The sequence below is a fragment of the Nonomuraea sp. CX421 genome, assembly GCF_059358955.1.
Genome location: NZ_JCADBK010000020.1, coordinates 57,672 through 115,342, shown reverse-complemented (window position 1 = coordinate 115,342; position 57,671 = coordinate 57,672). Strand labels below are relative to the sequence as shown.

Sequence of the window (57,671 nt, the reverse complement as noted above, 5' to 3'; positions counted from 1 at the left end):
GGGCGGCGCCGAGCACCGCGTACCTGGCGGACGCGTACAACTCGCCCACCGTGAGGTCGCCCGCGGCCAGCATGAAGCCGCCGACCGCCAGCACGGCCACCTCCACCAGCGGCACCACGAGCCCGGCGCGCACTCCCGCCGTCGCGTTGGCGCGCCACAGCAGCAGGCCGTGCCGCCGCAGCCGGGGCAGCGGCCGCAGGACGCGGCGCGCCTCCAGCTCCTCGGTCCCGGCGGCGGCGATCGTACGCGCTCCGCCGAGCGCCTCGACGAGGCCGGCGGCCAGCTCGCCCTGCGCCTTCTGGTAACCGCCCGCGATCGTGGTGGTGGCGCGCAGGAAGGTGTTCAGCACGAGCAGGATGAGGACGATCCCGGCGAGCAGGGTCAGGGTGAGCACGGGCGCGATGAGGGTCAGCGCCACCAGCGCGCCGACGGTGGGCACCAGGAGCGCGAGCGCCCCGGTCACCGACTCGGGAGCCCTGCCGACCTCCTCGGCGTTCAGCCCGGCGCGGGTGACGAGCTCGCCCTCGGGAAAGCGACGGGTGGCGGCGGGCCCGGCGCCGAGCAGGTGGCGCAGCATTCCCAGGCGCAGCCGGGCGGCGGCGCGGGCTCCGCTCACGCCGCCGGCCCACACGCCGAGGCTCTCGCAGAGCACCACGCAGGTGACGATCGCGGCGCAGCCGGCCAGCCACTCCACGGCCGCGGGGTCGGTGGCGAGGAACGCGTCGACGGTCCGGCCCGCCACGTACGGCAGGGCCAGTTCGGCGGCCGCGCCCCCGACGGCCGTGACCGCCAGGATCGCGGTCCACGGCCCGTTCCGCCGTACCGCGCTCATGACCAGCCGGTCTCCGGCGAGCACCCCGGGCCTCCTCGCGTCAAGTCCGAAGATCCCCGCGCCGGCCTTCTCGGTCGGCGCGGGGATCGGTCTCACTGATCAGTGGCAGAGCGCGACACTGAGGTTGCTGGGCTTGCCGGAGTGACATCCGAGAACCGTGAGCGTGCTGCCGCCGCTGGCGACGTCGCTGCTCGCCGGGGTCTCGAGCCCCTGCAGGTCGAGAAGGACCATGGTGTTACACCTCCTTCCGGGACTCGTGGGTGACAGGCCGCACCACTGGCGCGGCCTCCAGGAACGGCAGGTGTCCCGGGTTGTCGCCCAGTACCGTGTTCAGGGCGAAGAGGACACCTGCCGAACCAGTCGCGAAATCCATGGACAGCCGCAGCAGCTGGTCGCCCGGAAAGGCCAGGCCACCCCCGTACGGCAGTGCGTGCCAGCGCAGGCCCTTGACGTGCGCCTCCAGCACCTGGGCGGTGTCCGGCTGCGGTGGCACGCCGGCGAGCGCGGCGATGATGCCGGCGCGGCCGGTGAACAGGCCCGGCTGGACGAAGAAGCCGGAGCGGGCCGCCTTGAGCAGGTCCGCGAGCGCGGTGGCGAGCTCCGGGTCGTCGCGGTGGGCCAGGTAGCGGGCGAGCACCAGCGCGATGCCGGCCGAGCCCTCGTCCACGTACGGCAGCAGCCGCCAGCCCTGGTTCACCTGGAGCGAACCGTCCTCGGCCGCCCGGCACCTGCGCAGATCCTGCCGGAGCGCGACCTCCGCCAGGTCGAGCAGCGACGGGTCGCCGGTGTGCTCGTAGGCGTGCAGGAACAGCAGGGCGGGGCCGCTGGAGCCGTACATGAGCCCGGCTCGCGGGTTGAGGCCGCCGCTGACCTCGGGCACGTCGTCGGGACCGCCGAGCCGGTCGGCGCAGATGTCGACCGCACGCAGGCCGGCCTTGGTCAGCTCGGGCTCGCCGAGGTACAGCAGGTTCAGCCCGATCCCGGCCAGCCCGGAGTGGAGCGCCGACTCCAGCCCGTCCCACTTCTCGCGCAGGCAGATGTCCACCAGGTCGAGCGCGTCCTCGCGGTATCCGAGCCGGTCGAGGACGTAGGCGATGCCGTGCAGCCCGTCGTACAGTCCGAGGCCCGATCCCTGGATCGGGCGCAGTGCCCGCTCGCGCAGCCAGCCGTCGTACTCGGGGAAGCGTCCGGCCCCGCTGACCGCCAGCGCGTACAGGACGCCGGCCGCGCCGTGGGCGAGGTTGAGGCCGCCGCCGGGGCGGAACTGCGCCACGTCGCCGGGGAACAGCCGGTCGTCGCGATCGGGGGTCGCGGCGGCCGTGATGGCCCGGCGGAGCGCGTCGCGCAGCGGCGGCCAGGGCGCGGAGCCGGGCATCGGGAGGTCCGGCGCCTCGGCCCGGTCGCGGCCCATGATGGTGGCCGCAGCCGTCAGCGCCATGTCCCGGGTGCCCGGAAACGTCTCGGCGACCAGCTCGCCGAGCTGCGCGACCTTCGGAGGGGACAGCGGCAGCATGATCGTGCACTGCGGCGCGAACAGGCCCAGCCGCAGGCAGGCCATCGCGTACCTGTCGACGTCGGCCCCCTGCCGGTCGGGTGGCGCGACGAACGCCGGGTGGGCCAGGGCCGCCCGTCCCCCGTCGCCGGCCAGGGTGGCGACCTCGTAGTCGATGAGCACCACGCGCCCGCTCTCGGTCAGCAGGATGTTGTCCGGGTGCAGGTCGCCGAAGACGACGCCGCGCTCGTGCAGCGCCTCGATGGCCGCCTCCACCTGGTCCAGCGTGTCGAGCGCCCAGCGGGTGTAGGCGGCCAGGTCGTCGGCGTCGCAGGTCGCGCGGGTGAGCGGGTAGCGGTGCACCAGGCGCCGCTGCAGCGGGGTGCCGTCGACGAACTCCTGGACGAGGAAGTGGTGCTCGCCGACGGTGAAGTGGTCGCGCAGCTCGGGTGCCGCGCCGAGACCGGCCAGGCGTTCCAGGACGTCGCGCTCGTGCGTCAGCCGGGTCACCGCGTCCCGGCCGAGGGCGTCGAGGCCGGCGTGCGGCCTGGCCTCCTTCAGCACCACCTGGTCGCCGGTGGGCAGGTGCCGGGCGAGATAGACGCCTCCGCCGTTGGAGAAGTGCAGCACCGTGTCGATCTCGTACGGCAGCTCGCTCATGGTGACGGCGTTGCGGGCGGCCAGGTGCGGCTTGAGGAACTCCGGCAAGGTCGTCCACGGCGGCACGGAGAAGGTGGCGCCGCGCACGTCGGGGACGAGCCGGCCGGCGCCGTCCTCGACGGCCAGCACGCGCTCGCCGCCGCCGGACAGGCAGTGCCGTTCGGCGAAGCCGCCGTACCTCACGAAAAGCGGTCCCTCGCCGTAGCGCAGGTCGCTCAGGATGTAGGGGCCCCGGACGTCGCGCAGTAGTTCGTGCAGTTCCTTCAGGACGAGTTCGAGCTGCGCCTCGTCCCTCGGGTAGATGGTGATCAGCTTGCCGCTGGAGGCGCGCGAGGCGGCCTTGGAATTGACCATGACCAGGACCGCCGGGCCACGCAGGAACTTGAAAGCGATCTTCCGGGGAACGCAGTAGTCGTAGACGGCCGCTATCGCCTTCTCGGCGTCGTCGAGCCGGGCCGACACGTGAATCTTCCACCCTTGCGCGGGCATCGGCGGCTGCCCTTGGGGGGCGTAGTAGCACCAGGTGTCAGTGACCTCGGAGGACCAGTCGCCGGGCGCCGGCCTGCGCAGAATGGGAAAGCCGGCGTCGTCGGCCGTGCTGTGCTCAAGCGTGTCGTAGAAATGACGATCCGCGAGGCAGTACAGCTCATACTGATCCATCACGCGCCTTCCCGATGAGGTCCACACGAGAAGAATGACGGCGCGCCGATATTTCGTCTAGTAACACAGAACAGCATTGCGGCGTGCCGAACACACTGCCCTATGTGCGTTTCTCATAAATGCTTTTGTTAGGCAGTCACTATTGATTTCTCGGAATGTGCACCGTGAATAAGAAACGCCCGCCGCGTAAGGACGTGGTCTCCAGCCGGCCACCGAGCACCGTGACCCGTTCGGTCAGGTTGATCAGCCCCTGCCCGCCGTCCTTTGGCCGGCGCCGCTGAAGGACGCCGTCGTTGCTGATCGACAGGCTCACCAGGCCGTCCTGTTCGAGCAGCTGGATCACGCACTCGCGGGCGGTGGCGTGCCGCAGCACGTTGGTCACGCCCTCGCGCAGCGTGTGGGTGAGCGCCTCGGCCACCTCACGCGGCAGGTCGCGGCACGACACCCGCATCTGGCAGCGGATCCCCACCGATTCCAGCAGGGCCCGCGCCGAGCTCAGCTCGATCTCCAGCGAGGAGCGCTGCTCGCCGTGCGCGACGGCACGCACGTCGGAGGCCAGGGCGCGCAGCAGCGTCAGCGTCTCGTCCACCACCTGCCCCGCCTTCTCGTCGCCCTCGTGTACGAGCCGCTGGATGAGCTGAGCCTTCAGCACGAGGACGGTGAGCCGATGACCCACCAGGTCGTGCAGGTCCCTGGTGAAGCGGCGGCGTTCGATGACCACCGCCCGGTGGATCACGTCACTGCGCGTGGCCGACAGCCGGTCGGCCTGCACGGCCAGGCCGACCAGGGCGAACTCCACCAGGCCCAGCAGCGGGGCGGCGACGGCCCAGCCGGCGTGGGTCAGCGCCTCGGGCGGAGCCGCGAGGAGCACCGGCCCGCAGGCCATGGCCAGGGCCGCCACGGCGAAGGACCGGACCTGCTGCGCGACCAGCAGCAGGGCCCCGCACAGCAGCCCCGACACGGGGATCCAGGCCGCCCCGACGACCGGTAACGGCAGGTATGTCAGCCCCGCCTGGGCGGCGACCAGCCACCACCCGACGCCCTTGCGGGCCAGTATGAGCAGCACGAACCGGGCGTGCACCGCCAGGAGAACGAGCAGGACCGCCGAGCCCATGACGGCGTGCCCCGAGTCCGCCAGCCCCCGGTGCACCGGCACCGTCAGCGCCGGCACCCCGGCCATCAGGCCGAGCCCGCCCAGCGTCAGCGGAGAGGAGGAGAGCATGGCCACGGAACGTGATCCGCGCGCGAACCAGCTATCTGTTCCGTTCACTCGTCCCCCGAAATGAAGTCGTCACCGGACCCGTCGCATCGCGAAAGCGGAACGCCCGTCTCACTCCTCCAATCGACCCGATTGCCCTGTCCATGTAAAGCGCATTGCCGACTTTCGACGCGGCCTCGTTACCACAATCTGGAACATTTCAGGACATATAGTTGTCCCTATGGACTACATGCGATTGGGCGCCAGCGGACTGAAAGTTTCTCGCGTCTGTCTCGGGATGATGAGCTACGGCGATCCGGCCAAGCAGGAATGGGCGCTGCCCGAGGAGCGGGCCAAGCCGATCGTCCGCCGGGCGGTCGAGGCGGGCGTGACCTTCTTCGACACCGCCGACATCTACAGCGACGGCCAGAGCGAGGTCGTGACCGGCAACCTGCTCCGCGAGCTCTTCCCCCGGCGTGAGGACTACGTGCTGGCCACGAAGGTCTACTTCCCGATGGGCAGGGGCCGCAACGATCGCGGCCTGTCACGCAAGCACATCCTCGCCGCCATCGACGACTCCCTGCACCGCCTCGGCACCGACTACGTGGACCTCTACCAGATCCACCGGTGGGACGACGAGACGCCGATCGAGGAGACCATGGAGGCGCTGCACGACGTGGTCAAGGCGGGCAAGGCCCGCTATCTGGGCGCCTCCTCGATGTGGGCGTGGCAGTTCGCCAAGGCGCAGCGGGTCGCCGGCGAGCACGGCTGGACGAGGTTCACGTCCATGCAGCCGCACTACAACCTGCTCTACCGCGAGGAGGAGCGCGAGATGCTCCCGCTCTGCGCCGACCAGGGCGTGGGCGTCATCCCGTGGAGCCCGCTGGCGCGCGGCGTCCTGGCCCGCGCAGGAACGACCGAAACCACCACCCGGACGGGTTCCGACCCCCGCATCGACTACCTGTACGAGGCGGACAACGACCGGCTCGTCCTGGACCGGGTCGCGCAGGTGGCGCGGGAGCGCGACCTGCCCGCCGCCCAGATCGCGCTGGCCTGGGTGATGGCGCAGCCGGGGATCACGGCGCCGATCGTGGGCGCCACGCGTGACGGCCACGTCGACGACGCGGTGGCCGCCGTGGGCGTGTCGCTCTCGGAGAAGGAGCTGGCCTTCCTCGCGGAGCCGTACCGGCCGCGTGAGGTCCGTTTCTGATCACGTACGGTCTGAGGTGAAGTGTCGGTGCCGCCTTCTAAGCTGTGCGCATGGCACGTGCAAACGAGGAGGCGGCGGCGGCGCTCCAGGAGTACGCGGAGCTGTTCGCGCTGACCGGAGGCGACGCGTTCCGCGTGCGCAGTTATCAGAAGGCCGCCAAGGCGATCGCCGGCTTCCCCGAGGACATCTCGGCGACCGACGTGCGCGCCGTGCCGGGCGTCGGCGAGGCGATCGCGAAGAAGATGGAGGAGTTCCTCCAGCGCGGGAGCTTCCGCCAGCTCGACGACCTGCGCGGACGGGTGCCCGAGGGGGTGCGACGGCTGACGCGCGTGCCGACACTGGGGCCCAAGACCGCGATCATGCTGTTCGACGACTACGGCATCGACTCACCGGCGGCGCTGGGCGAGGCCATCACGGCCGGGCGGCTCGACGGGGTCAAGGGGCTCGGCCCCAAGACCCTGGCCAACCTGCTGAAGGGCGTCCAGCAGCTGGAGCAGTCGGGCCGGCGAGTGCACATCGGCGTCGCGATGTCGCTGGCCGAGCAGGTGATGGCGTCGCTGTCGGCCGAGCGCGTCGCCTACGCCGGGTCGCTGCGCCGGATGAAGGACACGATCGGCGACGTCGACATCCTGGCCGTGGCGCCCGAGTCGATCATGGAGGAGTTCCGCGCGCGGCCCTATGTCACGGAGGTCATCGCGGCGGGCGACAAGAAGACGTCGGTGCGCACCACCTCGGGGGTCCAGGTCGACCTGCGCGTGGTGCCCGCCGCGTCGTGGGGCGCCGCGATGCAATACTTCACCGGCTCCAAGGAGCACAACGTCGCGATCCGCGAGATCGCGGTCAAGAAGGGCTGGAAGCTCTCCGAATACGGCCTGTTCGAGGGCGAGCGGGTGATCGCCTCGGAGTCCGAGGAGGAGATCTACGCGGCGCTCGGCATGCAGTACGTCCCGCCGCCGATGCGCGAGGACGGCGGCGAGGTGCGCGCGGCGCTCCGCGGCGAATTGCCCGAGCCGGTCCGGCTCGACGACCTGCGCGGCGACCTGCACACGCACACCGACCTGACCGACGGCATCGCCTCGCTGGAGGACATGGTGGCGGCCGCCTCCGCCCGCGGCTACTCCTACTACGCGGTGACCGACCACGCCCCCGACCTGACCATGCAGCGCATGACCCTCGACAAGGCGCTGGCGCAGCGTGAGCGCATCGCGAAGCTCCAGAGCTCCTATCCCGGCATGCGCCTGCTGCACGGCACCGAGCTCAACATCGCGCCCGACGGCTCGGTCGACTGGCCGGCCGAGGTGCTGCGCGGCTTCGACGTCTGCGTGGCCTCGGTCCACTCCCACTTCGGCATGCCGCGCGACGAGATGACCCGCCGCTTCATCACGGCCTGCGAAAATCCCTACGTCGACATCATCGGCCACCCCACCACCCGCAAGATCGGCAAGCGGGAGCCGGTCGACGCCGACTGGGACGCCGTCTTCCGCGCCGCGGCCCGCACGGGCACGGCCATGGAGATCGACTCCTATCCCGACCGGTCCGACCTGCCGTCCGACCTGGTCCGGCTGGCCAAGCACCACGGGGTCAGATTCTCCATCGACAGCGACTCCCACGCGATCCCGCACCTGGCCCACCAGCGGTTCGGCGTCGGCGTGGCCCAGCGCGCCTGGCTGACCACCGACGACGTGATCAACACCTGGCCGCTGGAGCGTCTCCAGGCCTTCCTCCGGCCCTGACCTGCCTCCCTTCGGACCTCGTCCGAGGTGTTTCGACACGCCGCATAGGCCGTGCTCCCATGGTGCCTCGGAAGTGGGTGCTTCACGGTGCCGCAGAAGTGGGTGCTTCCGCGGTGCCGCGGAGGTGGGTGGGCGTTCCGGCCGACCGCGATTGCCCGGGGTCTGGTGATGTTCGCCTTCGGCCTTGTTGCGGGCGCGGGGGTACTTGGCACGGTCTTAAGTCGGCCGGAACGCCCACCCACCTCCGCTCTACGGCGCCCCACCGTCCTGTCGCCCCGCCGCAGAGCGGGCCGGGCCTCGTCGCCTTCCTCCTCGCCGACGCTGAAGCGCCCGATCCCGTACGTCGCGGTCGGCCGCCGTAGGCTGAAGCCTGCACTTTCCGACACAGCGCGGGCCGGGCGCCGTAGCCGTGGCGGAGCGCCTGAACGGCCTCCCGGTACACATGAAGGACAACAGGCGCATCCATCTTCGGGTGCAAAGGATCGGTGAGGTGGGTGCCGTGACCTGCTACCGCCAGCCGCGTACGGCTTGAGGAAACACGAGCAACTGAACACGATTGGATTCCTCGCCCGGCTGGAGACAGGAAACTAGCTGGTGAGGTGTTCGAGTAGGGCGAACCGCTGGGCGAACGCGGACAGCTCCTCGCGCTGCTGGTCTGGTTCGGTGGCAGTGGCACCTATGACGATGCGGGTCACACCTTGGGCGGCGAGGTCCTCGACCTGGTCGACAGTCATGTCGATCGAGCCCCAACGCGTGTACTCCAGAGTGTCCGGGCTGCGACCGGCTTCGACGGCGGTCGATCGAGCGAGGTCCATCTGGGTGGCGCGCTCGTTCGGATCGAGCGCGCCACCCGGGAAGTAACCGTCGCCGCGTCGTCCGGCGCGGCGCGCGGCCGCCCGGCTCGATCCGCCGATGTGGATCGGCAGGTGGGTGACCCCGTGGGGCTTTGGGAATTGGCACAGGTCGTCAAAGGTGAAGAACTCCCCGGCGAAGCTGACGCCGTCTTCGCCGCCGGCCCAGAGCAGCCGCATCACGTCGATCGCCTCGTCGGCCCGACGGCCCCGGGTGCTGAAATCGACCCCCACTGCCCGGGCCTCACCAGGCAGGGTGCCGAGCCCCACGGTCAGTAACCGCATCCGCCCCTTGGACAGCACGTCGATGGTCGCCAGACGCTTGGCGAGAACAACCGGATGGTGATACGGCAGTAGCAGCACGCCTGTCCCGAGCAGGATCCGTCGGGTAGCCGCGGCGACGAAGCTCAGGCAATCGAGCGGGTCGAAGTACGGTAACGACGGCGGGAGCTCAAAGCGACCGGCCATCGCACCGGGATACAGCGCGATGTGCTCGGGCAGATACAGCGACTCGAAGCCGCAATCCTCGGCATGCTGAGCGTAGGCCACGATCTTGTCAGGGTCGACACCGTAGTAGGGCGTGCTGTAGCTGACTGCGAACTTCATCGTCATTCCTCCGGTTAGTCAGCCGATGTGATGGATGGGCGGTCGCTGGTCTGCTCAGCCGGTGCTACGGAGGCATCGTGCCCCCGCCATGCGTCCGCGGCCTTCCCACCCGCCTGTCGCAGGCACCTTAGAACCTTGTCACCGGCGTCAGGGCAACCTGCGCCCAGTGCCATCGCCACGCCTCTGGACGATCACGTGATGCCTTCGCGGGGACGGCCTCGCGGGCGGGGCCGGCCGCCGGTGCTGACCCCGGCCGAAGCGGTGGTCGTGGCAGTGGCGCAGGTGCTGCTGCGGTGTGATGACGAACGCCGCTGGATGCGGATGGCGGCCGACCGGATCGGGCACCTGTTCCCCAGACTGCCTTCCCAGTCGCAGTACAACCGGCAACTGCGTGATCTGGGGCCGGCCATGTCGGCGGCGGCGTTGTGGCCGACCCGCCAGGTCCCGACCTGGCACGAACCTTTGCGACTGATGGACGGCACCCCGATCCGCTGCGGCGCCTCGCGGGTGACGTCAACAGATCGCACCTGGGTGAGATCGCCGGATACGGCATGGACAAGTCCCACCACGCCTTCTACTGGGGTGCCAAGCTGATGCTGATCACCACCGCTGATGGCGCGGTGACCGGCTTCAGCCTCGCCCACCCCAAAGAGCTCGATGAACGCAAGCAGGCCCTGCACCTGCTGCACGTCCACCAGATAGCCGACGGGCCATGCCCGATCGTGTGCGACAAGGGATTCGCCGGAGCCGGCATCGAGAAGGCCGCTGCGGATCTGGGTCATCTCCTGATCCGGCCGGCCCGCGAAGACGAGCCTGCACGCGCCCTGCCCTTTCCCGGCTGGCTACGCCAGCGCATCGAGGCGATCATCTGGACCCTGAAGAACCAGCTCGGCCTCGAACGCCACAACGCCCGCCACCCAGACGGCCTCTGGGCACGCATCAGCCAACGCATCCTCGCCCTCAACGCCGCAATCTGGCACAACTGGAACACCGGCGCACCCGTGAAACGGTCCCTGACCGCTTACGACCACTAACCCAAATTCGCATCAGCGATCCAGGCCGATAGGACCGCGCCCTGTTTCAGTCCATCGGCCGCCTTTGACGCATGGCATGTCCCTCCGCAGGTGTCCGGCGCCACCGATCTTTGATCGCGTGCCATCGAACCTTGGCTGACGCGACTTTGTGTCATAGAAGATGATCCTCTGGCCTGCTAGCCTTTTGGAGGCCGTGCGAGAGAACGAGGAGGTGGTACCCGTGAACGTATTTACGTGGGTGCTCTCCTCTAGGGTCACGGTCGGGCGGTAGGTCGTCGTCCGGGAGCGCCGTTCTGAGCTCTCCGAAAGGCACGACCATGCACTTCATTTCTGAACAGCGTCTCGATGACGGCGTCCTCGAGCGCGAATTTACCCTCGGCGAGATCCCCGGCTTTCTGTGGATGCCCGCATCTGCATCCGCGCCCGAACCGCTGCCGCTGATCCTGCTCGGCCACCCTCCCCTTGGGCTGCGCAGGATGTACCCCCGGCTGGTGGCCCGAGCCCAGCATTCCGCAGCAGAGGGTTTCGCCACGGCCACCATCGAGCTCCCCGGAAGCGGCGACCGGCCCCGATTGGCCGCCATCCACCAGGCCGGCGCCGACCTGCGCCGGGCGCTGGAGGCTGGCGGGCCGGTCACCGACGAGATCGTCGACGCCCTCATCCTCCCGCTGGTCGAGAAGGCAGTTCCGGAATGGCAGGCCGCCCTGGACGCCCTCCTTGCGCTGCCCGAGCTCGGCGGCCCGGTCGGATACTCGGGGGGAGTGATCTCCATCGGTGTCCGGCTGGCGGTGGTCGAGCCGCGCATCGTGGCCGCCGGTCTGTTCGCCGGGAGTTTCGTGCCTCGCGCCATGTTCGAAGAGGCCCGCCAGGTCACCATTCCGCTGCACGTCCTCCTGCAGTGGGACGACGAAGGGAACGACCGGCAGGCGGCCCTGGACCTGTTCGACGCCTTCGGCTCCAAGGAGAAGACCCTGGAGGCCAATATGGGCGGGCACACCGGCGTCCCGCAGTTCGCGGGAGACGCCGCGGCCCAGTTCTTCAATCGGCATCTGAAGTAGTCGCTGTCCGCGCCCTGTCCGCCCCGACCGGCTGGTATCGGCCGTTCGGGGCGGCGTTCGGCCGCCAGCGATGCGCTAGTGACCGGTGTCCGTTGCCAGCGAAGACGGCCCGATGTCAGTTCGTTGACCTGGAAGGGCCCGTTGAGTGGCACAACGAACCGAACGGCTCGGCAACCAACCATCGCACCCGATAAGGGCGGGGCCTGATTTGATGACACAGGGCCGACCTGCTTGGCAGCGGACAACCGGGGTTGTTACCGATCAAGCTTCGGTGACACAGGCTCACGGTTCGATGGCACAGGACAGCAGGCCTACCACTGGCCGCATTAGGCGAGAGCACCGTTCCGCTTACCCGCCCCAGCACAACCTCGCCCGCAAACCCCACAGCTGCCAAAGTGCGGTCACTTCTCGCGAACATCGATCATGCTTCCGACCGCCAAGTGCGGTCAAAACTCACGAGCAAGTGCGGTCAGTTCCCACGAACAAAACCACATGCCGTGTGCGCCTTCAGACACTGTGGGCTCGGGAGCCGTGCGCTCACGGGGAGGCGAAGGTTCAGACGTGCCGGCGGCGGCCAAGTGCCGGCTGGTCACCTCGCGGAGGTGGGCGATCAGGCTTTGCCTAGAGCGTGGCAGAGTCAGGCGCTCGGCCGCGGCTGCGGCGCCCAGCCCGCACTGTGCCGGCAAGTGACGGCTTCAGCTACGGCGAGCAGGCCAAGGGCCGGAAGCGGGCGCTTCAGCATCGGCGGGAAGGAAGGCGACGAGCCCCGACCGTTCTGCGGCGGGCAGACAGGACGGCGGGGGCAGTGAAGCGGAGGCGGGTGGGCGTTCCGGCCGACTTAAGACCGTGCCAAGTACCCCCGCGCCCGCAACAACGCCGAAGGCGAAAAACACCAGACCCCGGGCAATCGCGGTCGGCCGGAACGCCCACCCGCCTCCGCGGCCACCCAGACCAACCCAGACCTGCGGCCACTCAGGTCAACCCGGCCGTGTGGGCCCAGGTCAACCCGGCCGTGTGGGCCCAGGTCAACCCGGCTGCGTGGGCCCAGGTCAACCCCGGCCGTGTGGGCCCAGGTCAACCCGGCCGTGTGGGCACCTCGGCTTGCGGGACACCCGTACAAGCACGAGGCGTCGATGGGTATGGCGTTGGGTCCTGGAAAGTCCAGCGTCCCGAGCGTGAGGATGGTCTCGTCGTAAGGGATGACCCAACCCCGGTTCTGCCTACAGCCGAGGAGGTGCGACCCGGTCAAATCTGGGCATGTCCCTTCGGGAGCGAGCGCTCGACTACACACGGTAACGATTAAATGGTTTACCAGTAGGAAATAAGGATTAAGGAGGTGACGTCAATGAAGCAAGCTCTGGCGACGATCGTCAAACCCCTGCCGGACCACCTGTTCACCCTGCGCGAGGGCAACGCGGAGATGCGCTGGGAGGCCATGGCCGGCGAGGGCTACCACACCCCCAACGACCGGTTCTTCGTCCGCAACCACACTTCCACCCCTCTCATCGACGCCGCCACCTGGCGGCTGCGAGTGCACGGGCCGGGGGTGCGGCACTCCCGTACGTACGACTACCGGCAGTTGCTGGCCATGCCCTCCCGGACCATCGACACGGCGATCGAGTGCGCCGGCAACGGGCGGCGGTTCTACGACGTCCAGCAGCACGATCCCATCCCCGGCATCCAGTGGGGCCTCGGCGGCATCGGGGTGGCGCGATGGCGCGGGGTGCCGCTCGGCCATCTGCTCGAACACGCCGGGCTGCGGCCCGACGCCGTGGACGTGGTGCCGCGCGGGCTCGACGCGCCGTTCGAGGACCACGGGCACGTACGCCGGCCGCTGCCCGTCGCCAAGGCCGTGGACGACGTGCTCGTCGCCTACGAGATGAACGGTGTGCCGCTTCCACCCGACCATGGATTTCCGGCGCGCCTGGTGGTGCCGGGATGGGTGGGAATCGCGTCCATCAAATGGCTGGGCGACATGGAAGTGACCACCGAAGAAGCCTCCACGCCATGGAACACCGTCTTTTACCCGGACGTCACGACCCAGCCGGTACGGAGCGCTTTCGAAATCGCCTGGAATGCGACGATCACCATCGGCGGTCCGCACATCCTGCACGGCAGATCATGGTCCGGCAACGGGCGGATCGTCCGGGTCGAGGTCAGCTTCGACGGCGGGCTCACCTGGCAGCAGGCCGAGCACCACGGCCACCACCTGGTCGGCGCCTGGTTGCCGTGGCACATTGGATGGGCCCCGCAGCGGCCCGGGCCGCACGTGCTCATGGCGCGGGCCACCGACGAGTCCGGCGCGACGCAGCCTCTGATCACGCCACGGCAAGCTTTCGGTTATAACTTCGACGCAGTCGTGCGGCATCCCGTGCAGGTTGTCCATGGATAGGGAATTGTCACCGATCCGGGGTGAGCTGCACGTTCGCGAATAGGGTGTCCGGCTTACCCGAATTCATCTGAAAGACTCTCGCAGAAACGCCGCAGAAACCGTCTCATGTGAGCCTTACCACACGCTGAGGAAAAGGAGGGAAGATGCGCCAGTTGACCGCACTCGACGCGCAGTTCCTCAACGTCGAGTCCGCGACCACCGCCGCTCACGTGGCGGGTCTGGCGATCCTCGACCCGGCCGACGGCTCGGTCAACCGTGAGACGCTCGCCGCGCTCCTGCTGGAGCGACTCCACCTGTCACCCGCGCTGAGCCTGCGGCTGGTGCGGGTGCCGTTCGACCTCGACCGCCCCTACTGGGCGGCCGACCCCGACTTCGACATCGGCAACCACCTGTTCGAGGTCACCCTGCCGCGGCCCGGCGACGACCGGCAACTGGCCGACGAGGTGGCCCGCATCCATGCCCGCCGGCTGGACCGCGCCCATCCGCTGTGGGAGATGCACCTGATCCACGGGCTGGCCGACGGCCTGATCGGCGTCTACACGAAGGTGCACCACGCGGCCATCGACGGCGTCTCCGGCGCCGAGACCCTCGCCACCCTCCTCGACCTCACGCCCGACACCTGCCACGCCACCTCCGGGCGCTCCCGGCGCGGCACGGCCGCAGCCAAGGCGGCCAAGACCCCGGCCAAGACCCCGGCCAAGGTGGTCAAGGCGGCGTCGGGCGTGCTGGACGGCCAGGAGGCGGCCGGTCCGGGCCTGGTCGAGATGCTGGCCGGCGCCGCCGTGCGGACGGCGACCCATCCCGTGCGGGCCCTGCGGGCGGCGGTCCGGGCGGCCGGCGACCTCGACGCGATCCCGCTCGCCGCGACGCTGCCCGGCGCGAAGGCCATCGCGCAGGCGGCCAGGTTCGTGACGGGCGACCGGCACCACCGGCCCGAGCTGCCCCGGCTCTCCGCCCCTCGCACGCCGTTCAACGGCCCGATCAGCGCCCGCCGCCACCTGTCGTTCGGGTCCGTGTCGCTGAAAGACGTCAAGAGCATCGCTCGCGCTCACGGCATGAGCGTCAACGACATCGTCATGGCGCTGTGCACCTCCGCCCTGCGGTCGTGGCTGATGGAGCGCGACGCGCTGCCCGAGCAGCCGCTGATCGCGGCCGTGCCCGTCGCGGTCCGTACGGCCAACGCCCAGGACCTGGTCGGCAACCAGATCTCCGCCATGGTGGCCCCGATGCCCACCGACATCGCCGACCCGCAGGCCCGGCTGCGGAAGGTGGGCTCGACCATGAACGCGGCCAAGCGCCGCTTCGTCACCGCCCCGGCCGGCTGGCTGCTGGAGCTGTGCTCGTTGCTGCCCGCGCCGGTGACCAGCGTGGCGAGCCCGGCGTTGTTCCGGCTGGCGTCGGCGGTGCCGCCGATCAACCTGATCATCAGCAATGTGCCCGGCCCGCAGTTCCCGCTGTATCTGTGCGGGGGGCGGATCCTCTCCTACTATCCGCTCTCGGTGCTGACCGACATGACCGGCGGCGTCAACATCACCTGCTTCTCCTACGACGGCATGCTCGACTTCGGCATCGTGGCCTGCCCGGACCGGATGGACGACGTCTGGGGCATGCTCGGCCACCTGCGGACCGCGCTCGACGAGCTGCTAGACGAGCGAGTGGGCGATGAGTTTCGCGACGGCGTCGGGATCGATCTGGTGGCCGGTTAGCTGGCACAGGTTCTCCTGGTAGAGCAGCACGGCGGCGAACGTGGCCGCCGCGACCTCCAGCCTGGCCGCGTCGCCCCGGCTGCCCGGCAGGGCCAGTTCGAGCGCGAACTTGGCCCGCCTGATCAGCTCTCCGTTGAGGCGGCCGAGCCGTTCCCTGACCGAGCCGTGCGTGTCGGCCTCCCGGAACAGGATGCGCCGCATCGCCGGCGAGGCGTGCAGCGGCAGCCGGCGCGCCAGCCCGGACAGGGTGCCGGCGGGATCGCCGGGGACGGCGTCGACCTCGCGCGACTCCTCGATCAGCGTGCGCTCGTCGACGAGTGCCACCAGCACGTCGATCTTGCGTGGGAAGTAGTGGAAGACCAGCCCCTTGGGCACCCTGGCCAGCCGGGCGATGAGCGCGGTCGGAGTGGCGTCGTATCCGCCGCCGGCGAACAGCTCCTCGGCCGCGTCCAGAATGCGCGTACGCGCGTCACCGATCACCACAGCCGCACCCTAACCGGCACACGCCGGGCACCACCATGCCGCGAACGGGAGACCCTCGTGACGGTCGGTCACCGGACGCCGATGGCCTCCGTCAGCATGGGGTAGGCCCGGTGCAGCTCCCGCTGCCAGGAGGCGTGGTCGTGCCCGCCGTGGTGGAAGTGGGTGCGCACGGGGATGCCCAGCTCGCCGAGCCGCCCGGCGAACTCCCTGGCCGCCCGGTTGGCCAGGTCCTCGACCAGGTCGCCTTCACCGGCGGCGACGTACAGCCGGACGCCCTTGAGCTTGCCGGCCTGGTCGTAGGGGTTGTGCGCGCGCCAGACGGCGCGCTGCCGCTCGGGGTCGCCCCAGAGGCGTTTCCAGTCGGTGCCGAAGCAGCCGACCGTGGTGCCCGCCATCACGGCCTGCGGCACGCCGGGGTGCAGGATGTGCACGGCTCCGCTGAACGAGGCAGCGGCCTTGAACCCACCCTTGGCGGCGTACAGCATGGCGCCCTGCCCGCCCATCGAGTAGCCGGCGACGGCGCGCTCGCCGTCCGCCCGGTAGCGGGACCGCAGCAGCGGCAGCAACTCCTTGAGGTGGTAGCTCTCCCAGCGGGGCGGGCCGCCGGCGCCGCCGTTCCACCAGTCGGAGTAGCTGCCGCACTTGCCGCCGTCGGGCATCACGACCATCAGGCCGGAGTCAGCGGTGAGCGCGGCGACGTCGGTTCTGGCCGTCCAGGAGGTGTGGTCGTCGAGGCCGCCGTGCAGGAGCCAGAGCGCGGGCCAGTCGCGCCGGGACTCCCATCCCCTGGGCAGCAGGAGGCGAACCTTCGTGGTGGCGTCGAGCGCCCGCGACCTGATCGTCAGCTCCATCCTGCGCTCGTCGAGCCGCTTCTCCTCGACCACCTCGGCGGCGTCATGGTTCTGGGGCGGCGTCGAGGAGGGAGAGGCTGCCGGGACCGGCGGCTCGTCTCCCCACGGGAGCACCGCGAGGAGCGCCGCCACGACGAGCACACAGAGTCCGCCGGCGACGATCGCGCCGACCAGGCATCCACGCAACCGGAGGGCCATGGAGTCTCCTTGTTGGATGCGCGGATAATAGCGCTATGAGATCGATAGGCACCACGGCCCTGACCGTGTTCCCGATAGCCCTGGGCGCCAACGTCTTCGGCTGGACCGCCGACAAGAAGACGTCCTTCGAGGTGCTCGACGCCTACGTCGAGGGCGGCGGCAACTTCATCGACACGGCCGACTCCTACCCGTACTGGGCGACCGGCGAGTCCACATCAGAGACGATCATCGGCGAGTGGATGGCCAAGCGCGGCAACCGCGACTCGATCGTGCTCGGCACCAAGGTCGGCATGCTGGAGGGGTTCAAGGGCCTGGCGCCCGCGAACATCCGCGCCGCGGTCGAGAGCTCCCTGCGCCGGCTCCGTACCGACCGCATCGACCTCTACTGGGCGCACATCGACGACCGTGACACGCCGCTGGCCGAGACGCTGGCCGCGTTCGACGCGCTGGTGCGCGAGGGCAAGATCCGCTACATCGGCGCCTCCAACTATGAGGCCGACCGGCTGGCGGCGGCGCTGAAGATCTCCGACGACGAGGGCCTGGCCCGCTACGTCGCGCTGCAGCAGCAGTACAACCTGGTGGAGCGCGGCTACGAGGGTGCCCTGCGGGAGGTGACGGCCCGGGAGGGGCTGTCCAGCACGCCGTGGTCCTCGCTCGCGCGCGGCTTCCTGACCGGCAAGTACGCCCCGGGCGTCACGGTCGACAGTCCCCGGGCTGGAGGGGCCGCCGGATACCTTGAGACCGAGCGGGGGCCGCGGACCATCGAGGCGCTGACCAAGGTGGCGGCCGAGCGCGGGGTCGAGCCCGCCTCGGTGGCGCTCGCCTGGCTGGGGGCCCAGCCCACGGTCGCGGCGCCGATCGCCAGCGCCCGTGACGTGTCGCAGCTCCAGCCGCTTCTGGCCGCCGCCGGGCTCAGGCTCGGCGCCGAGGAGCTCCGGCTGCTCGACGAGGCCTCCCGCCCCTGACCGCGCGTGCGCGGAGACGCCCCTGATCGCGCGGGTACGTGTACGGGGCGCCCCGCGTGCGTGAGACACGCCCCGCCCTGCTCGGTCCAGGGCCGGGCGGGGTGTCTCGCGGCAAGGTCAGTGGCTTCGCTCGACGAGGGACAGGCAGAGGTCGCGTAGTTCGGTGGCCTCGGGCAGGCACTCGACGACGATCTCCATGGCCGTCGTGAGGTGCAGCCGCGCCTGGTCCAGGGCCGCGGTGCGGCCGCCCGCCTCGATCACGAGTGCGGCGGCACGGCGTACCTCGTCGTCGTCCAGGGCGCCGGAGGCGAGCAGGCCGGACAGCTCGCGGGCGGCCCGCCCGGCGGGGCGCGCCTCGGCGAGCGGCGAGGACGGGGCGAGGGCGGCGAGGACGGGCAGCGTCTTCTTGCCGCGACGCAGGTCGTTGTGGATGGGCTTGCCGGTGACGGCCGGGTCTCCCCAGAGGCCCAGCAGGTCGTCGACGATCTGGAAGGCGACGCCCAGCTCGCGGCCCATCGTCCAGAGGGGTTCGGCCAGGCCGGGCGCGCCGCCCAGCGCGACGCCCGCCGCGGCGGCGGCGCCCAGCAGGCCGCCGGTCTTGCCCGCCGCCATCTGGGTGTACTCCTGGACCGTGACCTCGCCGGGGCCGGTCCACGGGCGGTTCTCGAAGGCCATGTCCTCCGTCTGGCCCCGCACCAGCTCGATCAGGGCCCGCGACAGGTAGCGCATCGCGACGGGAGCGTCCGTCAGCTGATCGACCGCGAGTGCCAGCAGCGAGTCGCCGGCCAGCAGCGCTGGGCCCACGCCGTAGGCCTTCCAGAGCGCCTCGCGGTGCCGGCGCCGCTCGTCGTGGTCGATGATGTCGTCGTGCACCAGCGAGAAGGCGTGCACCAGCTCCACCGCCACCGCCCCGGGCAGCGCCGCCTCCGCGGGCGCGCCGACGGCCTCGGCGCAGAGTATGGCGATGGTCGGCCGCAGGTGCTTGCCGCCGCCGGCCACCAGGGGCCCGCCGTCGGCGTCGGACCACCCCAGCGTGTGGGCGGCCATCTTGGCGCCCCACGGGTGTAGTGCGGAGACCGCTTCTCGAAGGGCTGGTTCGAGCAGTCGCCGGCAGCGCGCTGTCGCGTCGCCGCCGGGGCTGCTCGCTGCCTGATGGCTGACGTCCACGTGGTGCTCCTGCCGAAGTGCGATCTTGAATCTATACGCACGATCATGTGATAATCCAGCCCAGAAACGCACTTTTGCGGGAAATATCCCGTCATGCGTGACGGGCAGGTCGAAGGAGCATACGTGCCCATTGGGGGCATTTCGACACGTAAAGCTACCAATGTCCCCTTCTTAGCCTCTTTGACCAGGAACGCGCGCACGCCGATCGACGCCTTCGTCGAGGCGAGCGAGCGAGCCGGCGGCGAGCTCGTCCGGCTCAACATGGGCCCGTTCCGCCCGTATCTGGTGACCCACCCCGACCACGTCCAGCATGTGCTGATCCAGAACCAGCCCAACTTCGTCCGGGAGGGCATGTTCTGGAAACCACTGGCGCCGCTGCTCGGCGAGGGCATCCTGTCGGACGGCGAGACCTGGGCGGAGAGCCGGCGGATCCTGCAGCCGCTCTTCACGGCCAGGTACGTCAACTCGCTGGCCGAGCAGATGGCTGTGATCATCAACGAGCTGATCGAGGAGACGATCACCCCCGGCCGGCCGTTCGACATCGCCAAGGGGATCTCGGCCATCGTGCACCCGACGATCGTCCGGCTGTTCTTCGGCTCGAAGATCTCCGTCGCGGACATCCAACGGCTGGTGCCGGCCTACGACGTCGCCGTCACGGCCAAGGCCGTCCGGCTGCTGATGCCGTTCGTGCCGCAGGGCGTGCCGATGCCCGGTGACCGGGCGTTCCGGCGTGCGATCAAGACCATCGACGGGGTCGTCTACCCCCGGATCCGGGAGGCCAGGGCACGGGCCCTGGAGAGCCCGGGTGAGGAAAGCACCGACGTCGTCTCACGCCTGGTCAAGGCCCGCCAGGACGTGGCGGGCGAGGAGGGCGATCGCCGGATCAGGGACGACCTGGTGGCCATGCACGGAGCCTCCACCGAGACCTCGGCCACGGCGCTGACCTGGGCATGGCCGGTCCTCGACGCCCACGCGGACATGGCCGCGAAGGTGTACGAGGAGATCGACCGGGTGGTCGGCGGCGACCCGGTCAGCACCGCGCATCTGCCGCACATGCCGTACCTGCGGATGTTCGTCAACGAGCTGCTGCGCCTCTACCCGCCGGGCTGGATCCTGCCACGCATGGCGGTGGCCGCGGACGTGGTCGGCGGGGTCGCGATCGAGGCCGGCTCCACCGTGCTGCTCAGCCCGTATCTGACGCACCGGATGGCGGAGTTCTGGGACTCGCCGTCGGTGTTCGACCCGGACCGGTTCGCGCCGGGGCGGGAGGCGGGGCGGCACCGGTACGCGTACTGGCCGTTCGGTGCGGGCCCACACGTGTGCCTGGGGCAGCATCTGTTCTTGATGGAGGCGCCGCTGGTGATCGCCGGCATCCTGCGCAGGTACCGGCCGGTGATGCGCCTCGACCGGCCGGTGACTCCGCGGCTGGCCTCCTCGCTGCGGCCCCCGTCCGGGCTGACGATGACCCTTGTGCCGAGGGGGCGCTCGTGAACGATCCTGGCGCGTTGCACATCGCCGGGCGGACGTGCGCGCTCGCGGTGGCGGGCGGGCGCGAGCTGGAGCGGTGCGCGGCACGGTACGACGGCCTGTTCCCCCGTGAGTCCTTCGACTCCGGCCTCTACGGCTCGCTGGCGATGGCCGGGGCGTTCGGCTCGCCGTGGGCGAGCGTGGCGGGGCTGCGCGTGGTCAACCGGGCGTCGCTGCTGGTGTTCGCGGTGGACCGGCTGTTCGACGAGGAGGCGGCCTCGCGGGACGACGTGGCGGCGCTGACGGGGACGTGCCTGGCGGCCGTGGCCGGCTCGGCACCTGTCTCCCCCGTCGCCCGCTTCCTTGCCGACCTGCGTGCCGAGCTCACCACCGCACGCGCCTTCGCCACGCTGGAGGCGGACTGGCGTGACCGGCTGGAGCGCATGCTCACCGCGATGGCCCGCGAGTGGGAGTGGAGCCGGGGCGGGAACAGGCCCGCCCGGGAGGAGTATCTGGCCAACGCCGACAGCAGCGGCGCCCTGTTCATCGCCGTCTCTCACTGGATCTACACCGGCGAGGTCAGAACTCCCGGGGACCTGGCGCGGCTGCGTGCGGCGGGCGAGACGGTGCAGCGCTACCTGCGGCTGCTCAACGACCTGGCCACGCACCGCAGGGAGTCGGCCTCCGGTGACGTCAACGCTCTCACGATCGGCATGACGGCGGACGAGGTCAGCGTGCGCATGGCGGAGCTGTCGAGCGAGGCCGCCGCGCTGATCCAGCCGGTGCGCGGCGACCATCCCCGGGCCGCCGAGTACCTCTGGTGGCAGCTCCACTACAGCGCCGGCTTCTACGGGCTGTCCGACTTCTGGGCTTCGAGAGAGCCGTGAGCGAAAGAGCACTGAGCGTGAGAGCACTGAGCACTGACATCGCACGGCGTGCCGCCGATCTGATCGCCGGCCTCATGGCCACCCCGTGGGGCCAGGTGTCCCCCTCGGTGTACGAGACGGGGCGGCTGGTCACGCTGGCCCCATGGCTCGTCGGTCATCCGGAGAGGATCGCGTTCCTGCTGGCCGAGCAGGGAGAGGACGGCTCGTGGGGCCAACCGGGCGGATACCGTCTCGTACCGACGCTGAGCGCGACGGAGGCGCTGATGAGCGCGGCGCGCGACGGCGACCGCGAGGTGCTCCTGTCAGCCGCGAAGGCGGGGCTGGAGGCACTGCGTCGCATGCTGACGCAACCGGCCGAGCTTCCGGACACCCCGGCCATCGACCTGATCGTGCCGTCGCTGGTGGCGCTCGTCGACGCGCACGGGTTCGGCGATCCGCTGCCGCGTCCGGCAGGACTGGACGGTTCCCGGCTGGGGCTGGTCAGGCACATGCTGGAGTCCGGCACGGAGCCGCCGCGAAAGGTGTTGCACGTGCTGGAGGCGATGGTGCCGCAGCGGATGGACGGCATGCTGCCCACGCCGATCGGCACGGTCGGCGCGTCGCCGGCGGCCACGGCCGCGTGGCTCGGAGGCTCCGCGCCGTCCGATTCGGCCGACTTGGCCAGGTACCACCTGGAGGCGGTGGCCGAGCGGTTCGGCGGACCGGTCCCTGTCGGGCTGCCGATCACCGTTTTCGAGCGCGGCTGGGTGCTGAGCTGGCTGACCAGGGCGGCCGTGCCAGTGGAGGTGCCGCCGGAGATGATCGCCGACCTGCGGGCGGCGATCGTCCCGGAAGGCGCGCCGGCGGGGGCCGGGCTGCCCGCCGACGCGGACACCACCAGCGTCGCCCTCCATGCGCTGGCCCTGCTCGGCGTACCATGCGACCCCGCGTCGCTGCTGCTGTTCGACACGGGCACGCACTTCTGCACCTGGCAGGGCGAGGACGGCTTCTCGCCCAGCGTCAACGCGCACGTGCTGGACGCGTTCGGCCAGTACGTGCGGGCGAGGCCCGCCGCCGCCGGGCGGTACGGGGCGGTGATGGCGCGGGTGGCCGGGTGGCTGGCCGGGCGGCAGCGGCCTGACGGGAGCTGGGAGGACCGGTGGCACGCGTCGCCCTACTACGCGACGCTGGGCTGCGCGCTGGCGCTGGGCGAGTTCGGCGGACCGGAGCACGCCGACGCCGTGCTGCGGGCCCGGGAGTGGGTGTTGGCCACCCAGCGGGAGGACGGGTCGTGGGGGCGGTGGACGGGCATCGCGGAGGAGACCGCGTACGCCGTGCAGACCCTGCTGCTGTCAGGACCAGAGCCGGACGAGCGGTGCAAGCGGGCAGCGGGGCGCGGATACGACTATCTTCTACAGGTGGTCGATCTGCCGCATTTACCACCAATGTGGCATGACAAGGACCTATACTCGCCGACAGCAATTGTGCAAGCCGCGATCCTGGCGGCCCTACACGTGACAGAACGCCACCTACAACACGAATTTAACCGGCAAAACGGGACATAGCGGCCTAATGGTGGCGTTTTGTGTTGAGGGAGTAATAGCGCATTGCTAGGGTGACCCGAGTGTCAGATTCCTGGTATGCCCCTTTTGCCGTCTTGACAAAGCATGCTTACGGCGCTTTTCCGCTGGGTGGGCCCAATGCGCTTCCGTAACGCCAGCGTCAGGTCCAAAATCACGGCCCTGATCGTGTCGCTCACCCTGTTGTGGGCGTTCGCCGCGTGGGTGACGCTGCGGGAGGGCGTCAACCTGATCGGGGCGGCCGCCGTTGACGCCCAGTTGGTCGAACCGAGTGAGCCGCTCCTCGTCGAGCTGCAGCGCGAGCGCCGCCAGACCATCGCCCGCGTGGGGGGCGGGGCCAGGATCGTCGACAAGGCCCTGCGTGACCAGCGCGCGCGCACCGACGCGGCCCGCGCCGAGTTCGCCACCTCCCTTGACAGCTCCAGCTTGGCCCTGGCCGCCGACGACGCGCTGATCGCGCGCGCCAGGGATGTGCTGGACGAGCTGACCAAGCTGGACACGGCCAGGAAGTCGATCGACTCGGGCCGGGTCGGCACCTCGCAGGCCGTGACCGCCCCGTACAACAATGTGATCGACTCCCTCTACCGCATGTACGACTCGGTGGCGGCGTTCGACGACAAGGAGATCGCCAAGGACGGGCGGACCCTGTCGGAGATCAGCCGCTCGCGCGAGTTGCTGGCGCGCGAGGACGCACTCATGGCCGGCGTCTTCGCCAGGGGCGTCTTCACCGGCGACAGCCACGCCGAGTTCGTCTCCACCGCGGGCATCTTCCGCTACACGCTGGCCGAGGCCATGTCCAAGCTCCCGGAGGAGGACCGGACGGCCTACGACCGATGGATGAAGAGCGCGCACGCCACCCGGGTACGGGCAATGGAGCAGCAGCTCATCCAGCACGAATCCGGCACCGGCCCACTGCCTGTCGACGCCGAGGAGTGGCGCAAGGCGACCGAGTCGACGCTGACGGACATGCAGGCGGTGACCCTCGCGGCGGGCGACCGCCTGGCGGAGCGCATCGTCCCGATCGCCGTGGGCGTCGTCATCCGCCTGCTCCTGGCCGGTGGCCTGGGCCTGCTGGCGGTCATCGCCTCGATCGTGCTGTCGATCACCACGACGCGGCAGCTGCTCGCCCAGCTCAGGAAGCTGCGCGACGCCGCGCACGAGCTGTCGGACGAGCGGCTGCCGAACGTGGTCGAGCGGATCGGCCACGGCGAAGTGGTGGACGTCACGAAGGAAGTGCCCGACCTCGACTTCGGCGACGACGAGATCGGGCAGGTCGGTCAGGCGTTCAACACCGTGCAGCACACCGCCGTCAGCGTCGCCGCCGAGCAGGCCGAGCTTCGGCGCAGCATCCGCGACATCCTGCTCAGCCTGGCCCGCCGGACGCAGGGCCTGGTGCAGCGGCAGCTGACCGTGCTGGACGTGATGGAGCGCCGGGAGACCGACCCGGAGGAGCTGAAGGAGCTCTTCCGCCTGGACCACCTGGCCATCCGGATGCGGCGCAACGCCGAGAACCTGATCGTGCTCTCCGGCTCCTCCCCCGCCCGAACCTGGCGCCGCTCGGTGCCCATGGTGGACGTGGTCCGCGGCGCGCTCGCGGAGGTCGAGGACTACACCCGCGTGACGCTCATGCCGATGGGCGACGTCGTGCTGGTGGGCCGGGCCGTCGGTGACGTCATCCACCTGCTCGCCGAGGTGATCGAGAACGCCGTGTCGTTCTCCCCGCCCTACACCTCCGTGCAGGTCAGCGGGCAGCTCGTGGCCAACGGCTACGTCATCGAGATCGAGGACCGCGGTCTCGGCATGAAGCCCGAGGACCTGGACGCCGCCAACGAGCGCATCGCGGACCCGCCGGAGTTCCGCATCACCGGCACCGCGCGGCTCGGTCTCTACGTGGTCAGCCGGCTGGCCGAGCGCCACGGGATCCAGGTGGTGCTGAAGTCCTCGCCGTACGGCGGGACCACGGTCGTCGTGCTGCTGCCGCCGGAGCTCGTGGAGCAGGAGGAGACCCCCAAGCCTCCCGACGACATGCCGCGAGCCGGTCTGCCGCGCAGGCCGACGGCCGTCGCCACGGCGACCCGTCCGGCCTCGGCCGAGAACGTCCGCACGCTCAACGTCGCCTCCTCGCGCCGGGCGCTCACCTTACAGCCCGACGTGCCCCAGGAGCAGGCGGCGCCCGTCCCCCGCGAACCGGAGACCGAAGGGGAAAGCGATGTGAAGCCCGCCGAGTTCACGCCCTCGGGCCTGCCACTCCGGGTGCCTCAGGCCAACCTGGCGCCCGCCCTGCGCGAAGAGGCCCCTGCCGTACAGACCAGCGACAAGGAAGACGATGACGAGCGCTCGCCGGAAGAGATCAGGGCCATGATGGGATCCCTCCAGTCGGGCACCCGGCTGGGCCGGACCGAAGCCGCCAAGCTCATCGAGGACCAGCAGCCGGGAGGCTCCACGTGACACCGACTTCTGGCACGGATCTCAACTGGCTCCTCGACGACCTGATCGGCCGGGTCAAGGACGCCGAGCACGCCATCGTGCTGTCGTCCGACGGGCTGCTGATGGCCTCGTCGGCGGGGCTCGAACGGACCGACGGCGAGCACCTGTCGGCGGTCTCCTCCGGGTTGCAGAGCCTGGCGAAGGGCGTCTCCGAGCACGTCGGAGGCGGCGCGGTCAAGCAGACGGTCGTGGAATGGCGCTCGCAGTTCCTCATCGTGACCGTCGCGGGAGAGCGCGCCTGCCTGGCCGTGCTCTGCGCGCAGAACGCCGACATCGGGCTGATCGCGTACGAGATGGCCATGCTGGTGGCCCGCGTCGGCCAGTACCTCACCTCGGCGGCGCGGACCGGCGGGGCCGTCGCCGGGAGCGACCGGTGAACGGCCCGGACGAACCGGGCGAGGACCACTGGATCGACCCGGAGATCATCCGGCCGTACGTCGTGACGCGCGGGCGCACCCGCCCGGCCCACGGGAGGTTCGATCTCATCTCCATGGCGCTGGCCGTCGGCCCCCCGCCGGGCCCGGAGGCCGGCCTCGACCCCGAGCATCTCCGCATCCTGCGGCTGTGCCGGGAGCCGAAGTCGGTCGCGGAGATCGCCGCCCATCTGAACCTGCCCGCGGGCACGATCCGCGTGCTGCTCGGCGACCTGTTCGACAGAGAACTCGTATCGGCCCAGGAACCGCAATCCGAGGTGGACATGCGTGACATGAAGATGTACAGGGCGGTGCTCGATGGTCTTCGATCGCTCTGAACGCCCGCGTATCCCGACCGCGATCAAAATCCTGATCGCGGGCGGTTTCGGTGCGGGAAAGACCACGATGGTCGGCGCGGTCTCCGAGACCCGGCCGCTGCGCACCGAGGAGGTGCTCACCGATCGCGGAGTCGGCATCGACGACCTGACGGCGGTGGAGGCCAAGCGCACCACCACCGTGGCGATGGACTTCGGCCGCATCACCCTCAGCGACGAGTACGTCCTCTACCTGTTCGGCACTCCGGGGCAGGAGCGGTTCTGGTTCGTCTGGGACGAACTGGCCGAGGGCTCGCTGGGCGCGGTCATCCTGGCCGACACCCGCCGCCTGGCCGACTGCTTCCCCTCGGTCGACTACTTCGAGCGGCGCGGCACGCCGTTCGTGGTGGCGGTCAACTGCTTCGAGGGGTCGACCACGTTCGAGCTGGACGAGGTACGGCTGGCGCTCCAGCTCAACCCCTCGATCCCGATCATCATGTGCGACGCGAGGAAGCGCGATTCAAGCAGGGAGGTGCTCATCGCGCTGGTGAAGCACTCCGCCCGGCTGCGGGCCGAGCCGGTGAGCTCTTAGGGGCCCAAGGGCCCGGCCGTGACGGGACGACCGGGCCCCCTTCGCCGAGCGGGGATCAGTGCTTGGTGGCCTGCTCGGCGCCGACGCCGGTGAGCGAGCGGACCTCGATCTCGGCGTACTTGGCCGCGTTGTACTCCTTGCTCAGCACGGTGCCGAGCCAGCCGCACAGGAAGCCGAGCGGGATCGAGATGATGCCCGGGTTGCTGAGCGGGAACCAGGCGAAGTCGGCCGTCTTGAACAGCGACGTCGGCCCGCCGGACACCACCGGGGAGAAGATGACCAGGACGAGCGCCGAGACCAGGCCGCCGTAGATGGCGCTGACCGCGCCGGCCGTGTTGAACCTCTTCCAGAACAGGCTGTAGAGGATGGCCGGCAGGTTGCCGGAGGCGGCCACCGCGAACGCCAGCGCCACCAGGAACGCGACGTTCTGCCCCTGCGCCAGGATGCCCAGGCCGATCGAGACGGCGCCGATGACGAACGCCGAGACGCGGGCCACCAGCACCTCCTCTCGCTCGGTGGCGGTGCCGCGTTTGAACACGTGCGCGTACAGGTCGTGGGCGAAGCTGGAGGAGGAGGCCAGCGTGAGGCCGGCCACCACGGCCAGGATCGTGGCGAACGCGACCGCGCCGATCAGCGCCAGCAGGATCGTGCCGCCCACGTCCCCGAGGAACGTCTCGCCGATGGCCTTGGCCAGCAGCGGCGCGGCCGTGTTGCCCGCGGCGTCGGCGGCGGCGATCGCCTTGCTGCCGACCAGGGCCGCGGCACCGAAGCCGAGGACCAGGGTGAGCAGGTAGAACGTGCCGATGATGCCGATGCCCCAGAGCACCGACTTGCGGGCGTCCTTGGCGGTCGGGACGGTGTAGAAGCGGATCAGGATGTGCGGCAGGCCCGCGGTGCCGAGCACCAGGGCGAGGCCGAGGCTGATCAGGTCGATCTTGCCGGCCAGGCCCTGCGCCTCGGTGCCGTACTTGAGGCCGGGGATGAGGAAGTTGCCGCCCTTGCCGCTCTGCGACGCCGCCTCGCCCAGCAGGGACGAGAGGTTGAAGCCGTAGTGCGCCAGGACGAGGACGGTGATCAGCGCCGCGCCGCCCATCAGCAGCACGGCCTTGACGATCTGCACCCAGGTGGTGCCCTTCATGCCGCCGAACACCACGTACACGATCATGAGGGCGCCCACGCCGACGATCGTCCACGCCTTGCCGGCGGGCGAGGTGACGCCGAGGAGCAGGCCGACCAGGGCGCCGGCGCCGACCATCTGGGCGAGCAGGTAGAAGATGCTGACCGTGATCGTCGAGACGCCCGCGGCGGTGCGCACCGGGCGGGGGCTCATCCGGAAGGCCAGCACGTCGGCCATGGTGAACTTGCCGGAGTTGCGCATCAGCTCAGCGACGAGCAGCAACGCGACCAGCCACGCCACCAGGAAGCCGATGGAGTAGAGGAAGCCGTCGTAGCCGGACAGGGCGATGATGCCGGCGATGCCCAGGAAGGACGCGGCCGACATGTAGTCGCCGCCGATCGCCAGGCCGTTCTGCGCGCCGCTGAAGGACCGGCCGCCCGCGTAGAAGTCGGCGGCGGTCTTGTTCTGCCGGCTGGCCCTGAACGTGATCACCAACGTCAGCGCGACGAAGGCGAGGAACAGGATCGTGGCCAGGAGTTCGGAGTTCACTGCGTCTTCTCCTCGACCTCGTGGCGGAGCTTGTCGGCGATGGGGTCGAGCTTCTTCTCGGCGTGCCGGGCGTAGGCCCAGGCGATCAAGAACGTCGACACGAACTGGAGCAGCCCGAACAGCAGCGCCACGTTCAGGTTGCCGACGAGCTTGATGCCCATGAAGTCACGCGCCCAGCCCGACAGCACCACGTACAGCAGGTACCACACCAGGAAGGCCACGGTCATCGGGAACGTCCACCGGCGGAAGCGCCGCTTCAGATCCTGGAATTCGCTGCTCTCCTGAACTTCCTCATAGACGGATGCGTCATGTTCTCTGGTTGTCACGAGTCCTCCACTGTGATGCGGATCACGCTCAAGGTAAGAGCGCAACCTATCCGGCGTGGAGAGCGGGGACGGGGTTGTTCGGCGAGTCGCAGGCGAGCGGCGGTTAGTTGTGTACGGCTTGCGATGAAAGGTGCCATCCGTACGACGAACGGTCGCCCCTACGGAATCAGGAGGAGCGGGGCCGCCAGTCACCGCGGTCAAGGGCGAGGTTCTCCGGCGTGTGCAGCCGGACCATCGTCCTGGCCACGCCCGCCGGCACCCGGTGCGGCGTCAGGAACGACACCGCCACCATGACCGTGAACGCGATCGGCACGGTCCAGGCCGCGGGCTGGGCGAGCAACGCGTCGGCCAGCCCCTCGTACGGCCCGCCCACGATGGTCACCAGCACCGCCGCGCAGGCCAGCCCGCCGCCCACGAACAGCCCGGCCAGGGCGCCAGTGCTGCTGAGCCGCCGCCACCAGATGCCGAGCACGAGCAACGGGCAGAACGACGACGCGGCGACCGCGAACGCCAGCCCCACCACGTCGGCCACCGGCAGGGCGCGGGCCCACAGCGCCAGCGCCAGCGGCACGCTGACCGCCATCAGCGTCGCGATCCGGAACGAGCGCACCCCGCCCTTGAGCAGGTCCTGGGCGATCACCCCGGCCACCGACACGGTCAGCCCCGACGAGGTCGACAGGAACGCCGCGAACGCCCCGGCGGTGACCAGCGCCGTCAGCAGGTCGCCCAGGGTGCCGCCGACCATCCGGCCGGGCAGCGTGAGCACGACCGCGTCGGTGCGGACCAGGTCGGGCGCGTACATCCGGCCCAGCCAGCCGTACACCGAGGGCAACAGGTAGAAGGCGCCGAGCAGCGACAGCACGACCAGCGTGGTGCGGCGGGCCGCCTGGCCGTCGGGGTTGGTGTAGAAGCGCACCAGCACGTGCGGCAGCCCCATCGTGCCCAGGAACGTGGCCAGGATCAGCGAGTAGGTCGAGTAGAGCCCGTACTCCTTGCCCCCGGCCAGCGGCACCTGCCAGGTCGCGGCGTCCGCCGCGCTCACCGCCGGAGCGCCGTCGCTCTTCCAGGCCAGCAGCAGGAACACCAGCGGCAGCGCCAGCGCGGTCAGCTTGAGCCAGTACTGGAACGCCTGCACGAACGTGATCGACCGCATGCCGCCCGACAGCACGTTGACCGCGACCACGACGGCCACCAGCAGCCCGCCCGCCCACACCGGCGCCCCGGTGATCGTCCGCAGCACCAGGCCGGCGCTCTGGAACTGCGGCATCAGGTAGAGCCAGCCGATGAGCACCACCAGCACGCTGGCCGTGCGGCGCACCGACATCGACTCCAGCCGCGCCTCCGCGAAGTCGGGCAGCGTGTAGGCGCCCGAGCGGCGCAGCGGCGCCGACACCAGCACGAGCAGCACGAGGTAGCCGCCGGTCCAGCCGACGGGCAGCCAGAGCATGTCGGCGCCGAACGACAGGATCAGCCCGGCCACGCCGAGGAACGACGCGGCCGACAGATACTCGCCACCGATGGCCGAGGCGTTCCACAGCGGGCTGACCGTGCGGGAGGCGACGTAGAAGTCGGAGGTGGTGCGGGAGAAGCGGATGCCGAAGGCGCCGATGAGCACGGTCGCCACCATCACGGTGACCACCGCCGCCAAACTCACCGGCCCGGCTCCGCCGAACGCCCGCTCACGGGCGTTCGACCAGGTCGGCGAAGTGGCGCTCGTTGCGCTCGGCCTGGCGCACGTAGAGCCAGGCGCCGACGACGAAGGCGGGGTAGATCAGGCCGGCGAGCACCGCCCACGGCACCGGGATGCCGAGCAGGTCGGCCTCGCGCAGCTCGGGGATGGCCAGGAACAGCAGCGGCAGGCCGCCCACGACACACGCCAGCACGGTGCAGACGAACAGCGCGAGACGGAACTGGGTGCGCAGCAGCGAGCGCATGTAGACCTCGCCGAGGTGTGTCTGCTCGTCGATCTCGCGGGTGGCGGGATAGCGGGGACGGCGCGCGGCGGCCGTGCGCGGGCTCGTCACGGTCACCCGGCGGGGGACGTCGCCGCGGCCGGACGGGACCCTGCGGGGGGCGTCGGCACGGCCGGACGAGACCCTGCGGGCCGGCCGGGGCTCGGGGCTCACTCCGGTCTCCCCTTCCTGGCCCGGCGGACCAGCAGGTCACGCAGCTCACGGGTGTGACGGCGGCTGACCGGTATCTCGGTCTCGCCCACCCGGACCGTACACCGCCCGGAGTCGATGTGCAGCTCCTCGATGTGCTTGACCGCGACCAGGTGGCTGCGGTGCACGCGGACGAACCCGGCCGTGGACCACCGTTCCTCCAGCGTGGCCAGCGGGATGCGCACCAGATGGCTGCCCGCCGCCGTGTGCAGCCGGGCGTAGTCGCCCTGCGCCTCGACGTAGACGACGTCGGCGCTGGACACGAACCGGGTCACGCCGCCCAGCTCGACCGGGATCGTGTCGGACTCCCCGGCGTCCACCGGCACGTCCGCCGAGACGGCGACCCGCCTGATCGCCTCGGCCAGCCGTTCCGGGCGCACCGGCTTGAGGAGGTAGTCCTCGGCCTTGATCTCGAACGCGTCGACGGCGTGCTCCTCGTACGCGGTGACGAACACGACCCGCGGCGGGTTGGCGAACTGCGACAGCAGCCGCCCCAGCACCACGCCGTCCAGCCCGCGCATCCTGATGTCGAGGAAGACCGCGTCGATCGGCCGGCCTTCGGCGATGGCCCGGTCGAGCAGGCGTAACGCCGCCGCCCCGTCCCTGGCCGTGGCGACCTCGCCGATGCGGGGATCGGCACGCAGCAGGTAGGACAGGTCTTCCAGGGCCGGAAGCTCGTCGTCGACCGCGAGGACCCGTAGTTGTGCCATAGACAGTGATAAAACCGACAAGAAAGATCGAGGTCAACGGGCGGAGACGCCGGGGTGATACTTCGGCACCCTGACGTTGACCTTCGTGCCCGCCCCCGCTCCCGTCTCGACGACCAGACCGAAGTCGTCCCCGTACACCTGGCGGAGCCGTTCGTCCACGTTGGCCAGGCCCACCCCGCCCTCGGGGGCGATCTCGCCGGCCAGGATGCGGCGTAACCGGTCGGGTTCCATGCCGAGGCCGTCGTCCTCGACGCTGATCCGGCACTCCGCCCCGGCGTCCTCCGCGATGATCGCGATGCGGCCGACGCCGTTCTTGCTCTCCAGGCCGTGCCTGACGGCGTTCTCCACCAGCGGCTGCAGGCACAGGAACGGCACCGCGACCGGCAGCACCTCGGGCGCGATGCGGAGCGTCACCTGCAGCTGGTCGCCGAACCGGGCCCGCTCCAGGATGAGGTAGCGGTCGATCGAGCGCAGCTCCTCGGCCAGCGTGGTGAACTCACCGTGTCTGCGGAAGGAGTAGCGGGTGAAGTCGGCGAACTCCAGCAGCAGCTCGCGGGCGCGTTCGGGGTCGGTGCGGACGAACGAGGCGATGGTGGTGAGCGAGTTGTAGATGAAGTGCGGCGAGATCTGCGCGCGCAGCGCCCGCACCTCGGCCTCCATCAGCAGCGTCCGCGAGCGGTCCAGCTCGGCCAGCTCCAGCTGCGAGTCGACCCACCCGGCCACCTCCTGCGCGGCCCGGACCAGGCCCGCCGAGGCGTTCGGCCCGTAGGCGGCCAGCGCGCCGACGACCCGGTCGTCCGTGGTCAGCGGCACCACCACTGCATGCCTGATCGGGCACTCCAGCAGGTGGCACTCGATGGCCAGCACCTGGGTGCGGCCGTCCTGCAGCGTCGCCTGGGCGTGCTCGAACGCCTGCCCGGCGTGGTGGTCACCGGCGCCGTCGTAGACCAGCAGGTGCTCGCCGTCGGTGATGGCCAGCGCCGACGAGCCGAGCAGCGCGCGCAGGTGCCGCGACGCCCGCTCCGCCCCGTCCGCCGTCAGGCCCGCGCGCAGCGGCGGGCCGGCCAGGGAGGCGGTGTGCAGGGTCTCGAACGTGGCCCGCTCGGCAGGGCTGGTGCCGAGCTCGCGGCGGCCGCGCATGACCCGCCAGAGCACGATCGCGGGCACGCCCACGAGGACGGCCACGACCGCGACCCCGACGAGGTATTCCACGTCGCCGGAGCCTACCCGGCGGACGTCACGTCGCGCCCCCGGACAGCGCCCCGGCGATCGTGGCCGCGTAGGACCGGGCCTCCTCGTCGGAGGCGTACCTGGTGCGCGGCCAGAAGAAGCCCCGCAGGCCGTCCTTGGGGTTGCGCGGAACCACGTGCACGTGCAGGTGCGGGACGCTCTGGCTGACGCGGTTGTTCAGCGCGACGAACGTCCCGCCGGCCTCCAGGCCCGCCTCCACGGCACGCGCCATCTCCTGGACCCGCTCGAAGAACGGGCCCACCTCCGTCAGGTCGGACAACGTCTCGACATGGGCCCGGGGCACCACCAGCACGTGCCCCTTGAAGACCGGGCGGCCGTCGAGGAAGGAGACGGTCAGGTCGTCCTCATGGACGACGAACGCGGGCCGCTCCCCCGCGATGATCCGGCAGAACGGGTCGTCGCTCACGAGGCCGCCGCCCTGGCGGCGAAGGCGGTCCAGCTCGTCATGTTCGGCGCCGACCAGGCCGTGGGCGCGTGCAGGAAGTGCTCGCCCACGTGCTCACGCAGCCGGCCGGGCACCTCGGCCGTCTTGGCGCCCCGGCAGTGGTAGACCAGCGCGCCCTCGCGCTGCCCCATCGCCATCCACGGCAGCCACGGCGAGACCCGGCACCAGGAGAACACGCACGGCACGTCGGGCATCCCCGAATCGAGGTCGCCGGCCCGGGCGAAGAACTGGAACAGCTCCATCGCCCGGTAGGTGTCGCCCGCCGAGTGGCGCGGATGGTCGGCCACCCTGAGCGGCGACGGGTAGGCCAGCCGGACGTCGACGTTGAACGCCACCTGCTCGCCCAGGCGCGTGGCCGGCACCGGACGATCGCCGAGCCGCTGGTTGACGGGGTCGTTGAAGACGTGCTGGACCTCGACCCGCTCGCCGGTGAACGGGTTGTCCCAGGCGTCGACGACCTGCCTGGTCTCGGGGTCGAGGTAGGCCGCCGCCTCGCGGCTGAGCAGCCGCCAGCCGTCGTCGGCTCGTACGGCGCGGGCCACGTTGAGGCCCTCGAAGCCGAACAGGTGGTGCGGGCCGTCGTCGCGCCGCCAGCCGTACACGTCGCCGGTCCACCACGAGATCGTCTCCGCGCCGTCGCCGGACGCGCGCACACGCATGAAGTCCATCAGACTGAAGTCCATGCGGCGAAGCCTCCCGGAGGCGGCCGCCGGGGGCAAGGACTCACCTGACGGTGAGCTCGAAGATCGCCTCGCCGGACAGCTGCCTGCTCTGCTCGTCGGGCGGCGCCGTGCCGGTGCCGCACCGGACGCAGTCGCGCAGCGTGATCCGGGCGCTGCCGGGCCCCTTGGTGTTGAAGACGAAGTAGGTGGTGCCGCCCGCGCCGGGCGCGTCGCCGGCGGGGCGGCGCTCCTCGCTGATGTACGAGGCCACCTTGGCGTCGGGCACCGCGACCAGGCTCCACTCGTCGCCGGCCGACGGGTCGTCGGCGACCGCGAGGGAGAAGCGCTTGCCGACGCCCAGCTCGACCGGCACGGTCGCGCCCTTGGCCCCCTTGACCACGGTGCCCAGGTCGCTGACCGCCGATCCTCCGCCGCAGCCCGCGGCCAGCAGCGCGACCAGCGCGACGGACGGCAGCGCCTTTCGAGACCTCATCCCGGCAGGCTATCGGGCTCCGGCTCGTCACGCGGGACCGCGTAGGGCTCCTGCTCCACACGCCCGCCCTCGGCGATGTGCCGCTCCCTGATCAGCTCGGCGTCCAGCTCGGCGCCGAACAGCAGCGCCATGTTCGACAGCCACAGCCAGACCAGGAAGACCACGACCGCGGCCAGCGTGCCGTACGTCTTGTTGTACGAGCCGAAGTACGCCACGTAGAGCGCGAACCCGCCGGAGACGATCACCCACAGGAGCACCGCCAGCAGCCCGCCCGGCGTGATCCAGCGCAGCCCGGGCTGGATCACGTTGGGCGCCGCCCAGTAGAGCACCATGATCAGCCCCGCCGCGATGAGGGCCAGGACGGGCCACTTGAGCACGTCCCAGGCGTTCACCGCGGCGCTGCCGAGCCCGAAAGCCTTCCCCGCCACGTCGGCCAGCCGGCCGGTGAGCGTCACCGCGATCGCCCCTGCCGCCAGCAGCACGGTCACCAGGATCGTGAGGCCGATCCTGAGCGGGGTGACCTTCCAGAAGGGACGCCCCTCCTCGATGTCGTAGATGACGTTCGCGGCCCGGATGAAGGCCGCGATGTAGCCGGAGGCCGACCACAGCGCGACCGCCAGTCCCACGATCGCCATGAGCCCCGCCGAGCCGCCCACCCGCTGGACGCCCGACACGCCCTCCGTCAGCAGGTCGCGAACCTCGGCGGGCGCCAGCACGGTGATGCCGCCGACCAGCGCGGCGGTGTCCTCGCGGCCGAGCAGCCCGAGCAGCGACACCAGCACGATCAGCGCCGGGAAGATCGACAGCACCGCGTAGTAGGTGAGCGCCGCTGCCAGGTCCTGCACCCTGTCCCGTCTGAACTCGGAGAACGTCCGTTTCAGCACCCTCCACCAGGCTCGGCGCGGCAGATCCGTGGGACCCTGCGGGGCGCTCAACGGGTCACTTCCTCCTCGTGCGCCGGGTCATCCGGCGGAGCAGGAGCGCGACGACGACACCGGCCGCGGCGATCGCCAGCGCCGGCCGCCTGCGCGCCTCCGCGGTGACCTTGTCCGCCGCGTCCTTCACCTGGTCGGGGGTGACCTCGCGGACCTTGCCAGCCACCTCGGCCGCCTTCTGCTTCGCCACCACCGCCGCGTCGGACGCCTTGACCTTGGCCACGGCCGTCGCGTCGGCCGCCTTGTGCCTGGCCAGCGCGGTCGCGTCGGCCGCCCTTTCCTTGGCCAGCGCGGTCGCGTCCGCCGCCTTGTGCCTGGCCGCCGCCGTGGCGTCGGCCGCCCTCACCTTCGCGGCGGCCGCGGCGTCGTTCGCCCGAGCCTTCACGTTGGTCTTGTCGGCGAGTGCCGCCACGGTCTCACCGAGCTCCTGCCGGGTGGTCCTGATCTCTTCACGCACGCGTTCCTCCTCGTCGTCTCCCACCGCCCACCGGCGTCTTCCGGTGCCGGTGTGGCGGGTGGTGGTATGGGTGCCGGCCGGCCCGGCCTGATCGCCGCCCTGCAGGGACCGCGTCTCGATCTCGCGGGCGCGGAGCGCGGCGGCCCGATCGTCCTCGAGCGGGGCCTCGGGGATGAACTTCCCGTGCTCCTCGCGTTCCTCCTCGGCGTGCAGCGCGTTCTCCGCCGCGCCCGCCCTCGTCGGAGGCACGTTGATGGACTTGTCGTCCGTGGGCATGCCCACCCTGCTCCTGTGGGCGCCCACCTCTCCGGCGTGCTCCTCGCTGTAGCCGGGGTCCGTCTCGCTCATCGCCGCACACTCTCCTTGACCGTCGCGATATCGGCCTTGACGCTCGCGATGGTCTCCGCGGGCATCGGCGAACCGGCCTGCTTGACCTTCTTCTTGCCGACCAGCCCGAGCACGCCGGCGATGGCGAACAGGACCACCGCCACGACGACCGCGGCCACCCATGCGGGCATGACCAGGGCGAGCAGCATGACGAAGGCCGCCACGAGCGTGGCCGCGCCGAAGAACGCGACCATGCCGGCTCCGCCGAAGAGACCGGCGCCGAATCCGGCGCGTTTCCCCTTCTCGGTCAGCTCGAACCGGGCCAGCCGCACCTCGTCTCTGACGAGCCTGGAGACCTGCTCTGACAGATCGTTGACGAGCTTGTGTGTGTCGTTCACGTGGTCGCCTCCCTCTGCTGAGGAAGGCGACTACCCAGTCAGAACGCCTTCTATCACGCGGACGGCGCGACGGCGCGGGCCGTCACCTCCTGGCGGCGCGAACCAGGAAGTCGAGCACCGACAAGATCGGCGACTTGGGCGTCTCACACCAGTTGTCGGGCTTCTTCGGCTTGCTCCACGCGGACGGGAGCTCGCACGAGGGAGCCTGCGGCTTGGGCCGCTCACACCACGATCCGGGAGGATTCATACCTCAAGCCTACGACTCCTCCCTTCGCTCGCCGCGGTCCGCGGCCACTCTCTCGCTGGGTCAACGAACGGTCACGCGGTGTAGTGTTCTCGATGACACGGACGAAGGGGTGACGGCCATGGCCACCGGCATCACGCGCAGGAAAACCCGCCAGCACGACACCGTGCGGGGTCCCGAGCCGCAGCCGCCATCCGCCCGCGCGTGGGGGCCGGGATGGGGGGCATCCGGCCCGACCGAGGACGAGCTCCGCCGCGAGCGGCTCTGGCAGGACCTCATCCAGGACGGCTGGAGAGCTGAGATCGTGGGCGGAAGGATCATAGTGAGCCCCTGGGCGAAACGACGTCATGGCGTCCTGCTCGACCGTCTGGCCGACCAGCTGTATGACGTGAAGCGGAAGAACGGCTGGGAGTTCCACCAGTGCTGGGCGGTGCACATTCCTCCCGAGCGTGGTGACAAGCGGCTGCCCGACCTGCTCATCGCGCCGCCGGACTGCCCGGAGTTCGACGACAACCGGGCGTACGGCTATGGCACCCTGATGGCGGTGGAGGTGATCTCTTCCGACAGTCCTCACGATGATCTGACCATCAAGCCCGCCGAGTACGCACGGGCTGGCATTCCTGTGATGCTGATCTTGGACGACTTCTCCGAACGGCCATCGGTCAGACTGCTGTGCGACCTCTTCGCAGGGAGGTATCAGACCTCGGTCATCGCCGAATCCGGCCAACCGCTGGAGCTGCCTGAGCCGTTCGGGATCAAGCTGGAGACAGACCTGATCTTCCGTTGAGCGGGTAGCCTGCCGTGGTGCTGGTGCTACACGCGGTCTGGGCGGGAGACGGTCTCGCGTTCTGGGCGGAGATTCCCGATTCCGCTCCATCCCTTGCCCTTCCTGCCTCCCCGGCGACCAGATCCGGGACCGCGCGCCTTCACCCCTTCGCCGCACCGTCCCACACCCTCGCCGACGCCCTCGCCCACACCGGTCTCGAAGCCGAGGGCACTGAACGGGTGCTGGAGCTGTTGCTGCCCGGATCGGTCAGGGAGCCGGTGCCGTCGCCCGAGACGGGACGGCTGTCCGAGGTGGTCAGGCCGCGTCTGCGGTTGTGGCGGGTGCCCGCCGTCGTGCCGGCCACCGGCGACGCCCTGCGCGTCCTCGCGCAGCCCCCGCCCACCGCCACCGTCCGCCACTGGGCGGCCGTCGCCGCCTTCGCCCACGATCTGTTGCGACGCGGACGCGTCATCCCCCAGTTGGTCACCGCCCCGGCGTCTGCCCCCACCGCCCGGGCCGGCGGCCCACGCGCCCAGCGGGACGGGCCGGAGGCGGGCGCGCGGGCGGTGTGGCGGCCGGTGGTGACCGGCGCCGACGCCGCCTACGCGAGGGAGCTGGCCGAGGCGATGCCGCCCGCCTGCCGCACCGCCGCGACCGAGCGCCCGTCCGGCGCGGTGCTCACCGAGGCGCTCGACGTGTTCACCGACGCATTGATGAGGCAGGCTCTGCACGAGCCGCTGGTGAGCGGGCCGAAGACGCTCGAAGAGCGCTGGCTCGCGGCGCTGACCGGCCCCGACTCCTCCTGCCCTGACGATCCTCGGCTGCGGACGGAGCTGGAGGCGTGGCGCGAAGCGGTCACCAGGGCCGAGGGCGCCACCCGCGTCTGCTTCCGTCTCGTGGAACCCCCCGTCCCCGGCACACCTGCCGGGGAGAGCGAGCGCACCCCGGCCGTCGAACCTGCCGAAGCCGGTGAGACCGCCAGGGTCGCCGAGCCTGCCGGGGGCGGTGAGTGGCGGGTGGAGCTGGCTCTGCAGGCGGCCGACGACCCGAGCCTGTACGTGCCGGCGCGCACGGTGTGGAGGGGCGAGCGGGTCACGGGCCTGCCCGGCCGGCCCGAGCGGGAGCTGCTGGCCGGGCTGGGCCGCGCCGCGCGGCTGTATCCCGAGCTCGACCGGACGTTGCGCGTGGCCGAGCCGGACGAGCTGCGGCTCGACACGGCGGGCGCGTTCGCGTTCCTGAGGCAGGCGGCGCCGCTGCTGCAGGCGGCGGGGTTCGGGGTGCAGCTGCCGCGCTGGGCGGGCCGCAGCAGGCTGGGCCTGAAGCTGACCACCCGCGCCAGGTCGCAGGCGGTGGCGAGCCAGGGGTTCGGGCTGCGCGAGCTGGTCGACTTCCGGATCGACCTCGCGGTGGGCGACGAGACGATCAGCGAGGAGGAGCTGGCCGAGCTGGCCAGGCTCAAGGTGCCGCTGGTCCGGGTCCGCGGGCAGTGGGTGGAGCTCGACGACCGCGGGCTCGACGCGGCGCTGAAGGCCGTGGAGCGCGAGCGGACGGGCGAGTTGCCCGTCGCCGACCTGCTGCGGCAGGTCGTGCAGGGCGACGACGAGCTGCCGCTGGTGGCGGTCGACGCCGACGGGGTGCTCGGCGACCTGCTGTCCGGCCAGGCCGAGCAGCGGTTGCGTCCGCTGGCCACGCCCCATGGCCTCGACGCCGTGCTCAGGCCCTACCAGGAGCGGGGGCTGGCCTGGCTGAGCTTCCTGTCGGAGCTGGGCCTGGGCGGGGTGCTGGCCGACGACATGGGCCTGGGCAAGACGGTCACCACGCTGGCGCTGCTGGTGCACGAGGCGGCTGAGACGCCGACGCTGCTGGTGTGCCCGATGTCGCTGGTGGGCAACTGGCAGCGTGAGGCGGCCAGGTTCGCGCCGGGGTTGCGCGTCTACGTCCACCACGGCGGCGGGCGCGACACGGCGGAGATCGCGGGCGCCGACCTGGTGATCACCACCTACGGCACGGCGCAGCGCGACCTGGAGGCACTGCGGCAGGTCGAGTGGCGCCGGGTGGTGTGCGACGAGGCCCAGGCGATCAAGAACAGCGGCACCCTCCAGGCGCGGGCGGTGCGCGCCATTCCGGCCCCGACCCGGCTGGCGCTGACCGGCACACCGGTCGAGAACCACCTCGCCGAGCTCTGGTCGATCATGGAGTTCGCCAACCCGGGGCTGCTGGGCTCGCGGCAGAGGTTCAGGAGCCGCTTCCAGGAGCCGATCGAGGCGCGCCAGGACGAGCAGGCGGCGCGGGCGCTCAAGCGGGCGACCGGCCCGTTCGTACTCCGGCGGGTCAAAACCGACAAGTCCATCATCTCCGACCTGCCAGAGAAGCTGGAGGTCAAGGAGTGGTGCCCGCTCACCCCCGAGCAGGCCACGCTCTACCAGGCGGTCGTCGAGGACATGCTGGCCAGGATCGACGGCAGCGAGGGCATCGAGCGGCGCGGCCAGGTGCTGGCGGCCATGGCCAGACTCAAGCAGGTCTGCAACCACCCCGCCCACCTGCTCAAGGACGGCTCCCGGCTGGCCGGGCGGTCGGGCAAGCTGGCCCGGCTGGAGCAGCTGGCCGAGGAGGTCCTGGCCGAGGGCGAGAAGGCGCTGGTGTTCACGCAGTACGCGGAGTTCGGCACGATGCTCCAGCCCTACCTGGCGCAGCGGCTCGACCGGCCGGTGCTCTGGCTGCACGGCGGGCTGCCGAAGAAGACGCGTGACCGGCTGGTCGAGCGGTTCCAGCGGGACGAGGAGCCGACGCTGTTCCTGCTGTCGCTCAAGGCGGCGGGCGTGGGCCTCAACCTGACGGCCGCCAACCATGTGATCCACGTCGACCGCTGGTGGAACCCCGCCGTCGAGGACCAGGCGACCGACCGCGCCTTCCGCATCGGGCAGCGGAAGAACGTACAGGTCCGCAAGCTGATCTGCGCGGGCACGCTGGAGGAGCGCGTCGACGAGATGATCGAACGCAAGAAGGCGCTCGCCGAGCGCGTGGTCGGCACCGGCGAGGACTGGCTGACCGACCTGTCCACCGAGGAGCTGCGCGACGTGTTCCGGCTGACGGCCGAGGGGGTGGCCTGAGCATGCCGATCGGCAGGGACGGCTGGTTCGAGGCGACCAGGGCGATCAGTGTCGAGGGCGGGATCCGGGCCCGCACGCAACGCGGCTCGATCGGCTCCACCTGGTGGTCGAGACGGTTCATCGACATCCTGGAGCGGGTCTGCGACAAGGGCCGCCTGACGCGCGGGCGCGCCTACGCCCGCAAGGGGCAGGTCCTGTCCATCGACCTGTCCCCCGGCCTGGTCCGCGCGTCCGTCCAGGGCTCGCGGCCCAAGCCCTACCGGGTCACGATCAGGATCGAGGCGTACGACGAGGAGCGGTGGGCGTCGATCGAGGAGGCGATCGCGGCGCAGGCGGTGCATCGGGCCAAACTGCTGGCCGGCGAGATGCCGACGGAGATCGAGGAGGTGTTCGCCGCGCTGGGCGTCGACCTGTTCCCGCGCGACCTCGACATGGACTGCTCGTGCCCCGACTGGGGTTTCCCGTGCAAGCACCTGTCGGCGGTGCTGTATCTGCTGGCGGAGTCGTTCGACGACGATCCGTTCCTGGTGCTGGCCTGGCGCGGCCGGGGCCGGGAGGAGCTGCTGGGGTCGCTGGCCGACGAGCCCGCGGCGGCCGGCCTGTCACAGGTGGAGGACGTGCCGTTCGCCGACCGGCTGGCCGACTTCTACGCGCCGGGCGCGACGGCGCACCGGCCGGAGCGCCGCCCGTCGGCGGCGGCACCCGATCTGCTGCTGCGCGTCTTCCCGCCGCCCGGCGACCTGGCCCCGGCGCTGACCCCCGCCTACCTGCGCCTGGGTGATTCCTAGCACGCCCGCCGCGGCACTCTCGCAACGAAGACTCCGGACACCAGCGTCGGGCTCAGCCCGGCCGCCCTGACGTGACGGGTCTCACGGCCGTATCCGGCGGGACGTCCTGGCGGCTCGGTGCCCCCGTTGTACCGGTCAGCTGTCCTCGAAGGAGGCGGGCACCATCACGCGGACGCCGTTGGGCACCACGCGCAGGCGGATCGGGGTGCGCAGGCGCACCTCGCCGTCGACGTCGGCGGCCATCGGCGGGTCGGTCTCCAGCAGCATCTCGCGGCCCGTGACGAACGGGCCGCCGGCCAGGCTGCGCCAGCGGCCGGTCGTGGCGCGGGCCAGGGTCTCGATGAGCAGCCGCAGCTTCTTGCCCGAGCCGAGCTGGTAGGCGACGAGCAGGCCGTTGTCGATGCTGATGTCCTTGGCCACCTGCCAGCCGCCGTGGAAGCGGCCGTTGGCGATGTTGAGCTGGTGGGTGAGCAGCTCGTGGCGCTCGCCGTCGACCGTGATGTAGGCGCGGAACGGCGTGTGGCCCGGCAGGATCGTGAGTGCGGTGAGCGGGTAGGCGGGGCGGCCGATGACGCGCTTGAGCCAGGGCTTGACCTTGCCCGCCACCTCGACCGAGACGCCGAAGCTGGCCAGGTTGGCGAACGGCCGGTCGTCGGCCATGCCAAGGTCGATGTCGGCGACCTTGCCGGTGGTGAACACCCGGATCGCGCCAGCCAGGTCGAGCGGCAGGCCGAGGCTGCGGGCGAAGTTGTTGGTGGTGCCGAGCGGCAGCACGCCGAGGGCGACGTCGCGGTGGGCGACGTGGCGGACGGCCGAGGAGAGGGTGCCGTCGCCGCCGCCCACGACCAGCAGGTCGGGGCCGGTGGCGAGGGCGGTGTCGAGCAGGTCGCGCAGCCGCTTGGGGTTGTAGACGCCGATCTCGGCCAGCGGCTCGATGCCGAGCGCGTGAATCTGGTCGATCACCTCGAAGTAGTGGCGCCGGCCCCGCCGGGAGCGAGTGTTGACCACCACCGCCACCCGGCGTTCCGTGCGGATCGCCTCGGTGTGCTCGGCCTTGGTGCGCAGTTCGCTCATGGTCATCAATCGTAGGCGTAGCGGCCGGTGCCTGAGGTCGCCTCAGGGCCGCCGGGAGGGGGTCCCGGCGGCCCCGGAGGGTCACTTCTTGGGCGGCGTCACCTGGATGACCGCGGCCAGGTTGCCCGGCAGCGGCGAGACCAGCTGGAACTGCACGCCCAGGGCCTTGCCCTCGTCGCCGGGGTTGCCGGTGCCGAGGATGTGCCCGTCGCCGAGGTCCGTGCCGTACAGCTCGGTGGCGGGGGTGCCGTCGAGGTTCACGACGCGGGTGGTGTACATCTGGTCGTCCTTGGACGGGACCACGACGGAGGCGTCGAAGTCACGGTAGAAGAGCGACCCGTTCTGCACCTCCAGACCCGGATACCAGGTCTTGGCGTCGGTGAACTGCGAGACGCCCTTGAGCGCCTTGATCTCGGTGCAGTACTCGCTGAACGGCTCGTCGGGCGCCTCGAGGCACTCCTTGAGCGGGTAGGTCTTGCCGAAGGAGAACGCCGCGTTGGACGTCTGTGTACGCCCTTCCATGTTCTTGTTCCTGGACGGGTCCTTCGTGGCCGCGGCGCCGTCCCGGCGTAGCGGCTCGAAGTGGGAGTCGACCAGGAGCAGGGTGCCCTTGCTGCCGATGCTCGGCGGCAGGTTGAGGTTGGGGACGATCACGTTGTTGGTGTAGGTCGAGTCGCGGTACCAGACCAGCAGGCCGGGGGCGTTGTACTTGACCTTCTCCACCTTCCAGGCGCCGTCACGCGAGTACGTGGTGTCGTAGGCGTACTGCAGGCCCTTGTCGAACCCGTCGAAGTTGCGCCACTCGGCGAGGTAGAAGCGGGAGATCTCACGCGAGCCGTTGTTGATCGTCCAGCCCTGGCCGCTGGTGTTGGTGAACGTGCCGCCGGAGGCGTGCCAGCCGTTCGCGCCGCCCTCGACGTCGTCGCTCCACACGGCGGTGCCGCCGTTGGTGAGCTCGAAGTCGTCGGCGTGCCAGCCGCGCGGGGTGAAGGCGGCGTCGGTGTTGTAGACGAGCCGCAGCTTGACCGTCTGCCCGGCGAACGGGGTCAGGTTGACGTAGTCGTGCCGCCAGCCCGGGGTGTCACCGGTGAGGCCGTACTTCTTGTCGCCGAACGTCTTGAGGTTCTTGTTCGGGTCCGGGTAGTCGTCCGGGGTGGTGACCTCGGTGCCGGCCTCGTCGAAGACCTTCTGCTGGGCCCAGGTCTGACCGTTGTCGGTGGACACCTCGACGAAGCCGAAGTCCCAGTCGGACTCGATCTCGTAGTTGTTCCACATCCAGAACCGGACGTCGGTGCCGGCGGGCACCTGCACGTCGCGGACCAGGGAGACGTTGGCCCACTCCTGGTCCATGCCGGACCACCAGGCGTTGGCGCCGCTGTGCGGGTCGATCATCTTCAGCGGCTCGGACGCCAGGTTGACCCGGACGCCGTCCTGGGTGAGCTTGGGCGTGCGCGAGGACTGGCCGACGGTGACGAGGCCCTTGCGGTCACCCGGGTCGAAGACCTTGGGGTTGGCCCAGCCGAGCACCCACTTGTCCCACAGGCCCATGTGGGTGGGCATCGACTGGAAGATCGGCCCGGAGTGCGAGCCGCTCGACATCAGGTCCCAGAAGTCCACGGCGGAGCTGCCGGAGCCGGAGGTGTCGTACAGGTCGGGCAGGCCGAGGTCGTGGCCGTACTCGTGGGCGAAGACGCCGACGCCGGAGTCCTCGGGCTGCACGATGTAGTTGGAGATCTTCTTGTCGGTGCCGGGCACCTGGTAGCCGCCGGCGACCGCGCTGGAGTGCGCCCAGATGGCGTAGGTGCCCTCCGCGCCGCCGTCGGCGGACTTGTCCTTGCCGGCGTGCACGAGCACGAGGTGGTCGATGACGCCGTCGGGCTCGGCGAAGTCGCCGTCGCCGTCGGCGTCGGAGACGTCCTCGAGGTCGTAGTCGGCCCAGGGGAAGTCGGGCTGGGTCTGGGCGAGCACGTTGACCGCGTCGATGGCCAGTTGCCCGGCGCCGAGCGGGTTGTCGGGGTGGCCGGACATGTCCTGGGGATTGCCGCCGCAGGCGGCGGCGCCGTACCACGCTTCGGAGTGCGGGGCCTTGATCCAGCCGACGGCCGAGCCGGTGACGGAGTAGGCGCCCTTGGACATCTCCTCGTACATCTTCTTCAGCGTGAAGCCGGAGATGTCGATGCCGGGTCTGCCGTCGCGCGGGTCCTTCAGGTCGGGACGCACGCGCTCGGTGATGCCCTGGTCGGTGTAAAGCATCTTGTTGAAGTGGGCGGTGCTGAAGTCCTTGACCCAGAAGGAGTTGTTGTCCTTGTTCGGCAGCGTGGCCGGGTCGGGGATCGTGTTGTGCAGCGGCCCGTTCATCCTGGTGCCGGGCGGCTCGACGAGGCAGTCGTCCGGCGGGCTGTCGACGGTGCGCAGCCGGTTGAAGCCGGAGAAGTCGTCGTTCGCGTTCTCGTTGAACTCGACCAGCACGGTCAGGAGCTTGGCGGTCTTGGCCTGCTTGGCGTTCTTGAAGATGAACTCAGCGGGGTTGCGGCCGGTCTTGATGGCCTGGTTCTCGCGATTCGCCAGGACCCTGGCGGTGACCGGGTTGCCGCTGGCGAACTTGCGGTCGATCTTCTGAGCCGGAGTGAGGGAGCGGGCGTTCTTGCCGGGAAGGCGCGGATCGCCGGGATCCGGTTCGACTCTCGGGGGCGCGTAGTTGATGTAGTAGTCGGACGCGCTCGGCTCGTACGTCGCGACGGAGGCCTGAGCCGCCGGAGGGGCGGTGAGTGCGGCTCCGAGGAGGGCGGCCGCCGGGAGTGTGGCTAACAGGCGCTTTTTTCTGTGCACCGGGAACCCTCTCTGCCCGGCATCGCCGGGCGCATGGCCATGAGGTATTGCCATGCGGGACGGTAGAGGGTGAGTAAAGCCACCGTAAAGAGGAAAGTTGAAATGTAATGATTTCAGGACATTTCACAACAGCACAACGGCGGCGGTCACCCCGCCCGCGACGGCCGCGCCGTAGCAGAGCACCGCGATCACCAGGTCGAAGCGGGCGATGCCCAGCAACTCCTCACTGGTGAACCTGATCCGGTGCGCCGCGTGGAACAGGCAGAGCACCACGACGACCACCAGCGCGAGCCGTACCAGCAGGTGGTCCAGGAGCGCGGTCAGATGGCCGGCGGACGGCCAGTCGACCACCCCCAGCGGCATCAGCACCCCGAACAGCAGCACCAGCACGGGCAGCGCCAGCGCCGCCACCACCCCGCCGCCGCTGAACAGCAGCCACAGGTACGGCTCCAGGGTCCGCTTCACGACGACCTCAGCACGAAGTAGGCGATCAGCCCGGAGATCACCAGCCAGGCCGAGTGGTTGCCGCCCTGGATCATCCAGGCGGGCACCCGCCAGCCGTCCAGCCTGACCACGGTGGCCTTGGGCGCCAGGTTGAGGAACGTGACGGCGTGGAAGGCGGTCGCGGCCAGCGCCACCACGTTCAGGGCGATCATCCAGGGCCGGGCGGCCAGCGCGGCGAACTCCCGCGTGGTCCCGCTCAGCACGGCGTCGGCGAGCAGCAGCAGGAAGACCACCGACCAGGCCACGAACACGCTGGTCAGCTCACGCAGCACGAACACCGTGGCGGAGCGGGTCCGGGCGAACCACAGCCTGTCCCGGGGCGCCCGGTACGGCGCCCGGGCCGTCATCGCCTGCTCCAGGGCAGCACCGAGCGCAGCGCGGCGGTCAGCTTGTAGCGCTGGATGGCCTCGGCCGGGTCCACGTGCTTGGGGCACACCCGCGTGCAGTCCCCCACGAACACGCACCCCCACACCGCCTCGTCCAGGTTGAGCACGTCGAACCGGTCACCCATGTCGCGCGAGTCGAGGTTGTAGCGCTGCGCCAGCGCGATGGCCGCCGGGCCGAGGAAGTCGGGGTCCAGCACATAGACGGGGCAGGCCGAGTAGCACAGCATGCAGTTGACGCACATGCTGTACTGCTTGTAGGCGTCGAGCTGCTCGGGCGTCTGCGCGTACTCCGCGGTCAGCGGCGGCTCCTCGCCCTCCCTGATCAGCCAGGGGCGCACCGACGAGAGCTTGTCCAGGAAGTCGTCGATGTCCACGACCAGGTCCCTGATCACCGGGAAGCCCTTCAGCGGCTCGATCCTGATGGGGCCGTCGCCGTACTCGGCGAGGAACGACCCGCAGGTCAGCCGGGGCTCGCCGTTGACGTTCATGCCGCACGAGCCGCAGATGCCCATCCGGCACGACCAGCGGAAGGACAGGCTGCCGTCGAGCCGGTCCTTGACGTAGGTGAGCCCGTCGAGCACCGCCCAGTCGTCCATCAGCGGCACGTCGTAGCCCTGGAAGACCGGCTCGCTGTCCTGTTCCGGACGGTAGCGGGCGACCTCCAGCCTGATCGTGGCCGGTTGCTCGGTGTCAGTCACGGCCGTAGACCCTTTCGCCTGGAGGCCAGCGGGTGATCGTCACGGGTAGCAGGCCGACCGACGGCGTGCCGTCGGGCGCGCGGTGCACCAGCGAGTGCGCCAGGTAGGTCTCGTCGTCCCTGGCCGGGAAGTCGGTGCGCTGGTGGGCGCCGCGCGACTCCTGCCTGCCCAGCGCGCAGGCCACGACGGTCCGCGCGACGTCGAGCATGGCGCACAGCTCCTGCAGGTTGATCAGCTCGGTGTTGAACGTCGCGCTGGTGTCCTCGAGACGGGCCTCCTGCGCCCGCTCACGCAGGTCGGCCAGCGTGTCCACGGCCTTGGTGAGCTCGTCGCCGGTGCGGTAGATCCCGGCCGCGCCTTCGAGCGCGTGTTGCATCCGCTCGCGCAGGTCGGCGATCCGCTCCCCCGTGCGCGACCCCTCGCGCGTCCGCGCCAGCCGCCGCGCCTCGTCGTCTCCCTGGCTCCGTACGGCGGGCGGCTCGCTCTCCCGGTGGGCACGGGCGAACTCCGCGGCGGCGACGCCGGCCCGGCGGCCAAAGACCAGGATCTCCGGGAGCGAGTTGGAGCCGAGCCGGTTGGCGCCGTTGATGCTCACGCAGGCCGTCTCGCCGGCGGCGAACAGTCCGGCGATCGTGGTCGCGCCGTCGAGGTCGGTGTGGACCCCGCCCATCATGTAGTGCACGACCGGGCGGACCGGGATGAGGTCGGTGGCCGGGTCGAGGTTCTGGTAGCTGCGGCACAGCTCGCGGACGAACGGGATGCGAGCGTCGATCTTCGACTCCCCCAGATGCCGCAGGTCGAGGTAGACGACCGGCCCATACGGGGTGTCGACCGTGCGGCCCTTCCGCTGCTCGTGGACGAACGCCTGGGACAGGCGGTCGCGCGGGCCGAGCTCCATGGCGCGCAGCCGGGGAGTGGGGGTCGGGCGGCCGAGGTCGTAGTCCTGCAGATAGCGGTAGCCGTCCTTGTTGATCAGCCAGCCGCCCTCGGCGCGGGCCGCCTCGGTGATGAGGATGCCGGTGAACGGCAGGCCGGTCGGGTGGTACTGGACGAACTCCATGTCCTTGAGCGGGGCTCCCGCCCGGTAGGCGAGGGCCATGCCGTCGCCGGTCTTGATCGCGGCGTTGGTGGTGAACGGGAAGACCCGGCCGCCGCCGCCGGTGGCCAGGACGACGGTCCGGGCGGCGATGGTCTCGACGCGGCCGGTCCTGATGTCGAGGGCCACGACGCCGTGGACGCGGCCGTCGTCGACGACGAGGGTGGTGACGTACCACTCGTCGTACCTGATGATGTCCTGATATTTCAGGGTCGTTTGGAACAGGGTGTGCAGCAGGTGGAACCCGGTCTTGTCGGCGGCGTACCAGGTGCGCATCCGCTTCATGCCCCCGAACGGGCGGACCGCGACCCGGCCGTCGGCCTCCCGGCTCCACGGGCAGCCCCAGTGCTCCAGCTGGATCAGCTCCCGGGGCGCCTCGGCCACGAACGCCTCCACCGCGTCCTGGTCGCACAGCCAGTCGCCGCCCGAGATCGTGTCGTAGCAGTGCTCGTCGAGCGTGTCTCCCACGCCGATCACGGCCGCCGCGCCGCCCTCGGCGGAGACCGTGTGGCTGCGCATCGGGTAGACCTTCGACACGACCGCCACCTTCAGCGCCGGGTCCGTCTCGGCGACCGCGAGGGCCGCGCGCAGACCCGCTCCACCCCCTCCGACGATGAGCACATCGATCATCTGCGTTCACTTCCCGCGGTCGGGTTCGCTCTGGTCTCGTACGCGCCTGCCGTCATGGCGGACGACGGACAGGTGGATGCTGCCGTCGTGGTACTCGTGCCGGATCCGGCGGCAGCCGCAGTCGAAGAACTGGTCGCGGATCACCAGGCCGTAGCCGTCGTCGTCGAACAGGCGTTCACCGCCGGACCTCTTCCCGCAGGGGGCCGTCTCGGGGGCGAAGGGGGTCTTCGTGCCTGTCATCGCCGATCTCCTTAGATAGGCGAAAATTTGGCGAAACGTCACCTCCACACAAGCACCGTGACCTTCGCCGGGAAAGGGTCAGCCGGGCGTTTCCTGCCGCGACTCCGTCTCCTTCGTCTCCTTCGGCGCGTGCGGGTAGTGCAGGTCGAAGGCGGGCCGTTCGGAACGGATGGGCGGCATCGAGGTGAAGTTGTGCCGGGGCGGCGGGCAGGACGTGGCCCACTCCAGGGAGTTGCAGTAGCCCCATGGGTCGTCGAGCGTGACCTTGGGCGCGTGGCGGGCCGTCTTCCAGACGTTGTAGAGGAACGGCAGCGTCGAGGCGCCGAGCAGGAACGCGCCCACCGACGAGATCTCGTTGAGCGCGGTGAACCCGTCACCCGGGCTGTAGTCGGCGTAGCGGCGCGGCATGCCGATCGCGCCCAGCCAGTGCTGCACCAGGAACGTGGTGTGGAAGCCGACGAACAGCGTCCAGAAGTGCACCCTGCCGAGCCGGTCGTCGAGCATCTTGCCGGTCATCTTGGGCCACCAGAAGTAGAACCCGGCGAACATCGCGAACACCACGGTGCCGAAGACCACGTAGTGGAAGTGGGCGACGACGAAGTAGGTGTCGCTGATGTGGAAGTCGAGCGGCGGCGAGGCCAGGATCACCCCGGTGAGCCCGCCGAGCAGGAACGTCACCAGGAAGCCGATGGAGAAGAGCATGGGGGTCTCGAAGCTGAGATGGCCCCGCCACATGGTGCCGATCCAGTTGAAGAACTTCACACCCGTGGGCACCGCGATGAGGAACGTCATGAAGGAGAAGAACGGCAGCAGCACCTGCCCGGTGGGGAACATGTGGTGCGCCCACACCGTCATCGACAGCCCGGCGATGGCGATGGTCGCCCCCACCAGCCCCATGTACCCGAAGATCGGCTTGCGGCTGAAGACCGGGATGACCTCGGTGATGATGCCGAAGAACGGCAGCGCGATGATGTAGACCTCGGGATGGCCGAAGAACCAGAACAGGTGCTGCCAGAGCAGCGGCCCGCCGTTCTCCGCCAGGAAGACCTGGGTGCCGAGCTTGCGGTCCGACTCGAGCACCAGCAGCGCGGCGGCCAGCACCGGGAAGGCCATCAGCACCAGCATGCTGGTCAGTAGCGTGTTCCAGGTGAACAGCGGTAACCGGAACATCGTCATGCCGGGCGCGCGCATCCCGATGATCGTGGTGACGAAGTTGACCGACCCGAGGATCGTGCCGAGACCCGACAGCGCCAGCCCCATGATCCACAGATCGCCGCCGATGCCGGGCGAGTAGGTGGCCGAGGCGAGCGGCGTGTAGGCGAACCAGCCGAAGTCGGCCGCCCCGCCCGGCGCGGCGAACCCGCCCAGCGCGATCAGCCCGCCGAACAGGAACAGCCAGTACGCGACCGCGTTCAGCCGGGGGAAGGCGACGTCGGGAGCGCCGATCTGCAGCGGCATCACCACGTTGGCGAACCCGGCGAACAACGGGGTCGCGAACAGCAGCAGCATGATCGTGCCGTGCATGGTGAACAGCTGGTTGTACTGCTGCTGATCGACCAGCTGCATGCCCGGCTGGGCCAGCTCGCCCCTGATCACCATCGCCATGACGCCGGCCACCAGGAAGAACACGAACGACGTGATCAGGTACAGGTAACCGATGACCTTGTGGTCGGTCGTCGACAGCCAGGAGGCGATCACGGTCCCGGTGCGACGCCGTCTGACCTGCTCGAGCGAGGTCTCGCGAACAGTCGTCACGGCTTGCTCCCTCCGACTGGAGTGGTGGCCTGCCCCCGATTCCCTCTCATTTCACGCCAACGATCGCCGCTCGGGAAGCGGTTCGGCGACATTGCCCGTGCCGCGACGCGCCCGACGCGCCGATCTGGGCCATCCACATCGCGAAACCGGTTCCAGGTCCGGTGGCCGCGTCTTCTATCCTTCGTATCCGTACCGATCGGAGGAGAAAGATCTCGTGAACGCCCAGCGCGACTACGCCGACCTCGTCCAGCGTGGCCTCTCGCTCGACCTGACCCGCGGCAAGCCGTCCCCGCGCCAGCTCGATCTCTCCAACGACATGCTCCGGCTGCCGGCCTCCTACCGGGCGGCCGACGGGACCGACGGCCGCAACTACGGCAACCTGCAGGGCCTGGCCGAGCTGCGCGAGCTGTTCGCGCCGCTGCTCCAAGTGCCGGCCGCGCAGCTGGTCGTGGGCGGCAACGCGAGCCTGGCCATGATGCACGACACGGTCGTGCACGCCCTGCTCTCCACCGTCCCCGGCGCCGTCCGCCGCTGGGTGGAGGAGCCGGAGATCACGTTCCTCTGCCCGGTCCCCGGCTACGACCGGCACTTCACCATCTGCGAGCGGCTCGGCATCAGGATGGTGCCGGTGCCGATGGGCGCCGACGGCCCCGACATGGACGTGGTCGAGCGGCTCGTCGCCGCCGACGCGAGCGTCAAGGGCATCTGGTGCGTGCCCAAGTACAGCAACCCCTCCGGCATCGTCTACAGCGACGAGACCGTGCGCCGGCTGGCCGCCATGGAGACCGCCGCGCCCGACTTCCGGATCTTCTGGGACAACGCCTACGCGGTCCACCACCTCACCGACACGCCCGCCGAGCTCGCCGACCTGCTCGCGCTCTGCGCCGAGCACGGCCACGCCGACCGGGCGTTCGTCTACGGCTCCACGTCCAAGGTGACGCTGGCGGGCTCCGGCGTGGCCTTCTTCGGCTCCTCACCGGACAACGTCGCGTGGTTCCTGGCCAACACCGGCAAGCAGTCGATCGGCCCCGACAAGCTCAACCAGCTGCGCCACGTGGAGTTCCTGCGCGACGCCGAGGGCGTGGCCGCGCACATGCGGCGGCACGCCGAGCTGATCTGGCCCAAGTTCGAGCTGGTCGACCGGGTCCTGGCCAAGGAGCTGGGCGGGCTCGCCACCTGGACCAGCCCGCAGGGCGGCTACTTCATCAGCCTGGAGGTGCCGCACGCCGGCGAGGTCGTGGCCAAGGCCAAGGCCGCGGGCATCGCGCTCACCCCGGCCGGCGCCACCCACCCCTACGGCACCGACCCCGCCGACAGCACGATCCGGATCGCGCCGACCTACCCCGACCTGGAGGAGCTGGAGCAGGCCATCGCCGGGCTCGCGGTGTGCGTGCGTCTCGTCGCGGAGGAGCGGGGCTGACGGCCGCCGCTCGCGCCCGCCCTCCCACCACACCGGGAGGGCGGTCAGACGCGGGTACGCCGGAAACCGAAGATGTACTCCCTGGTCTCGCTCGGGTGGAACGACACGTCCACGCCCGGCTCGAAGGCGACGTTGTCGCGGCGGCAGTAGTAGAGGCGCTGCCACACGCCGAACGCCTGCTCCCTGGCCGGCGCCTCGGCCAGGTCCCGCTTGCGCGCGCCGTACGAACCGACCACCTGCAGCACGCCGAACAGCCAGAACACCCCGGTCAGGCAGAACGGCGCGAGCAGCACCTCGCCCCAGCCGGTGTCCTTGCCCATCGCGATCACCAGCGAGACCACCAGGTGGACCAGGGCGGCGATGATGAGCAGCACCCAGCCCTGGTTGCGGACCCACGGCGTGTAGTGACGGCTCGGGAACGACAGCCACACCGCGAGCTGCGTGCGGCTCATCAGCCGCTTGGAGGCGCCCAGTGACGCCGCCGTGGGCAGGTCGGCGATGTCGCGCTCGCCGGGCAGCCGGACGCGCCCGATCCGGTACGTGGTGCCCTCGGCCACGGTCCCCGGCACGGAAGCGACCTGGTCAGCATGGGCGCACATCGGGCACATCACTTTCACCCGGGCAGTCTGGCCTTAAGCACCGGTCCACGCAAACCATAGGCTGCTATCTGTGAGACCGATGGAAATCCTGGCGAACGCCCTGCCCGCCGGCCGCGTCCTGACCGACCCCGACGTGACCGACTCCTACGCTCGTGACCGCACGTTCGTCGAGCCCGGCAAGCCCCTGGGCGTGGTGCTCGCCACCTCCCGTGACGACGTGGTCACCACGCTCCGGTGGGCCACGGAGCACCGGGTGCCCGTGGTGCCGCGCGGCGCGGGCACCGGCCTGGCCGGGGCCGCCACGGCCACGGACGGCGCGATCGTCCTGTCGCTGGCCAGGATGACCGCGATCAGGGAGCTCTCCCCCGCCGACGAGATCGCCGTGGTCGAGCCCGGCGTGATCACCGCCGACCTCGACCGGGCGGCCAGGGAGCACGGGCTCATGTACGCGCCGGATCCGTCGTCGTACGAGATCTCCACGATCGGCGGCAACCTGGCGACCAACGCGGGCGGGCTGCGCTGCGTGAAGTACGGCGTGACCCGGGACTCGGCGCTCGGACTGGAGGTCGTGCTGGCCGACGGGCGGATCCTGGACACCGGCCGGCGCACCATGAAGGGCGTCACGGGCTACGACCTGACCGGGCTGTTCGTCGGCTCCGAGGGCACGCTCGGCGTGATCACCGCGGCCACGGTACGGCTGCGCCCGGCGCCGGCCGCGCCGCCCGCGACGTTCGCCGCGGAGTTCGGCTCGCTCCGCGACGCGGGCGCGGCGGTTTCGGCGATCATGGCGGCCGGCTGCCAGCCGTCGCTGATGGAGTTGCTCGACCGCGCCACGCTGGAGGCGATCGACGACTGGCGCAACATCGGCCTGGAGCCCGGCACGAACGCCATGCTGATCGGCCAGTCCGACGCGTCCGACGCCGAGGCCGCGGTGCGGCGGATGGAGGAGCTCTGCGTGGACAACGGCGCGTCGTTCGTCGCCGTCTCCTCCAGCCCGCAGGAGACCGAGGAGCTGATCGGCCTGCGCAGGATGGCCTACGAGGCCAAGGAGCGCCTGGGCGCGTGCCTGGTGGAGGACGTGTGCGTGCCCCGTTCGGTGCTGCCGGACATGATCACCGCGATCGAGGCGGCCGCGGCACGGCACGGCGTGCGGATCTGCACGGTCGCCCACGCCGGCGACGGCAACCTGCACCCGGTCTTCATCTTCGAGCACGGCACGGCCGAGCCGCCCCCCGAGGTCTGGGCGGCGGCCGACGAGGTCTTCACGCACGCCCTGGGGCTCGGCGGCACGCTGACCGGCGAGCACGGCGTCGGGCTGCTCAAGCAGCGGTGGCTGGCGCTGGAGTCCGGGCCGCTCACCCAGGAGGTGCAGCGGGGCATCAAGGCGGTGTTCGACCCGCTGGGGCTGCTCAATCCGGGCAAGGCCATCTGACCCGGTCTCACCTGGGGCTGTTTCCGTTTCGAAACGCTGACATCCGTCATCAAAACGTGAAAGATTGGCACGGTCCGGCCACGCACCAATCGTCACGCTGGTAGCGTTTCGCCGCAGCTGTCGATTTGTCATGTGTGGTCTTGGGGGTCCGACGTGAATCAGTACCAGCCGTTGGCGTCGGACGACCCGCAACGGCTGGGGGCGTACGAACTCCTCGCCCGGCTGGGCGAAGGCGGCCAGGGGGTCGTCTATCTCGGCAGGAGCGACTCCGGCGAGCAGGTCGCGGTCAAGCTGCTGCACCACGCCTCCGTGGCCGACCCCGAGGCCCGCAACCGCTTCCTGCGCGAGGTCGCCGTCGCGCAACGGGTCGCCCGGTTCTGCACGGCCCCCGTGCTCAACGCCGACCTGGAGGGCAGCCGGCCGTACATCGTCAGCGAGTACGTCCCCGGCCCGTCGCTGCGCGAGCTGGTCATCAACGAGGGCCCCCGCCGTGGGGCCGCCCTCGAACGGCTGGCGATCAGCACCGCGACCGCGCTGGCCGCGATCCACCGGGCCGGCATCCTGCACCGCGACTTCAAGCCCGCGAACGTGCTCATGGGCCCCGAAGGCCCCGTCGTGATCGACTTCGGCATCGCCCGCGCCCTGGACTCGCCCGGCGCGACCGCCACCGGCATGGCCATGGGGACGCCGTCCTACCTGGCGCCCGAGCAGCTCAGCGGCGCCAGCGTGTCGGGGGCGGCCGACGTCTTCGCCTGGGGCGTCACCATGGTGTACGCCGCCACCGGCAGGCCGGCCTTCGGCGCCGACTCGATCCCGGTGGTGATGCACCGGATCCTGCACGAGCCGCCGCAGCTCGGCGGGATGGAGGGGGCGCTCGCCCAGGTCGTCGGGGCGGCCCTGTCCAAGGACCCCGCGCACCGGCCGTCGGCGGACGAGCTGATCATCCGCCTCACCGGCCAGCCCTTCCCCTCCGCCGCCCTCTCCGGCCCCCAGGCCCCTCCCGCGCAGCCCCGCCCTCAGCCGGTCAGCCCGGGTCCGCAGCCCGTTCCAGGGCAGCCAGGAGGCGCGCACGGCGCAGGTGGCCGGCCGGGGCCGCACGCCCACCCGGGTCAGCCGGTCCACCCTGGCCAGCCGTCCGCACCTGACGGCTCCCTGGCCGCGTGGATGCAATCCGGGGACAGACCTCAGCCTGGCCAGGCAGGCCCCTTCGGCCACCCCGTCGCCCCGAACGGCCCGGTCGGCCCGGTCGGCCCGGTCGGCCCCATGACCGCGGGCCCTTCCACGCCCAACGGCCCACACTCCGCCGGAGGCTGGCCGGGCATGGGCGGCCAGCAGCCCCCCTTCGGCCCCGCCTCGGGCGGCGAGCAGGCGCCGACGGCACAGCCACCCGGCCATGCCCCCGCATCGCGCCAAACGCCCGGACAGGCGCCGGCGGCGCAGCAGGCGGCCGGCCACACCCATGCGGCGCAGGGTCCGGGCCATGCCACCGTGGGTCAGCGAACAGCCGGGTACGGTCCTGGGGCCGGGCAGGCGGGCGCCACAGGACAGCCGACCCCTCCCAAGCAGAGGGACGGATCGGCCAAGCAGCGGCGAACGCTGACGTTCGCCCTGACGGGAGCAGCGGCGGCCGCCGTGCTGGTCGTGGTGGGAGCGGTCGTGGTGCAGGCCAACAGCCGGTCCAGCATCGTGCCCGTGGGCAACACCACGCAGGCCACGGCCGACGCCGGCGACGGCACGCCGGCCGACCCGCTGGGCGGCGAGCCGACCCCCGAGGTGCCGTCCGACACCCTCCCCACCCCGAGCCTCGACGAGCCCACGAAGACGAGGAAGACCAAGGCGCCGGCCACCGCCGCGCCCGATCCGGTCATCGTGTACCCGACGGCCAAGCCCACCACCAGGAAGCCGAGCCCCACCCCGAAGGTCACGAAGACGAAGAAGCCCTCGGACATGGTCGACCCGGACGCCGAGCCCACGGACGCTCCGACTGTCGGCCCGACCGTGCAGCTGACGAAGTCCCGCAGATAGCCACCGCCCCGGCTGCCCGTGGTGCTCCCGCTCCTGGACGTCCGGCTGGAGCCGCCGCATCTGACAGGACGGCGGCTCTCGGGCGGTCGTGACCGGAGTAGGTTCGGAGCATGAGCACTGACGACCGGCGGCCTCCACTCTTCGAGGTCCTCCCGGAGCAGGACGAGCGGCCCGAGCCGATCATCATGCACGCTGCCGAGGGCACGCTGGAGGTGGCGGGCGATCTGACGGCCGAAGAGTTCGAGATCCTCAACGAGCTCAGGCGGGCTGCCCGAAGGCAAGGCTGAGGTTTGGCAACGGAAGGCCGATATCTGGCGATCAGTCTGTACCATGCTGCTTCGATTTACTAGCGCGAAGGGGGCGGCATGGGTGACGGCTACATCGCCGCTGACCGTGAGATCAGGCGGTCCGGGCTGGCCTCGGCGCAGGAGGCCGAGCGCGTCCGCGGTGTGCTGCGCGACGTGCGCGAGGCGTTCGTGGCGGCCGGGCGGCCGATGGGCGATGACCAGTACGGCGCCGAGATGGAGAAGCGGTACCCGGTCATGCGCGACGGTGTGATCGATGCCTTCGGCGCCTACATCGACGAGCTCGAAGGGGTCGGCGACGGGCTGCGCGTCACCGCCGCGAACTATCGGGCGGCTGAGCGGCCGGGGCCCTGACTTCGGGTGTGGCTCGACTGGGACGTACCTGACTGGGCTCGGCCGTGGGTCGGCTGGGTGGTCGGCATGGACTGGCCCCAGGGCGAGGAGTCCAAGCTGTTCGCGCTGGCCGACGCGCTGGCCCAGGCCGCCTACCAGGTCGCCGAAGGCTCAGGCGTCACCCCTCCCGATCAGGACTCCTGGGACGGTGAGGCGTTCAGAGCCTTCGTCACCAACGCCTCGGGCAGGGTCGGCCGCCGCCAGGCGGAGGTGCTGATCCGGCTGGCGGCCATGGCGACAGAGCTGAACAACCTCGGCGTGCAGGTCCAGTACACCAAGCGCATGATCATCATGTCGATCGGGCTGCTGATCTTCCAGCTGGCCACGCTGCTGCCCTTCCTGCTCAACCCCGCCACGGCGGGCACCGCCACCGCGACCGCGGGACTGCGCGCCCGCTTCACCCGGGAAGCCATCGCGCAACTGGCCAAGCGACTGCTGTTCAACATCGCCCTGTTCGGCGGACTCATGGGCGGGATGGACCTATACGTCCAGTCCACCCAGAACCGGCGCGAAAACATCGACCTGCAGCAGGTTGGCACCTCCATCGGCACCGGCATCCTCAACGGCATATTCCTGACCGGCGCCACCTGGCTGTCACCCCCACGCCGACTCCTCGACCTCATGCTCGCCTCCGGCATAGCAGGCGGCCTCACCGACGCCACCACACAAGCCTTCGACGACCAGCCCTTCGACCTGACCCGCCTCCTCAAAGGCTTCACCTCAGGAGCCA

General features: G+C 70.6%; 52 protein-coding genes and 1 pseudogene (2 of these 53 cut by a window edge). 23 read left to right on the top strand and 30 right to left on the bottom strand.

The features are described from left to right. The 4 genes from AC5L3X_RS29115 to AC5L3X_RS29100 form a co-directional block, all read right to left on the bottom strand. A protein-coding gene (locus AC5L3X_RS29115) for an ABC transporter ATP-binding protein (RefSeq protein ID WP_494861146.1) crosses the window boundary here: on the bottom strand, nt 1-856 show its 5' end (the start). The gene continues 956 nt to the left of window position 1, outside the view; only the first 856 of its 1,812 coding nucleotides appear in the window; its start codon is at nt 854-856; the stop codon falls past the left edge of the window. Between the two features lie 75 nt (nt 857-931). After that, nucleotides 932-1,063, bottom strand: a complete 132-nt coding sequence (locus AC5L3X_RS29110) for a SapB/AmfS family lanthipeptide (protein ID WP_189127049.1) — start codon at nt 1,061-1,063, stop codon at nt 932-934. Nucleotides 1,064-1,067: 4 nt separating this feature from the next. Continuing rightward, entirely contained in the window at nt 1,068-3,644 is a 2,577-nt protein-coding gene (gene lanKC, locus AC5L3X_RS29105) for a class III lanthionine synthetase LanKC (protein WP_494861144.1), read from the bottom strand. Between the two features lie 139 nt (nt 3,645-3,783). Beyond that, nucleotides 3,784-4,866 (bottom strand): sensor histidine kinase, encoded by a 1,083-nt coding sequence (locus AC5L3X_RS29100; RefSeq protein WP_494861142.1) that lies wholly within the window; start codon nt 4,864-4,866, stop codon nt 3,784-3,786. 217 nt (nt 4,867-5,083) lie between these two features. On the opposite strand from AC5L3X_RS29100, the gene AC5L3X_RS29095 reads away from it, so the two are divergent. Beyond that, nucleotides 5,084-6,052 (top strand): aldo/keto reductase, encoded by a 969-nt coding sequence (locus tag AC5L3X_RS29095; protein ID WP_494861140.1) that lies wholly within the window; start codon nt 5,084-5,086, stop codon nt 6,050-6,052. Nucleotides 6,053-6,102: 50 nt separating this feature from the next. Continuing rightward, nucleotides 6,103-7,785, top strand: a complete 1,683-nt coding sequence (gene polX, locus AC5L3X_RS29090; RefSeq protein ID WP_494861138.1) for a DNA polymerase/3'-5' exonuclease PolX — start codon at nt 6,103-6,105, stop codon at nt 7,783-7,785. A 587-nt stretch (nt 7,786-8,372) separates the two neighbouring features. Here the strand turns inward: polX and AC5L3X_RS29085 are convergent. Then, complete coding sequence (locus tag AC5L3X_RS29085; RefSeq protein ID WP_494861136.1) at nt 8,373-9,242, bottom strand: TIGR03619 family F420-dependent LLM class oxidoreductase; 870 nt, start codon at nt 9,240-9,242, stop codon at nt 8,373-8,375. A gap of 198 nt (nt 9,243-9,440) precedes the next feature. Between AC5L3X_RS29085 and AC5L3X_RS29080 the strand changes: the two are divergent. From AC5L3X_RS29080 to AC5L3X_RS29065, 4 genes and pseudogenes are all read left to right on the top strand, one after another. Further along, a pseudogene (locus AC5L3X_RS29080) lies at nt 9,441-10,276 on the top strand (transposase). A 317-nt stretch (nt 10,277-10,593) separates the two neighbouring features. Next, complete coding sequence (locus AC5L3X_RS29075; RefSeq protein WP_494861134.1) at nt 10,594-11,334, top strand: alpha/beta hydrolase; 741 nt, start codon at nt 10,594-10,596, stop codon at nt 11,332-11,334. Between the two features lie 1,345 nt (nt 11,335-12,679). After that, nucleotides 12,680-13,726: a sulfite oxidase gene (locus AC5L3X_RS29070; protein ID WP_494861132.1), complete on the top strand. Its 1,047-nt coding sequence runs from the start codon at nt 12,680-12,682 to the stop codon at nt 13,724-13,726. 143 nt (nt 13,727-13,869) lie between these two features. After that, nucleotides 13,870-15,432 (top strand): WS/DGAT/MGAT family O-acyltransferase, encoded by a 1,563-nt coding sequence (locus tag AC5L3X_RS29065; RefSeq protein WP_494861130.1) that lies wholly within the window; start codon nt 13,870-13,872, stop codon nt 15,430-15,432. Here AC5L3X_RS29065 and AC5L3X_RS29060 read toward each other — a convergent pair. Together AC5L3X_RS29060 and AC5L3X_RS29055 are read right to left on the bottom strand one after the other, a co-directional pair. Then, nucleotides 15,370-15,915, bottom strand: a complete 546-nt coding sequence (locus tag AC5L3X_RS29060) for a TetR/AcrR family transcriptional regulator (RefSeq protein WP_358489334.1) — start codon at nt 15,913-15,915, stop codon at nt 15,370-15,372. The two genes, AC5L3X_RS29065 and AC5L3X_RS29060, sit on opposite strands and share 63 nt — an antisense overlap. A 68-nt stretch (nt 15,916-15,983) precedes the next feature. Then, a complete protein-coding gene (locus AC5L3X_RS29055) occupies nt 15,984-16,964 on the bottom strand; it encodes an alpha/beta hydrolase (RefSeq protein ID WP_494861128.1) in 981 nt (326 codons plus the stop codon). A 35-nt stretch (nt 16,965-16,999) separates the two neighbouring features. Here AC5L3X_RS29055 and AC5L3X_RS29050 point away from each other — a divergent pair, with 35 nt between their 5' ends. After that, the gene (locus AC5L3X_RS29050) at nt 17,000-17,929 is read left to right on the top strand and encodes an aldo/keto reductase (protein WP_494861127.1); all 930 of its coding nucleotides are present in this window, start codon (nt 17,000-17,002) and stop codon (nt 17,927-17,929) included. 117 nt (nt 17,930-18,046) lie between these two features. Here AC5L3X_RS29050 and AC5L3X_RS29045 read toward each other — a convergent pair whose 3' ends face one another. Then, nucleotides 18,047-19,096 (bottom strand): polyprenyl synthetase family protein, encoded by a 1,050-nt coding sequence (locus tag AC5L3X_RS29045; RefSeq protein ID WP_494861125.1) that lies wholly within the window; start codon nt 19,094-19,096, stop codon nt 18,047-18,049. A gap of 93 nt (nt 19,097-19,189) precedes the next feature. Between AC5L3X_RS29045 and AC5L3X_RS29040 the strand changes: the two genes are divergently transcribed. The 7 genes from AC5L3X_RS29040 to AC5L3X_RS29010 all read left to right on the top strand — a co-directional run bounded on the left by AC5L3X_RS29040 (nt 19,190) and on the right by AC5L3X_RS29010 (nt 26,815). Beyond that, nucleotides 19,190-20,587, top strand: coding sequence for a cytochrome P450 (locus tag AC5L3X_RS29040; protein WP_494861124.1), 1,398 nt, complete (start codon nt 19,190-19,192; stop codon nt 20,585-20,587). Next, nucleotides 20,584-21,450 carry a terpene synthase family protein gene (locus AC5L3X_RS29035; protein WP_494861123.1) on the top strand — a complete coding sequence of 289 codons (867 nt, stop codon included), beginning with the start codon at nt 20,584-20,586 and terminating at the stop codon, nt 21,448-21,450. The genes AC5L3X_RS29040 and AC5L3X_RS29035 overlap by 4 nt, the downstream gene beginning before the upstream one ends. Before the next feature lie 17 nt (nt 21,451-21,467). Next, a complete protein-coding gene (locus AC5L3X_RS29030) occupies nt 21,468-22,994 on the top strand; it encodes a prenyltransferase/squalene oxidase repeat-containing protein (RefSeq protein WP_494861122.1) in 1,527 nt (508 codons plus the stop codon). Between the two features lie 135 nt (nt 22,995-23,129). Then, complete coding sequence (locus AC5L3X_RS29025) at nt 23,130-25,457, top strand: sensor histidine kinase (RefSeq protein ID WP_494861121.1); 2,328 nt, start codon at nt 23,130-23,132, stop codon at nt 25,455-25,457. After that, nucleotides 25,454-25,873, top strand: a complete 420-nt coding sequence (locus tag AC5L3X_RS29020) for a roadblock/LC7 domain-containing protein (protein ID WP_189127035.1) — start codon at nt 25,454-25,456, stop codon at nt 25,871-25,873. Before AC5L3X_RS29025 ends, AC5L3X_RS29020 begins: the two co-directional genes overlap by 4 nt. After that, nucleotides 25,870-26,247, top strand: a complete 378-nt coding sequence (locus tag AC5L3X_RS29015; protein ID WP_189127034.1) for a DUF742 domain-containing protein — start codon at nt 25,870-25,872, stop codon at nt 26,245-26,247. The genes AC5L3X_RS29020 and AC5L3X_RS29015 overlap by 4 nt, the downstream gene beginning before the upstream one ends. Then, nucleotides 26,228-26,815, top strand: a complete 588-nt coding sequence (locus tag AC5L3X_RS29010; RefSeq protein WP_494861119.1) for a GTP-binding protein — start codon at nt 26,228-26,230, stop codon at nt 26,813-26,815. The genes AC5L3X_RS29015 and AC5L3X_RS29010 overlap by 20 nt, the downstream gene beginning before the upstream one ends. A gap of 55 nt (nt 26,816-26,870) precedes the next feature. Here AC5L3X_RS29010 and AC5L3X_RS29005 read toward each other — a convergent pair whose 3' ends face one another. The 13 genes from AC5L3X_RS29005 to AC5L3X_RS28945 form a co-directional block, all read right to left on the bottom strand. Next, a complete protein-coding gene (locus tag AC5L3X_RS29005; protein WP_494861118.1) occupies nt 26,871-28,481 on the bottom strand; it encodes a monocarboxylic acid transporter in 1,611 nt (536 codons plus the stop codon). Next, complete coding sequence (locus tag AC5L3X_RS29000; protein WP_494861116.1) at nt 28,478-28,807, bottom strand: DUF485 domain-containing protein; 330 nt, start codon at nt 28,805-28,807, stop codon at nt 28,478-28,480. Before AC5L3X_RS29000 ends, AC5L3X_RS29005 begins: the two co-directional genes overlap by 4 nt. Nucleotides 28,808-28,973: 166 nt before the next feature. Next, nucleotides 28,974-30,461, bottom strand: a complete 1,488-nt coding sequence (locus AC5L3X_RS28995) for a sodium/solute symporter (protein WP_225263801.1) — start codon at nt 30,459-30,461, stop codon at nt 28,974-28,976. Nucleotides 30,462-30,486: 25 nt separating this feature from the next. After that, a complete protein-coding gene (locus AC5L3X_RS28990; protein WP_494861114.1) occupies nt 30,487-30,933 on the bottom strand; it encodes a hypothetical protein in 447 nt (148 codons plus the stop codon). Next, on the bottom strand, nt 30,930-31,679 hold the full coding sequence (locus AC5L3X_RS28985) for a LytR/AlgR family response regulator transcription factor (RefSeq protein ID WP_189127029.1): 750 nt from the start codon (nt 31,677-31,679) through the stop codon (nt 30,930-30,932). The genes AC5L3X_RS28990 and AC5L3X_RS28985 overlap by 4 nt, the downstream gene beginning before the upstream one ends. Before the next feature lie 33 nt (nt 31,680-31,712). Further along, nucleotides 31,713-32,891 carry a sensor histidine kinase gene (locus tag AC5L3X_RS28980; RefSeq protein ID WP_494861112.1) on the bottom strand — a complete coding sequence of 393 codons (1,179 nt, stop codon included), beginning with the start codon at nt 32,889-32,891 and terminating at the stop codon, nt 31,713-31,715. Nucleotides 32,892-32,916: 25 nt separating this feature from the next. Then, on the bottom strand, nt 32,917-33,336 hold the full coding sequence (locus AC5L3X_RS28975; protein ID WP_494861110.1) for an HIT family protein: 420 nt from the start codon (nt 33,334-33,336) through the stop codon (nt 32,917-32,919). Next, on the bottom strand, nt 33,333-34,058 hold the full coding sequence (locus tag AC5L3X_RS28970; RefSeq protein ID WP_494861108.1) for a DUF1838 family protein: 726 nt from the start codon (nt 34,056-34,058) through the stop codon (nt 33,333-33,335). The genes AC5L3X_RS28975 and AC5L3X_RS28970 overlap by 4 nt, the downstream gene beginning before the upstream one ends. A 40-nt stretch (nt 34,059-34,098) precedes the next feature. After that, nucleotides 34,099-34,530 (bottom strand): protease inhibitor I42 family protein, encoded by a 432-nt coding sequence (locus tag AC5L3X_RS28965; protein ID WP_494861106.1) that lies wholly within the window; start codon nt 34,528-34,530, stop codon nt 34,099-34,101. After that, a complete protein-coding gene (locus tag AC5L3X_RS28960) occupies nt 34,527-35,414 on the bottom strand; it encodes a YihY/virulence factor BrkB family protein (protein ID WP_494861104.1) in 888 nt (295 codons plus the stop codon). The genes AC5L3X_RS28965 and AC5L3X_RS28960 overlap by 4 nt, the downstream gene beginning before the upstream one ends. A 55-nt stretch (nt 35,415-35,469) precedes the next feature. Beyond that, nucleotides 35,470-36,270 (bottom strand): DUF3618 domain-containing protein, encoded by an 801-nt coding sequence (locus AC5L3X_RS28955; RefSeq protein ID WP_494861102.1) that lies wholly within the window; start codon nt 36,268-36,270, stop codon nt 35,470-35,472. After that, complete coding sequence (locus tag AC5L3X_RS28950) at nt 36,267-36,647, bottom strand: phage holin family protein (RefSeq protein WP_494861101.1); 381 nt, start codon at nt 36,645-36,647, stop codon at nt 36,267-36,269. The genes AC5L3X_RS28955 and AC5L3X_RS28950 overlap by 4 nt, the downstream gene beginning before the upstream one ends. Before the next feature lie 82 nt (nt 36,648-36,729). After that, entirely contained in the window at nt 36,730-36,894 is a 165-nt protein-coding gene (locus tag AC5L3X_RS28945; protein ID WP_189127022.1) for a hypothetical protein, read from the bottom strand. A gap of 118 nt (nt 36,895-37,012) precedes the next feature. Between AC5L3X_RS28945 and AC5L3X_RS28940 the strand changes: the two genes are divergently transcribed. From AC5L3X_RS28940 to AC5L3X_RS28930, 3 genes are read left to right on the top strand one after another with little or no spacing between them, the layout of a single operon-like run. Next, complete coding sequence (locus AC5L3X_RS28940; RefSeq protein WP_494861099.1) at nt 37,013-37,678, top strand: Uma2 family endonuclease; 666 nt, start codon at nt 37,013-37,015, stop codon at nt 37,676-37,678. 17 nt (nt 37,679-37,695) lie between these two features. After that, entirely contained in the window at nt 37,696-40,767 is a 3,072-nt protein-coding gene (locus tag AC5L3X_RS28935) for a DEAD/DEAH box helicase (protein ID WP_494861097.1), read from the top strand. A 2-nt stretch (nt 40,768-40,769) separates the two neighbouring features. After that, complete coding sequence (locus AC5L3X_RS28930) at nt 40,770-41,555, top strand: SWIM zinc finger family protein (protein WP_494861095.1); 786 nt, start codon at nt 40,770-40,772, stop codon at nt 41,553-41,555. Between the two features lie 135 nt (nt 41,556-41,690). On the opposite strand, the gene AC5L3X_RS28925 is transcribed toward AC5L3X_RS28930, so the two are convergent. From AC5L3X_RS28925 to ctaD, 8 genes are all read right to left on the bottom strand, one after another. After that, nucleotides 41,691-42,629 (bottom strand): diacylglycerol/lipid kinase family protein, encoded by a 939-nt coding sequence (locus AC5L3X_RS28925; RefSeq protein WP_494861093.1) that lies wholly within the window; start codon nt 42,627-42,629, stop codon nt 41,691-41,693. A gap of 81 nt (nt 42,630-42,710) precedes the next feature. Continuing rightward, nucleotides 42,711-45,458, bottom strand: coding sequence for an immune inhibitor A domain-containing protein (locus AC5L3X_RS28920; RefSeq protein WP_494861091.1), 2,748 nt, complete (start codon nt 45,456-45,458; stop codon nt 42,711-42,713). A 123-nt stretch (nt 45,459-45,581) separates the two neighbouring features. Next, the gene (gene frdD / locus AC5L3X_RS28915) at nt 45,582-45,923 is read right to left on the bottom strand and encodes a fumarate reductase subunit FrdD (protein WP_189127016.1); all 342 of its coding nucleotides are present in this window, start codon (nt 45,921-45,923) and stop codon (nt 45,582-45,584) included. Continuing rightward, complete coding sequence (locus tag AC5L3X_RS28910; RefSeq protein WP_494861089.1) at nt 45,920-46,309, bottom strand: hypothetical protein; 390 nt, start codon at nt 46,307-46,309, stop codon at nt 45,920-45,922. The genes frdD and AC5L3X_RS28910 overlap by 4 nt, the downstream gene beginning before the upstream one ends. Continuing rightward, complete coding sequence (gene sdhB / locus AC5L3X_RS28905; protein WP_494861087.1) at nt 46,306-47,046, bottom strand: succinate dehydrogenase iron-sulfur subunit; 741 nt, start codon at nt 47,044-47,046, stop codon at nt 46,306-46,308. Before sdhB ends, AC5L3X_RS28910 begins: the two co-directional genes overlap by 4 nt. Then, complete coding sequence (gene frdA / locus AC5L3X_RS28900) at nt 47,039-48,772, bottom strand: fumarate reductase (quinol) flavoprotein subunit (RefSeq protein ID WP_494861086.1); 1,734 nt, start codon at nt 48,770-48,772, stop codon at nt 47,039-47,041. The genes sdhB and frdA overlap by 8 nt, the downstream gene beginning before the upstream one ends. Before the next feature lie 6 nt (nt 48,773-48,778). Continuing rightward, nucleotides 48,779-49,012, bottom strand: coding sequence for a hypothetical protein (locus AC5L3X_RS28895; RefSeq protein ID WP_189127013.1), 234 nt, complete (start codon nt 49,010-49,012; stop codon nt 48,779-48,781). 78 nt (nt 49,013-49,090) lie between these two features. Then, nucleotides 49,091-50,767, bottom strand: a complete 1,677-nt coding sequence (gene ctaD, locus AC5L3X_RS28890) for an aa3-type cytochrome oxidase subunit I (protein ID WP_494861084.1) — start codon at nt 50,765-50,767, stop codon at nt 49,091-49,093. A gap of 214 nt (nt 50,768-50,981) precedes the next feature. Between ctaD and AC5L3X_RS28885 the strand changes: the two genes are divergently transcribed. Then, nucleotides 50,982-52,187 carry an aspartate aminotransferase type Ic gene (locus AC5L3X_RS28885; RefSeq protein WP_494861082.1) on the top strand — a complete coding sequence of 402 codons (1,206 nt, stop codon included), beginning with the start codon at nt 50,982-50,984 and terminating at the stop codon, nt 52,185-52,187. A 44-nt stretch (nt 52,188-52,231) separates the two neighbouring features. Here the strand turns inward: AC5L3X_RS28885 and AC5L3X_RS28880 are convergent, their stop codons facing one another. Beyond that, nucleotides 52,232-52,756, bottom strand: coding sequence for a hypothetical protein (locus AC5L3X_RS28880; protein WP_189127010.1), 525 nt, complete (start codon nt 52,754-52,756; stop codon nt 52,232-52,234). Between the two features lie 109 nt (nt 52,757-52,865). Between AC5L3X_RS28880 and AC5L3X_RS28875 the strand changes: the two genes are divergently transcribed. From AC5L3X_RS28875 to AC5L3X_RS28855, 5 genes are all read left to right on the top strand, one after another. Then, the gene (locus AC5L3X_RS28875) at nt 52,866-54,218 is read left to right on the top strand and encodes an FAD-binding oxidoreductase (protein WP_494861178.1); all 1,353 of its coding nucleotides are present in this window, start codon (nt 52,866-52,868) and stop codon (nt 54,216-54,218) included. 153 nt (nt 54,219-54,371) lie between these two features. Then, nucleotides 54,372-56,243 (top strand): serine/threonine-protein kinase, encoded by a 1,872-nt coding sequence (locus tag AC5L3X_RS28870; protein WP_494861080.1) that lies wholly within the window; start codon nt 54,372-54,374, stop codon nt 56,241-56,243. Between the two features lie 110 nt (nt 56,244-56,353). Continuing rightward, nucleotides 56,354-56,530 (top strand): hypothetical protein, encoded by a 177-nt coding sequence (locus tag AC5L3X_RS28865; protein WP_189127009.1) that lies wholly within the window; start codon nt 56,354-56,356, stop codon nt 56,528-56,530. Nucleotides 56,531-56,608: 78 nt separating this feature from the next. Then, nucleotides 56,609-56,902, top strand: a complete 294-nt coding sequence (locus tag AC5L3X_RS28860) for a hypothetical protein (protein ID WP_494861078.1) — start codon at nt 56,609-56,611, stop codon at nt 56,900-56,902. A 6-nt stretch (nt 56,903-56,908) separates the two neighbouring features. Beyond that, nucleotides 56,909-57,671 carry the 5' portion of a WXG100-like domain-containing protein gene (locus AC5L3X_RS28855; protein ID WP_494861076.1) on the top strand. It continues 1,235 nt past the right edge of the window, so the window shows 763 of its 1,998 coding nt (coding positions 1-763); the start codon lies at nt 56,909-56,911; the stop codon falls past the right edge of the window.

Coding starts and splice junctions, on each gene's coding strand:
- AC5L3X_RS29050 (WP_494861127.1), top strand. CDS start 17,000: ATGAGATCGATAGGCACCACGGCCCTGACCGTGTTCCCGATAGCCCTG.
- AC5L3X_RS28875 (WP_494861178.1), top strand. CDS start 52,866: ATGGAAATCCTGGCGAACGCCCTGCCCGCCGGCCGCGTCCTGACCGAC.
- AC5L3X_RS29055 (WP_494861128.1), bottom strand. CDS start 16,964: ATGGCCCTCCGGTTGCGTGGATGCCTGGTCGGCGCGATCGTCGCCGGC.
- AC5L3X_RS29065 (WP_494861130.1), top strand. CDS start 13,870: ATGCGCCAGTTGACCGCACTCGACGCGCAGTTCCTCAACGTCGAGTCC.
- AC5L3X_RS28945 (WP_189127022.1), bottom strand. CDS start 36,894: ATGAATCCTCCCGGATCGTGGTGTGAGCGGCCCAAGCCGCAGGCTCCC.
- AC5L3X_RS29010 (WP_494861119.1), top strand. CDS start 26,228: ATGGTCTTCGATCGCTCTGAACGCCCGCGTATCCCGACCGCGATCAAA.
- AC5L3X_RS28970 (WP_494861108.1), bottom strand. CDS start 34,058: ATGGACTTCAGTCTGATGGACTTCATGCGTGTGCGCGCGTCCGGCGAC.
- polX (WP_494861138.1), top strand. CDS start 6,103: ATGGCACGTGCAAACGAGGAGGCGGCGGCGGCGCTCCAGGAGTACGCG.
- AC5L3X_RS28985 (WP_189127029.1), bottom strand. CDS start 31,679: ATGGCACAACTACGGGTCCTCGCGGTCGACGACGAGCTTCCGGCCCTG.
- AC5L3X_RS28895 (WP_189127013.1), bottom strand. CDS start 49,012: ATGACAGGCACGAAGACCCCCTTCGCCCCCGAGACGGCCCCCTGCGGG.
- AC5L3X_RS29070 (WP_494861132.1), top strand. CDS start 12,680: ATGAAGCAAGCTCTGGCGACGATCGTCAAACCCCTGCCGGACCACCTG.
- AC5L3X_RS29100 (WP_494861142.1), bottom strand. CDS start 4,866: ATGCTCTCCTCCTCTCCGCTGACGCTGGGCGGGCTCGGCCTGATGGCC.
- AC5L3X_RS28965 (WP_494861106.1), bottom strand. CDS start 34,530: ATGAGGTCTCGAAAGGCGCTGCCGTCCGTCGCGCTGGTCGCGCTGCTG.
- frdA (WP_494861086.1), bottom strand. CDS start 48,772: ATGATCGATGTGCTCATCGTCGGAGGGGGTGGAGCGGGTCTGCGCGCG.
- AC5L3X_RS29025 (WP_494861121.1), top strand. CDS start 23,130: ATGCGCTTCCGTAACGCCAGCGTCAGGTCCAAAATCACGGCCCTGATC.
- AC5L3X_RS29085 (WP_494861136.1), bottom strand. CDS start 9,242: ATGAAGTTCGCAGTCAGCTACAGCACGCCCTACTACGGTGTCGACCCT.
- lanKC (WP_494861144.1), bottom strand. CDS start 3,644: ATGGATCAGTATGAGCTGTACTGCCTCGCGGATCGTCATTTCTACGAC.
- AC5L3X_RS29040 (WP_494861124.1), top strand. CDS start 19,190: ATGCGTGACGGGCAGGTCGAAGGAGCATACGTGCCCATTGGGGGCATT.
- AC5L3X_RS29095 (WP_494861140.1), top strand. CDS start 5,084: ATGGACTACATGCGATTGGGCGCCAGCGGACTGAAAGTTTCTCGCGTC.
- AC5L3X_RS28865 (WP_189127009.1), top strand. CDS start 56,354: ATGAGCACTGACGACCGGCGGCCTCCACTCTTCGAGGTCCTCCCGGAG.
- AC5L3X_RS28910 (WP_494861089.1), bottom strand. CDS start 46,309: ATGACGGCCCGGGCGCCGTACCGGGCGCCCCGGGACAGGCTGTGGTTC.
- AC5L3X_RS29110 (WP_189127049.1), bottom strand. CDS start 1,063: ATGGTCCTTCTCGACCTGCAGGGGCTCGAGACCCCGGCGAGCAGCGAC.
- AC5L3X_RS28940 (WP_494861099.1), top strand. CDS start 37,013: ATGGCCACCGGCATCACGCGCAGGAAAACCCGCCAGCACGACACCGTG.
- AC5L3X_RS28860 (WP_494861078.1), top strand. CDS start 56,609: ATGGGTGACGGCTACATCGCCGCTGACCGTGAGATCAGGCGGTCCGGG.
- AC5L3X_RS28925 (WP_494861093.1), bottom strand. CDS start 42,629: ATGAGCGAACTGCGCACCAAGGCCGAGCACACCGAGGCGATCCGCACG.
- AC5L3X_RS28955 (WP_494861102.1), bottom strand. CDS start 36,270: ATGAGCGAGACGGACCCCGGCTACAGCGAGGAGCACGCCGGAGAGGTG.
- AC5L3X_RS29075 (WP_494861134.1), top strand. CDS start 10,594: ATGCACTTCATTTCTGAACAGCGTCTCGATGACGGCGTCCTCGAGCGC.
- AC5L3X_RS28930 (WP_494861095.1), top strand. CDS start 40,770: ATGCCGATCGGCAGGGACGGCTGGTTCGAGGCGACCAGGGCGATCAGT.